The sequence below is a fragment of the Rufibacter radiotolerans genome (assembly GCF_001078055.1).
Lineage (GTDB): Bacteria > Bacteroidota > Bacteroidia > Cytophagales > Hymenobacteraceae > Nibribacter > Nibribacter radiotolerans.
In genome coordinates, this window is record NZ_CP010777.1 from 57,672 (window position 1) to 115,342 (window position 57,671).

General features: G+C 49.7%; 49 protein-coding genes and 2 tRNA genes (1 of these 51 only partly in view). 35 read left to right on the top strand and 16 right to left on the bottom strand.

Translation table 11 applies throughout. The features are described from left to right. Positions 1–93: the start of a hypothetical protein gene (locus tag TH63_RS00190; RefSeq protein WP_076606558.1), read on the bottom strand. 459 nt of this gene lie to the left of the window's left edge; the window shows 93 of its 552 coding nt (coding positions 1–93); the start codon lies at positions 91–93; the stop codon falls past the left edge of the window. Positions 94–540: 447 nt separating this feature from the next. On the opposite strand from TH63_RS00190, the gene TH63_RS00195 reads away from it, so the two are divergent. The 15 genes from TH63_RS00195 (at position 541) to TH63_RS00265 (ending at position 16,413) form a co-directional block, all read left to right on the top strand. After that, positions 541–924 (top strand): NADH-quinone oxidoreductase subunit A, encoded by a 384-nt coding sequence (locus TH63_RS00195; protein WP_048919146.1) that lies wholly within the window; start codon positions 541–543, stop codon positions 922–924. Between the two features lie 104 nt (positions 925–1,028). Beyond that, positions 1,029–1,583: an NADH-quinone oxidoreductase subunit B gene (locus tag TH63_RS00200; protein WP_048919147.1), complete on the top strand. Its 555-nt coding sequence runs from the start codon at positions 1,029–1,031 to the stop codon at positions 1,581–1,583. Positions 1,584–1,586: 3 nt separating this feature from the next. Next, complete coding sequence (locus tag TH63_RS00205) at positions 1,587–2,093, top strand: NADH-quinone oxidoreductase subunit C (RefSeq protein WP_048919148.1); 507 nt, start codon at positions 1,587–1,589, stop codon at positions 2,091–2,093. A gap of 72 nt (positions 2,094–2,165) precedes the next feature. Next, a complete protein-coding gene (gene nuoD / locus TH63_RS00210; RefSeq protein ID WP_048919149.1) occupies positions 2,166–3,380 on the top strand; it encodes an NADH dehydrogenase (quinone) subunit D in 1,215 nt (404 codons plus the stop codon). Positions 3,381–3,450: 70 nt separating this feature from the next. After that, positions 3,451–3,990: an NADH-quinone oxidoreductase subunit NuoE family protein gene (locus tag TH63_RS00215; RefSeq protein ID WP_076606374.1), complete on the top strand. Its 540-nt coding sequence runs from the start codon at positions 3,451–3,453 to the stop codon at positions 3,988–3,990. Beyond that, on the top strand, positions 3,972–5,315 hold the full coding sequence (nuoF, locus tag TH63_RS00220) for an NADH-quinone oxidoreductase subunit NuoF (protein ID WP_048919150.1): 1,344 nt from the start codon (positions 3,972–3,974) through the stop codon (positions 5,313–5,315). Before TH63_RS00215 ends, nuoF begins: the two co-directional genes overlap by 19 nt. Before the next feature lie 334 nt (positions 5,316–5,649). Continuing rightward, positions 5,650–6,654, top strand: coding sequence for a 2Fe-2S iron-sulfur cluster-binding protein (locus TH63_RS00225; protein WP_048919151.1), 1,005 nt, complete (start codon positions 5,650–5,652; stop codon positions 6,652–6,654). Continuing rightward, positions 6,654–7,733, top strand: a complete 1,080-nt coding sequence (nuoH, locus tag TH63_RS00230) for an NADH-quinone oxidoreductase subunit NuoH (protein WP_048919152.1) — start codon at positions 6,654–6,656, stop codon at positions 7,731–7,733. Before TH63_RS00225 ends, nuoH begins: the two co-directional genes overlap by 1 nt. A 117-nt stretch (positions 7,734–7,850) precedes the next feature. Then, on the top strand, positions 7,851–8,312 hold the full coding sequence (locus TH63_RS00235) for a NuoI/complex I 23 kDa subunit family protein (protein ID WP_048919153.1): 462 nt from the start codon (positions 7,851–7,853) through the stop codon (positions 8,310–8,312). Positions 8,313–8,345: 33 nt separating this feature from the next. After that, positions 8,346–8,861 carry an NADH-quinone oxidoreductase subunit J family protein gene (locus TH63_RS00240; RefSeq protein ID WP_048919154.1) on the top strand — a complete coding sequence of 172 codons (516 nt, stop codon included), beginning with the start codon at positions 8,346–8,348 and terminating at the stop codon, positions 8,859–8,861. A 246-nt stretch (positions 8,862–9,107) separates the two neighbouring features. After that, a complete protein-coding gene (nuoK, locus tag TH63_RS00245; protein ID WP_048919155.1) occupies positions 9,108–9,437 on the top strand; it encodes an NADH-quinone oxidoreductase subunit NuoK in 330 nt (109 codons plus the stop codon). Between the two features lie 58 nt (positions 9,438–9,495). Further along, on the top strand, positions 9,496–11,451 hold the full coding sequence (gene nuoL, locus TH63_RS00250) for an NADH-quinone oxidoreductase subunit L (protein WP_082161505.1): 1,956 nt from the start codon (positions 9,496–9,498) through the stop codon (positions 11,449–11,451). A 10-nt stretch (positions 11,452–11,461) separates the two neighbouring features. Then, positions 11,462–12,913 (top strand): complex I subunit 4 family protein, encoded by a 1,452-nt coding sequence (locus TH63_RS00255; protein ID WP_048919156.1) that lies wholly within the window; start codon positions 11,462–11,464, stop codon positions 12,911–12,913. A 44-nt stretch (positions 12,914–12,957) separates the two neighbouring features. After that, positions 12,958–14,334 carry an NADH-quinone oxidoreductase subunit N gene (locus TH63_RS00260; protein WP_048919157.1) on the top strand — a complete coding sequence of 459 codons (1,377 nt, stop codon included), beginning with the start codon at positions 12,958–12,960 and terminating at the stop codon, positions 14,332–14,334. Between the two features lie 204 nt (positions 14,335–14,538). Continuing rightward, positions 14,539–16,413: a chloride channel protein gene (locus TH63_RS00265; RefSeq protein WP_048919158.1), complete on the top strand. Its 1,875-nt coding sequence runs from the start codon at positions 14,539–14,541 to the stop codon at positions 16,411–16,413. 85 nt (positions 16,414–16,498) lie between these two features. Here the strand turns inward: TH63_RS00265 and TH63_RS00270 are convergent, their stop codons facing one another. From TH63_RS00270 to aspS, 4 genes are all read right to left on the bottom strand, one after another. After that, positions 16,499–17,215 carry a LytR/AlgR family response regulator transcription factor gene (locus tag TH63_RS00270; protein ID WP_048919159.1) on the bottom strand — a complete coding sequence of 239 codons (717 nt, stop codon included), beginning with the start codon at positions 17,213–17,215 and terminating at the stop codon, positions 16,499–16,501. Further along, a complete protein-coding gene (locus TH63_RS00275) occupies positions 17,196–18,254 on the bottom strand; it encodes a sensor histidine kinase (protein WP_048919160.1) in 1,059 nt (352 codons plus the stop codon). The genes TH63_RS00270 and TH63_RS00275 overlap by 20 nt, the downstream gene beginning before the upstream one ends. A 15-nt stretch (positions 18,255–18,269) precedes the next feature. Then, entirely contained in the window at positions 18,270–19,136 is an 867-nt protein-coding gene (locus TH63_RS00280) for an alpha/beta fold hydrolase (protein WP_048919161.1), read from the bottom strand. Between the two features lie 217 nt (positions 19,137–19,353). Then, entirely contained in the window at positions 19,354–21,108 is a 1,755-nt protein-coding gene (aspS, locus tag TH63_RS00285; RefSeq protein ID WP_048919162.1) for an aspartate--tRNA ligase, read from the bottom strand. Between the two features lie 478 nt (positions 21,109–21,586). On the opposite strand from aspS, the gene TH63_RS00290 reads away from it, so the two are divergent. The 4 genes from TH63_RS00290 (at position 21,587) to TH63_RS00305 (ending at position 26,842) form a co-directional block, all read left to right on the top strand. Next, positions 21,587–24,055 carry an outer membrane beta-barrel family protein gene (locus TH63_RS00290; protein WP_048919163.1) on the top strand — a complete coding sequence of 823 codons (2,469 nt, stop codon included), beginning with the start codon at positions 21,587–21,589 and terminating at the stop codon, positions 24,053–24,055. A 351-nt stretch (positions 24,056–24,406) separates the two neighbouring features. After that, the gene (locus tag TH63_RS00295; protein WP_048919164.1) at positions 24,407–25,066 is read left to right on the top strand and encodes a hypothetical protein; all 660 of its coding nucleotides are present in this window, start codon (positions 24,407–24,409) and stop codon (positions 25,064–25,066) included. 678 nt (positions 25,067–25,744) lie between these two features. After that, positions 25,745–26,356 carry a tetratricopeptide repeat protein gene (locus tag TH63_RS00300; RefSeq protein WP_048919165.1) on the top strand — a complete coding sequence of 204 codons (612 nt, stop codon included), beginning with the start codon at positions 25,745–25,747 and terminating at the stop codon, positions 26,354–26,356. A 90-nt stretch (positions 26,357–26,446) separates the two neighbouring features. Further along, a complete protein-coding gene (locus TH63_RS00305; RefSeq protein WP_156180259.1) occupies positions 26,447–26,842 on the top strand; it encodes a hypothetical protein in 396 nt (131 codons plus the stop codon). A gap of 124 nt (positions 26,843–26,966) precedes the next feature. Here the strand turns inward: TH63_RS00305 and TH63_RS00310 are convergent, their stop codons facing one another. Further along, positions 26,967–27,509, bottom strand: a complete 543-nt coding sequence (locus tag TH63_RS00310; RefSeq protein WP_048919167.1) for an RNA methyltransferase — start codon at positions 27,507–27,509, stop codon at positions 26,967–26,969. 318 nt (positions 27,510–27,827) lie between these two features. On the opposite strand from TH63_RS00310, the gene mutS reads away from it, so the two are divergent. From mutS to TH63_RS00335, 5 genes are all read left to right on the top strand, one after another. Further along, positions 27,828–30,425, top strand: a complete 2,598-nt coding sequence (mutS, locus tag TH63_RS00315; RefSeq protein ID WP_048922482.1) for a DNA mismatch repair protein MutS — start codon at positions 27,828–27,830, stop codon at positions 30,423–30,425. 343 nt (positions 30,426–30,768) lie between these two features. After that, positions 30,769–30,841 (top strand) — tRNA-Gly (locus tag TH63_RS00320). Between the two features lie 76 nt (positions 30,842–30,917). Further along, a tRNA-Leu gene (locus tag TH63_RS00325) sits at positions 30,918–31,001 on the top strand. A 185-nt stretch (positions 31,002–31,186) separates the two neighbouring features. Further along, positions 31,187–31,900 (top strand): hypothetical protein, encoded by a 714-nt coding sequence (locus TH63_RS00330; protein ID WP_197088607.1) that lies wholly within the window; start codon positions 31,187–31,189, stop codon positions 31,898–31,900. Next, complete coding sequence (locus TH63_RS00335) at positions 31,893–33,863, top strand: hypothetical protein (RefSeq protein ID WP_048919169.1); 1,971 nt, start codon at positions 31,893–31,895, stop codon at positions 33,861–33,863. Before TH63_RS00330 ends, TH63_RS00335 begins: the two co-directional genes overlap by 8 nt. Positions 33,864–33,959: 96 nt before the next feature. Here the strand turns inward: TH63_RS00335 and TH63_RS00340 are convergent, their stop codons facing one another. Further along, positions 33,960–34,430, bottom strand: a complete 471-nt coding sequence (locus tag TH63_RS00340) for a hypothetical protein (protein ID WP_048919170.1) — start codon at positions 34,428–34,430, stop codon at positions 33,960–33,962. A gap of 285 nt (positions 34,431–34,715) precedes the next feature. Between TH63_RS00340 and TH63_RS00345 the strand changes: the two genes are divergently transcribed. Beyond that, positions 34,716–35,519, top strand: a complete 804-nt coding sequence (locus tag TH63_RS00345) for an HNH endonuclease (protein WP_048919171.1) — start codon at positions 34,716–34,718, stop codon at positions 35,517–35,519. 204 nt (positions 35,520–35,723) lie between these two features. Here the strand turns inward: TH63_RS00345 and TH63_RS00350 are convergent, their stop codons facing one another. The 8 genes from TH63_RS00350 to TH63_RS00385 form a co-directional block, all read right to left on the bottom strand. Next, complete coding sequence (locus tag TH63_RS00350; protein ID WP_048919172.1) at positions 35,724–36,194, bottom strand: hypothetical protein; 471 nt, start codon at positions 36,192–36,194, stop codon at positions 35,724–35,726. A 115-nt stretch (positions 36,195–36,309) separates the two neighbouring features. After that, positions 36,310–36,891, bottom strand: a complete 582-nt coding sequence (locus tag TH63_RS20445; protein ID WP_048919173.1) for a hypothetical protein — start codon at positions 36,889–36,891, stop codon at positions 36,310–36,312. Positions 36,892–36,958: 67 nt separating this feature from the next. Beyond that, positions 36,959–37,540, bottom strand: coding sequence for a hypothetical protein (locus tag TH63_RS00360; protein WP_048919174.1), 582 nt, complete (start codon positions 37,538–37,540; stop codon positions 36,959–36,961). Positions 37,541–37,644: 104 nt separating this feature from the next. Beyond that, positions 37,645–38,568: a phage/plasmid replication domain-containing protein gene (locus tag TH63_RS00365; RefSeq protein WP_048919175.1), complete on the bottom strand. Its 924-nt coding sequence runs from the start codon at positions 38,566–38,568 to the stop codon at positions 37,645–37,647. A gap of 35 nt (positions 38,569–38,603) precedes the next feature. Further along, positions 38,604–39,137, bottom strand: a complete 534-nt coding sequence (locus tag TH63_RS00370) for a hypothetical protein (protein ID WP_048919176.1) — start codon at positions 39,135–39,137, stop codon at positions 38,604–38,606. Next, positions 39,131–39,436, bottom strand: a complete 306-nt coding sequence (locus TH63_RS00375; protein ID WP_048919177.1) for a helix-turn-helix domain-containing protein — start codon at positions 39,434–39,436, stop codon at positions 39,131–39,133. The genes TH63_RS00370 and TH63_RS00375 overlap by 7 nt, the downstream gene beginning before the upstream one ends. A 139-nt stretch (positions 39,437–39,575) precedes the next feature. Beyond that, positions 39,576–40,361: a hypothetical protein gene (locus TH63_RS00380; RefSeq protein WP_048919178.1), complete on the bottom strand. Its 786-nt coding sequence runs from the start codon at positions 40,359–40,361 to the stop codon at positions 39,576–39,578. A gap of 9 nt (positions 40,362–40,370) precedes the next feature. Further along, positions 40,371–41,459, bottom strand: a complete 1,089-nt coding sequence (locus TH63_RS00385; RefSeq protein WP_048919179.1) for a site-specific integrase — start codon at positions 41,457–41,459, stop codon at positions 40,371–40,373. A 439-nt stretch (positions 41,460–41,898) separates the two neighbouring features. Here TH63_RS00385 and TH63_RS00390 point away from each other — a divergent pair, with 439 nt between their 5' ends. Together TH63_RS00390 and TH63_RS00395 are read left to right on the top strand one after the other, a co-directional pair. Continuing rightward, positions 41,899–42,315: a hypothetical protein gene (locus tag TH63_RS00390; RefSeq protein WP_048922483.1), complete on the top strand. Its 417-nt coding sequence runs from the start codon at positions 41,899–41,901 to the stop codon at positions 42,313–42,315. Positions 42,316–42,380: 65 nt separating this feature from the next. After that, positions 42,381–43,163, top strand: coding sequence for a sterol desaturase family protein (locus TH63_RS00395; protein ID WP_048919180.1), 783 nt, complete (start codon positions 42,381–42,383; stop codon positions 43,161–43,163). A 216-nt stretch (positions 43,164–43,379) separates the two neighbouring features. Here the strand turns inward: TH63_RS00395 and TH63_RS00400 are convergent, their stop codons facing one another. Beyond that, positions 43,380–44,921, bottom strand: coding sequence for an alpha-N-arabinofuranosidase (locus tag TH63_RS00400; RefSeq protein WP_048919181.1), 1,542 nt, complete (start codon positions 44,919–44,921; stop codon positions 43,380–43,382). A gap of 278 nt (positions 44,922–45,199) precedes the next feature. Between TH63_RS00400 and TH63_RS00405 the strand changes: the two genes are divergently transcribed. From TH63_RS00405 to araA, 8 genes are all read left to right on the top strand, one after another. After that, entirely contained in the window at positions 45,200–47,566 is a 2,367-nt protein-coding gene (locus TH63_RS00405) for a glycoside hydrolase family 127 protein (protein ID WP_053093856.1), read from the top strand. A gap of 286 nt (positions 47,567–47,852) precedes the next feature. Further along, on the top strand, positions 47,853–49,742 hold the full coding sequence (locus TH63_RS00410) for a glycoside hydrolase family 97 protein (RefSeq protein WP_231583518.1): 1,890 nt from the start codon (positions 47,853–47,855) through the stop codon (positions 49,740–49,742). A gap of 108 nt (positions 49,743–49,850) precedes the next feature. Further along, on the top strand, positions 49,851–50,957 hold the full coding sequence (locus tag TH63_RS00415) for an arabinan endo-1,5-alpha-L-arabinosidase (protein ID WP_082161801.1): 1,107 nt from the start codon (positions 49,851–49,853) through the stop codon (positions 50,955–50,957). Between the two features lie 81 nt (positions 50,958–51,038). Further along, complete coding sequence (locus tag TH63_RS00420; protein WP_048919184.1) at positions 51,039–52,214, top strand: aldose epimerase family protein; 1,176 nt, start codon at positions 51,039–51,041, stop codon at positions 52,212–52,214. 266 nt (positions 52,215–52,480) lie between these two features. Then, positions 52,481–53,188: an NUDIX hydrolase gene (locus tag TH63_RS00425; protein WP_048919185.1), complete on the top strand. Its 708-nt coding sequence runs from the start codon at positions 52,481–52,483 to the stop codon at positions 53,186–53,188. 310 nt (positions 53,189–53,498) lie between these two features. Continuing rightward, positions 53,499–55,298, top strand: coding sequence for a ribulokinase (locus tag TH63_RS00430; RefSeq protein WP_082161506.1), 1,800 nt, complete (start codon positions 53,499–53,501; stop codon positions 55,296–55,298). Positions 55,299–55,304: 6 nt separating this feature from the next. Then, positions 55,305–56,003 carry an L-ribulose-5-phosphate 4-epimerase gene (locus tag TH63_RS00435; protein WP_048919186.1) on the top strand — a complete coding sequence of 233 codons (699 nt, stop codon included), beginning with the start codon at positions 55,305–55,307 and terminating at the stop codon, positions 56,001–56,003. A gap of 66 nt (positions 56,004–56,069) precedes the next feature. Next, positions 56,070–57,569: an L-arabinose isomerase gene (araA, locus tag TH63_RS00440; protein ID WP_048919187.1), complete on the top strand. Its 1,500-nt coding sequence runs from the start codon at positions 56,070–56,072 to the stop codon at positions 57,567–57,569. The last annotated feature ends 102 nt before the right edge of the window (positions 57,570–57,671 follow it).

Genomic DNA, 57,671 nt, shown 5'->3' on the forward strand with positions numbered 1-57,671 from the left:
GTTTCTGGCTACCGTCACTTTCTTCAGTTTTGGGGCAAAGGCCAAGAGAAGTAGTAAAGGCAGGAAGAAGGCAAATAAGTGTTTTCTGGTCATGGACATAAGTTGAATGATAGGCTCCCAGACCCAAAGCAAATACTGGGCCGTTATGGGGCAGAGGGCAAAGGTAGGGAGAAGCGCCCCAGCACCCAAACCCCCCGGGAACAGAAAAAGCCCGGCTAAGATAACCGGGCTTTTTCAATTAGAAGAAAACTTACTATAAAGTAAGCAGGGCAGGTGCCAGATGGAGGGACATCTGTTGGCGCCTTGAACGCTTACTTTAGTACTTATTTCAATAAGTGTTTAAATTTTAGAATTTATTACGACTAACGCTATTTATTTTTGATTTTTTTAAATCGAATCGGTTTCATAGTGCCTGATTTGCAAAATAAGCAGAACAATCGTTCGTTTGAAATGTTAAAGGCCCACAAGCCAATACCATTCTTCTTTTTAGTTTGAATCTTAGGTTTAAGTGCCTAATTTTGTGCAAAATTTGTTTAATCTATGGAAACTACTGTTCCTACACAATATCTTCCCGGCGATTACCTCCCCATCGTGATCCAATTTCTGGCGGCGCTGGGTTTTGTGGTCTTCGCCATGGTGGTGACCCACAACATTGGCCCCAAGCGCCACAGCAAGGTGAAAGACGCCTCCTGGGAATGTGGTATTGAGAGCAAAGGCGATGCCCGGGCTCCTATCTCCATCAAATACTTTCTTATTGCCATTCTGTTTGTACTTTTTGACGTGGAGGTAATCTTCCTTTACCCCTGGGCCGTGAACTTCAGGGCGCTGGGTATAGACGGCTTTGTCTGGATGCTCCTGTTCATGGGACTGCTCCTGACCGGGTTCTACTACGTAATCAAGAAGGGCGTTCTTAAGTGGGAGTAGAAATGGATTTCTCCGCGATGCGCAGCAAACTTTTATAAGCTATAAGGTGTTTAGAAAGAAGGCGATTCTAGCCTGTTTTTCTGAAAACTAAGCGAAACTAACTCATGAGCGATAACAAAAGCGATATTATAATGGCTGAAACGCCGGAGGGCGTTGAAGGATCTGGTTTCTTTGCTACTTCTTTTGAGAAAGTGGTGGGCCTGGCCCGGAAGCACTCTTTGTGGCCTTTGCCGTTTGCCACGTCCTGCTGCGGTATTGAGTACATGGCCACCATGGGCTCGCACTATGATATTTCCCGTTTCGGGTCTGAGCGTCCCAGCTTCTCGCCGCGCCAGGCAGACCTTTTAATGGTGATGGGTACCATTGCCAAGAAAATGGGCCCCGTGGTGAAACAGGTGTATGAGCAGATGGCTGAGCCCCGGTGGGTGATCGCCGTAGGCGCCTGCGCTACCAGCGGTGGTATCTTTGACTCTTACAGCGTGCTGCAGGGCATTGACCGTATCATTCCGGTAGACGTGTACGTGCCGGGTTGCCCGCCGCGCCCTGAGCAGATCCTGGACGGCTTAATGCGTATCCAGGACCTGGCCGAGAATGAGTCACTGCGCCGCCGTAACTCCCCAGAATATCAAGCATTACTGGCTTCTTACAACATTAAATAAGGCATGGCCGATCTAACCAACGAACTCCTGGTACAGTCGCTTCAAGAGAAGTTTGGCGACCAGGTGTTTGATATCCAGGAGCCTTACGGGCTGGTGACCGTTACCACTACCCGTGAGCATATCATCCCTATGCTACAGGCCCTGTATGATGATGAGTTCCTGAAGTTCCAGTTCCTGACCACCATGTGCGGGATCCATTATCCAGACAACAAAGGCAAGGAACTGGGCGTGGTGTACCTGGTGCACAGTTTTACGCACAACGTGCGGCTGCGCATCAAGATCTTCTTCTCTGAAGATGACGCCGTGGTGCCCACTGCCACTAACCTGTACCAGACCGCCAACTGGATGGAGCGCGAGACCTGGGATTTCTACGGTATCCGTTTTGAGGGCCACCCTAACCTTAACCGCATTCTTAATGTGGACGAGATGGAGGCGTTCCCTATGCGCAAGGAGTTCCCGCTGGAAGACCAGACCCGCGAAGACAAAATCAATACCTTCTTCGGAAGATAAAATAAGGACAGCGCCCGGCTTTGTTTTCACAGACAAGGCCGTTGGCGTTTCTGCTTACTACTAAGTGCCAACATGGATTTAGTCAAACAGACCACCGAAATAAATACCACCGATACCTACGTGCAGGAGTTAACCACCCTGAACTTAGGTCCTACGCACCCCGCCACCCACGGCATCTTCCAGAACATTCTGCAGATGAACGGTGAGCGGATCGTGTCTGGGGTGCCCACCATCGGGTATATTCACCGCGCCTTTGAGAAGATAGCAGAGCGCCGGCCATTCTACCAGATTACCCCGCTTACAGACCGCATGAACTACTGCTCCTCGCCCATCAACAACATGGGCTGGTGGATGACGGTGGAGAAGCTGCTGGGGGTGACCGTTCCCAAACGTGCTGAGTACATCCGCGTGATTGTGATGGAACTGGCCCGTATTGCCGACCACCTGGTGTGTAACTCCATTCTGGGTGTGGACACAGGGGCTTTCTCGGGCTTCCTGTACGTGTTCCAGGAGCGTGAGAAGATCTATGAGATATATGAGGAGATCTGCGGTGCCCGCCTCACTACCAACATGGGTAGAATTGGGGGCATGGAGCGTGACCTTTCTCCGTTGGCTATTGAAAAAATCAAGAAATTCCTGAAGGAGTTCCCGGCCGTAATGACCGAGTTTGAGACCATGTTCAACCGCAACCGCATTTTTGTGGACCGCGTGGAAGGCGTGGGCCCCATCACGGCAGAGCGCGCCTTGAACTACGGCTTCACGGGTCCTAACCTGAGAGCCGCCGGCGTTGACTATGACGTACGCGTCATGAACCCATACTCTTCTTATCAGGACTTTGAGTTTGATATTCCGGTAGGTACCAAAGGCGATACCTATGACCGCTTCATGGTGAGAAACGAGGAGATCTGGCAAAGCTTACGCATCATTCAGCAGGCCATTGACAACCTGCCCGAAGGACCGTACCACGCTGATGCCCCTGAGTTCTTCCTGCCGCCTAAGCAGGAGGTATACCGCAACATGGAAGCCTTGATCTACCATTTCAAGATTGTGATGGGCGAGATTGACGCGCCGGTAGGCGAGGTGTACCACTCCGTGGAAGGCGGAAACGGCGAGCTTGGTTTCTACCTGGTGTCTGACGGCGGCCGCACGCCGTACCGTCTGCACTTCAGAAGACCTTGCTTTATCTATTACCAGGCATACCCAGAAATGGTGGTGGGCACGCAGTTGTCAGATGCGATTGTGATTCTGTCCAGCATGAACGTGATTGCCGGCGAGCTGGACGCCTAGCCGGTCCTGAATACGAAACAGATTTTTCCCAAGCCTGCCGCAGGGCAGCTTTATACCGACCATTGACCAAATGGATCAAACCGTAAATAAGAAAGAAGTACAGTTCTCGGAGGCGGCCATGGCCGAGATCCGGCGCTACCTTTCCCACTATCCCGCAGACCGCCAGAAATCGGCGATCCTGCCTATCCTGCACATCGCGCAAGCGGAGTTTGGCGGGTGGGTAAGCCCCGAGGTAATGGACAAAGTGGCTGAAATCCTGAACATACAGCCCATTGAGGTGTATGAGGTAGCCACCTTCTATACCATGTTCAACCTGAAGCCGGTAGGCCACCACGTGCTGGAAGTTTGCCGTACGGGCCCGTGCATGCTGCGCGGTTCAGACCAACTTATTGAGCACCTGGAACACCGTCTGGGCTGCAAAGTAGGAGAGACCAGCGCAGATGGCCACTTCACCCTGAAGACCGTGGAATGCCTGGCCTCGTGCGGCACCGGCCCTATGCTGCAGGTACGTGAACAATTCTACGAGAACCTGGATGCCACCAGCGCTGACCAGATGCTGGAAGACCTGAAAGCCTCAACCGTAAGGAAACCATGGGAAGAAAATTATTAACTGAACATATTAACGTTGAAGGCATCCAAACCTTTGACGTGTACCGCAAGCACGGCGGCTACGCCTCGGTAGAGAAGGCCTTAAAAACCATGACCCCAGAGGCCATTGTGGAAGAGGTGAAAGCTTCTGGCCTGAGGGGACGTGGCGGCGCCGGTTTCCCTACCGGTATGAAGTGGAGCTTTCTGGCCAAACCAGAAGGCAAGCCGCGTTATTTGGTTTGCAACGCAGATGAGTCTGAGCCCGGTACCTTCAAAGACCGGTACCTCATGGAGAAACTGCCGCACCTTTTGATTGAAGGCATGATCACGTCTTCTTTCGCGCTAGGCTGCCGCACCTCTTATATCTACATCCGGGGTGAGTTAATGTATGTGCTGCGCATTCTGGAGAAAGCTATCGCGGAGGCCTATGCCAACGGTTTTTTAGGTGAGAATATCCTGGGTAGCGGTTACTCCCTTGACCTGCACGTGCACCCGGGTGGGGGCGCGTACATCTGCGGTGAGGAAACGGCTTTGCTGGAATCTCTGGAAGGCAAGCGCGGAAACCCGCGTAACAAGCCACCTTTCCCGGCGGTGTGGGGGCTTTATGGCTGCCCAACCGTGGTGAACAACGTGGAGTCCATTGCCACTGTTCCCTGGATTGTGAACAACACCGCCGCCGAATACGCCAAAATTGGGGTAGGACGCAGCACCGGTACCAAACTCATCTCCGCGGGCGGAAACATCAACAAACCCGGCGTGTACGAGATTGAGATGGGAATTACCGTGGAGGAATTCATCTACTCAGACGAATACTGTGGGGGCATCTGGAAAGGCCGCGACATGAAAGCGGTGATTGCCGGAGGTTCTTCGGTTCCCATTCTGCCTAAGGATCTGATCCTGAAGACCGCCAACGGCGAAGACCGTCTCATGACCTATGAGTCTCTCTCTGACGGAGGTTTTGCCACGGGTACCATGCTGGGTTCCGGTGGGTTCTTCGTGATGGATGACCAGGCCTGTATTGTGCGCCACACCTGGACCCTGGCCCGTTTCTACCACCATGAGTCCTGCGGACAGTGCAGCCCGTGCCGTGAAGGAACCGGTTGGATGGAGAAAGTCTTGCACCGCATTGAGCATGGCCACGGCCACATGCATGATATTGACCTGTTAGTGAGCGTTGCCAAGCAGATAGAAGGAAATACCATCTGTCCGTTGGGAGACGCCGCCGCCTGGCCGGTAGCCGCCGCCGTTCGTCACTTCCGTGAGGAGTTTGAGTGGCACGTGAAACATCCTGAAGCTGCTACGGCTCCTGGTGCTGTGTTCACCAAGGCGGAATCGGTTATCGCGTAAACAAAGCGTTTCAGGCCTGTTTTTCAGAAAACAGGCCTGAAACAGATTGACTTGAAACCTCACTCACCTGTCATCCTGAAAGGAACTTGTGGGCGAGCTAGAAAGGCTGAAGAGAAGCGCTACTGCCGTTCGCTACCAAGATCCTTTCAGGATGACAAAAGGGAGAAGGGTTTGCTAAAAGGAAAAGCTTTCAATGGGTTTTCAAGAAGCTAAAAGTACAAGTGCCGTTTTAAGCCTGTTTTTCAGAAAACTGACCTAAACCGGAAATACAATTAACTAGCCATTTGTTGCGCGTCCAGAGCAATGGACAAGCAGCAATCAACAATAATTTGAAATGGTAAAAATAACGTTTGATGGCATAGAGGTGGAGGTAGAGGAAGGAACTACCATCCTCAACGCGGCCCGTAAGATAGGCGGCGAGGTGGTGCCCCCAGCCATGTGCTACTATACTCCCCTGAAAGGAAGCGGCGGAAAGTGCCGGGCCTGTCTGGTGAAGGTGGCGGCCGGTTCTGCCAAAGACCCGCGCCCAATGCCTAAACTGGTGGCCTCTTGCGTGACGCCTGTGCAGGACGGTATGGTGGTAGAGAATACCACCAACCCAGATGTGCTGGCCGCCCGCAAAGGCGTAGTGGAAATGCTGTTGATCAACCACCCCCTGGATTGCCCTATCTGTGACCAGGCTGGCGAGTGTGATCTGCAGAACTTCTCGTATGAGCACGGTACCTCAGCTACCCGCTATGAGGAAGAGCGCCGCACGTTTGAGAAAATTGACATCGGGCCGCTCATTCAGCTGCACATGACGCGCTGCATTCTGTGTTACCGCTGCGTGTACACCGCCGACCAGATCACTGAGAAGCGCGTGCATGGCGTGCTGGGCCGGGGAGACGCTTCTGAGATTGGTACCTACATTGAAAACGTGATTGACAACGAGTTCTCGGGTAACGTGATTGACGTGTGCCCGGTAGGAGCTTTGACGGACAAAACCTTTCGGTTCAAGAACCGCGTGTGGTTCACCAAACCCATGGATGCGCACCGCGACTGCCCTACCTGCTCTGGCAAGGTAGTGCTATGGATGCGCGGCAATGACGTGTTGCGCGTAACGGGCCGCAAAGACAAATACGGCGAGGTGCAGGAGTTCATCTGCAATACCTGCCGCTTTGACAAGAAAGATGTGAACGAGTGGACCATTGAAGGACCACGCCACATTGACCAGGGTTCCGTGATCTCTGCTAACCACTATGAGCTGCCGGTCTTGAACGTGCCGGTGGTACCTAACTTGCCAGGCTCAACCGAAGAAGATATTAAAAGCACTCCTTTTAACTTAGGAAGACACGCATAATGGAGCTATCCCTATTATTGATCAAAGGACTTATCATCCTGGCCGTCTTCGGCATTACCTTATTGATTGCCACTTACTCTACGTACGCTGAGCGCAAGGTGGCTGCCTTTATTCAGGACCGGGTGGGTCCTAACCGCGCGGGTCCGTTCGGGCTGGCGCAGCCGCTGGCAGATGCCGTTAAGCTTTTCTTCAAAGAGGAGTTCGTGCCGGCCAACGCCAACAAGTTCCTGTTCATTGCGGGGCCTTCGCTGGCTATGTTAACGGCCTGTATGTCCAGCGCAGTGATTCCGTTTGGCGGCTCGCTGATCATTAACGGCGAGTACATCCATTTGCAGGCCATTGAGGTGAACATTGGTATTCTGTACATTTTTGGCGTGGTGGCGCTGGGGGTATACGGGATTATGATTGGGGGCTGGGCCTCCAACAACAAGTTCTCTTTGCTAGGTGCTATCAGGGCAGCGTCCCAGAACATCAGCTATGAGCTGGCCATGGGTATGTCTATCATTGCCTTATTGCTGGTAACCGGCACCTTGTCTATGCGTGAGATTTCCGCGCAGCAGGGGCAGGAGCTGTTTGGCATTTCAGGCATGAACTGGAACATTATTTATCAGCCGGTAGGCTTCCTTATTTTCATTGTCTGCGCGTTTGCAGAGACTAACCGCGTACCCTTTGACTTACCCGAGTGCGAGACCGAGCTGATTGGCGGGTACCACACAGAGTACAGTTCCATGGGCATGGGCTTGTACCTGTTTGCCGAATACGTGAACATCTTTGTGGCCTCCGCGGTCATGTCCACCTTATATTTTGGCGGGTACAACTTCCCGTTCCAGAACGAACTGGGGGCTCTGCTTTCCAATGACCCCACGGTAGCGCATAACATCGTGACCATTATGGGAACCGTGGTGTTCTTCATGAAGATCTTCTTCTTCATCTTCTTCTTCATGTGGGTGCGCTGGACCTTGCCGCGTTTCCGCTATGACCAGTTGATGAACCTGGGTTGGAAAATCCTGATTCCGTTAGCTATCCTGAACGTGATCGTGACCGGCGGGGCTATTCTGGCAAAGCAGGAGTGGTTCTAATCACCTTTATGCGTACTCAGGGGGAAGGGTTGTAATCCTTCTTCTGAATGCATCATTTAAAGCTAGACTGAAATGCAATCACTTAGTAATAGAGCGAAAATACTAGAGAAGAAACCCATGAATTTCTCGGAGAGAATGTATCTCCCGGCTATTTTTCAGGGCTTGTCTATCACCATGCGCCACTTCTTTAAGAAGAAGGCCACTATAAGGTACCCAGAGGAAACCCGCCCTATGAGTGCGGTGTGGCGCGGCCTGCATGTGCTTAAGCGTGATGAAAAGGGGAGAGAGCGTTGCACGGCCTGTGGTCTTTGCGCGGTGGCCTGTCCGGCCGAAGCCATTACCATGGTAGCCGGGGAGCGTGTAAGAGGCGAGGAGCATCTGTACCGCGAGGAGAAATATGCCGTGAGCTATGAGATTAACATGCTGCGCTGCATTTTCTGCGGGCTGTGTGAAGAGGCTTGCCCTAAGGCGGCTATCTTCCTGCAGAATGATAAAACGGCTCCGGCCCGCTATGAGCGTGATGAGTTCATCTACGGCAAAGACCGTCTGGTGGAGCCAATGCCCATTCAAAACCTATAATCAGCGGCCACTCGCACCTTATCTATAATCTTTATGACGGGTAATCTTTTTTACTTTCTCGCTTTCCTAACCTTGTTCGCGGCTATTGGGGTGGTTGTCTCCAAGAATCCGGTCTACAGCATTCTGTTCATGATTTTAACGTTTTTCGCGCTCACCGGGCACTACATTCTCTTGAATGCCCAGTTCCTGGCCGCGGTGAACTTTATTGTGTACATGGGGGCCATCATGGTGTTGTTCCTGTTTGTGATCATGTTCCTGAACATGCGCGAAGACACCGAGCAACATAAACCTTTAATGAGCAAGATAGCCGTGTCCATTGCCGGCGGTGTTTTGTTTGTGATCATGATTGCCGCCTTGAAAGACGTAAGCATGATGCCCGTTGACACCGCCAACTTTGACTCTCAGATTGGCATGGTGGAGAACCTGGGGAAAGTGCTTTTCAGAGATTACCTGTTGCCGTTTGAGTTAGCGTCTGTGTTGTTCCTGGCCGCAATGGCGGGGGCCGTGATGCTGGGCAAGCGCGAGCCGGGCGAGCACAACAGATTCTAAGGCTCTTTCTGAGGGCCTGAAAAGGGCAGCGGTCATGTTGTCCTTTTTTCTTGCCGGTTCTGATTAGGATTGCTGTTGCGTTTTAGGGCCGTTTTCCTGAAAACAGGCGCAAACCAGGAACCAGAAGCCCCAGCAAAACACCGCACTTTTGAAGAAGGTGCTTTTAATAAGGATTAACCAAAAAATGGGAATAACTTTGGGCCTGTTGTCAGGCGCTCGCAAGGCTTTTCCTCCAACACTTATAGCATGAATGAGATTCCTGAGGTTATTAGGACCATCCCGCTGAACTTATACCTGTATTTCAGCACCGCTCTTTTTTGTATAGGAATTACTGGCGTCTTGATTCGCCGTAACGCCATCATCATCTTTATGTGCATTGAGCTCATGCTCAACTCCGTGAACCTGCTGCTGACGGCTTTCTCGGCCTACCGCTCAGACCCCAACGGACAGATTTTCGTGTTCTTCATCATGGCCGTGGCCGCCGCTGAGGTAGCAGTAGGGTTGGCGATCATTGTGATGATTTACCGCAACCTGCGCACCACAGACATCAACATCCTGAACAAATTGAAATGGTAGCCTGGCTTTCAGCTGCCCTCTATCTATAAAGAATACCGTTCCATTTACGCTTTAACAAATGCAAGAATTTATTTTGCCGGCAAATAACGCTGAGATGACCTGGGTGTGTTTGCTGATTCCGCTCCTGCCGCTGATCGGGTTCCTGATTAACGGGCTGGGTAACCGGAAATTGCCGAACGGCTTGGCGGGACTGATTGGCTGCGCCACCGTGATTGGCTCGTTCCTGCTGTCATTGTACCTGTTCTTCGGGTTTGAAGGCTACGGCAACCGTCCGTACACCACTGATATCTTCAACTGGATCTCGGTGGGCGCCTTGAAAATCCCGTTCTCGTTCCAGATTGACCAGTTGTCCTTGGTGATGCTGTTGCTGGTAACGGGCGTGGGTTCGGTGATCCATATCTACTCGGCGGGCTACATGAGCCATGACGAGAACTTCGGTAAATTCTTCTCCTTCCTGAACCTGTTCGTGTTCTCCATGCTCCTGTTGGTGATGGGGTCTAACTACGTGATGATGTTTGTGGGCTGGGAAGGCGTAGGGCTTTGCTCGTACCTGCTCATTGGGTTCTGGAACAAGGTCACTCCTTATAACAACGCTGCCAAGAAAGCCTTTATTATGAACCGCATAGGTGACTTGGGCTTTTTGCTGGGCATCTTCTTAATCTTCATCACCTACGGAAGCGTGAGCTACGGTGAGGTGTTCAACCAGGCATCGCAGTTAAGTGAGGTGAATGACGGCGTGGTGATTGCCATTACCATGCTATTGTTTGTAGGTGCTATGGGTAAATCTGCCCAGTTGCCGCTTTACACCTGGCTACCAGACGCCATGGCCGGCCCTACTCCGGTTTCTGCCCTTATCCACGCCGCTACCATGGTAACGGCCGGTATCTACATGGTTATCCGGTCCAACGTGCTCTATACGCTGGCCCCCGTGACCCTGGAGTGGGTTGCCATTATTGGTCTGGCCACAGCGCTGTTTGCCGCTACCATTGGCCTGTTCCAGAACGACATCAAAAAAGTATTGGCGTACTCTACCGTGAGTCAGTTGGGGTATATGTTCCTGGCGCTGGGCGTAATGGCCTATTCTTCCTCTCTATTCCACGTCTTGACGCACGCCTTCTTCAAAGCCCTTCTCTTCCTGGGCGCTGGTAGCGTTATTCACGCCATGAGCGGCGAGCAGGATCTGCGCAAAATGGGCGGCCTGAAGAAAGCTTTGCCTATTACCTTCCTCACGTTCCTGATTGGCACGCTGGCGATCTCTGGTATTCCGCCGTTTGCCGGTTTCTTCTCTAAAGACGAGTTGCTGGCGCATGTGTTTGTGCACAGCAAAGTGATGTGGGCCTTTGGTCTGTTGACCTCGTTCATGACCGCGTTCTACATGTTCCGGTTACTGTACCTGGCGTTCTTTGGCGAGTTCAGAGGCACCGAGGACCAACGCCACCACCTGCATGAGTCTCCGGCGGTGATGACTATTCCATTGATTATCCTGGCCATTCTTTCCACCATTGGAGGGTTCATGGGCTTGCCGGCGGTTTTCAGTGAGAACCACATGCTGGGTAACTTCCTGTCGCCTATCTATGAACTGGCCAGAAGAGCCGTGCCTAGCGCGTTTGAAGCCAATCATCTCTCCCATGAGACGGAGTACATCTTGATGGCCGTGTCTGTGGGTGTAGCGGTAGTGGCTATTATTATGGCCTACTTTATTTACGGCAAGAAAAGAACCGTTCCCGCCGAGGAAGGTGCTGCCTTGTCGCCGGTGCACAAATTGGTGTACAACAAATACTACGTGGATGAACTCTACAATGCCCTGTTTGTGAAACCCGTGATGGCGCTGTCTACCGGTCTGTACCGTTTTGTGGAGAAAGGCATCATTGACCCCATCGTGAACGGGTTCGGGAAAGTAACCCTGGGCGGAGGCCGTTCGCTGCGCTTTGTGCAGAGCGGAGCCACCGGGTCTTACATCCTCCTGATGGTGCTGGGCATCGCGTTAATCTTATTGCTGAACTTTATTATCTGATAGGCCACACATGTTAACCGCAATTTTAATTTTATGGCCAGCTGTGGCCGCGCTGCTGGTACTGTTGGTAAAAGGACAGGGAGCCAAGAAAATCGCCTTCGGGGCGGCGTTGGTAGAGCTGGTGCTGGGTATTTACGCCTGGATCAACTTCGTGCCGGCCAACCCGGGCACCCAATTCTTACTGAACCTTCCCTGGATTGAAACAGCTGGTATTTCCTTTAAGGTAGGCATGGACGGCATCAGCTTGCTGATGGTGTTACTGACCGTGTTCCTGATTCCGTTGATTATCCTGTCTACGTTCAAGCACACCTATGACCGTCCGTCTTCTTTCTATGCGCTCATTCTGTTCATGCAGTCGGGCTTGCTGGGGGTGTTCACCTCTTTAGACGCATTCCTGTTTTACTTCTTCTGGGAAGTGGCCCTTATTCCTATCTATTTCATCGCCGGCCTTTGGGGCGGTGAGAACAGAATCAAGGTTACCTTCAAGTTCTTCCTCTACACCGTTTTTGGCTCTCTGTTCATGCTGGCCGCCTTTGTGTATCTGTATTTCCAGACGCCGGGCACGCACAGTTCAGAAGAGGTGGTCTTTTACCAACTGACCTTAGACGCCGCCAACCAGAGCTGGATTTTCTGGTTCCTGTTTATTGCGTTTGCCATTAAGATGCCGGTGTTCCCGTTCCATACCTGGCAACCCGACACCTACACTGAGGCCCCGGCCGCCGGTACCATGCTCTTGTCTGGTATCATGCTGAAGATGGGTATCTATGGAGTGTTGCGCTGGTTATTGCCGGTAGTGCCCTTGGGCGTAAGCCAGTGGGCGACGGTGGTATTGGTGCTGGCCATCATCGGCATTGTGTACGGAGCCATCATCGCCATTCGGCAGCATGACCTTAAGCGCCTGATCGCTTTCTCTTCTATCTCGCACGTGGGCCTGATTGCCGCCGGTTTGTTCACCTTGAACGAGCAGGGGCTGCAGGGCGCCATGATCCAGATGCTGAGCCACGGCGTGAACGTGGTGGGTCTGTTCTTCATTATTGACATTATCCAGAGCCGGACCGGCACCAGAGACATTGCGGCCATGGGCGGTATCACCCAGAGCGCTCCGTTCCTGACCGTGTGCTTTATGGTGCTCATGCTTGGGGCCGTGGCCTTACCGTTGACCAACGGGTTTGTGGGCGAGTTCCTGCTTTTAATGGGCGTTTACCAATACAATGCCTGGATGGGCGCCGTAGCCGGTCTGACCATTATTCTGGGCGCCGTGTACATGCTGCGTATGTTCCAGCGTGTGATGTTTGGAGAGAAGAATGCCATTACTGAGGTTTTCACAGACCTTACCTTCACAGAGAAGGCGGTGTTGGTACCTTTGGTAGTGATGGTCTTTTGGATTGGGTTACACCCCAATACTTTTCTGAACATTTCAGAACCGGCCATCTTACACCTGCTGGACGTGATTAAACGCTAACTGTTAGCGACACATATACTTTACACAGGAGAAATCACCTGCTCATGACCTCACTTATTCTACTCTCTGTTTTTGGAATCGTGAACCTGTTCTTAGGGTTCATGAAATCTAAGAAAGTACTGATGCCCATGGTGTTACTATTCTTGGTAATAGCCCTGGGTGCTACGGTAATGGACTGGAACCAGCCGCAGAGCTATTTCAACAACATGTTCACCATGGACAACTACGCCGTTGGATTTACCGCGGTCATGGTGCTGTCCACTATCTTTATCTTGCCATTCTCCCGCAGCTACGGCGAGCGCGAAGAGGCTAACCTGGCGGAGTATTTCTCCCTGATGCTGTTCTCTCTGGTGGGCGGCGTGATGATGGTAGGCTACGAGAACCTACTCATGCTGTTTGTAGGCATTGAAATCATGTCTATCAGCATGTACATTCTGGCGGGTTCAGACAAACGCAACCTCTTGTCCAACGAGGCCTCTATGAAATACTTCCTGATGGGGTCTTTCTTTACCGGTATTATCTTGTTTGGCGTGGCCCTGCTATACGGTGCCACCGGAAGTTTCTACTTGTCTGAGATTGCCTCTTCGGCGGCTACCCTGGAGCCGGGCAACGCGCCCTTGCTGTTAATGGGTCTGTTGCTGGTATTGGTAGGCGTGACGTTTAAAGTAGGCGCGGCTCCGTTCCACTTCTGGACCCCGGACGTGTACGAAGGTACCCCCACGCTTTTCACCAGCTACATGTCTACCGTGGTGAAAACGGCCGGTATCGCTGCTTTCTATAAATTGATGTCGGCGGCCTTTGGGGGCGTGTACGAAGAGTGGTTCCCTACCGTTGTAGCCATTACTGTATTGACGCTCTTGATTGGTAACATAGGGGCCGTGGCTCAGACCAGCATGAAACGGATGCTGGCCTATTCCAGCATCTCGCATGCCGGTTACCTCATGATTGCCCTTACCTCGTTCAATGACCGCTCTGAGAATGCCCTCTTGTTCTACTCACTGGCGTACTCTGTAGCGACTATCGCGGCCTTCGGGATTCTGAAATACGTAGCTGATGCCCGCGGCTCTGATTCCTATGACGCCTTCAACGGCCTGGGTAAAACCAACCCGCTGTTGGGCTTCGTGATGACCGTGGCCATGTTGTCATTGGCGGGTATTCCATTAACCGGTGGATTCTTCGGGAAGCTGTTCCTCTTCTCTGCCGCCCTGGAGCAGGGCATGTTGTGGCTGATTGTGGTGGCTATCCTGATGTCGGCGGTAGGTATCTATTACTACTTCCGGGTCATCATTGCCATGTACATGAAAGACCCAGCCGGCGAGCGCGTACCCGTTGACGCATTTGCCACCTTCACCTTGATCTCTCTGCTGGTCTTGACCGTGCTGATGGGCATTGTGCCGGGCTTATTCAATGATCTTCTGTAAGGAAGAACACATTATAAAGAAACAGATGAGGCGCCCTTGGGCGCCTCATCTGTTTTATGCGTTTTCAGGCTATTTTCCAGAAATCAGGCCAAAAACGCGCTAAAGGGTGGTTTAATTTTATAGAATAAGGTATGGCGACCGTATACCCTGAAACATACCGAATCGCTTGTATAAAAATTGCTATTGCACATTTAAGAAAGTAAGATGTTGAACAAAGGAATTCCTATTGCCCTCTCGCTTAACCCATCTTTAGAAACTGAACCAGTGGCGCCTTCGTCCGCCCCAAACAAAAGAAGGCTCCTAACCATTGCCTCGCTTGCGGTAGCGGTGGCGGTGGCTATCAGTTTTATAGCCAAGTTGCTGGTGTATCTGATTGACCTTTGTTCTAACATCGCGTTCCATGGCGAGTTTACCACCGAGTACCTGTCTCCGGCAACCAACAATTTAGGACTTTGGGTAATGGTAGTGCCAGTCATTGGAGGGGTATTAGTAGGGCTAATGGCCCTGTATGGATCCAAAGCCATTAGAGGACACGGCATTCCCGAAGCCATGGAGCAGGTTCTTACCAACCAAAGCAGAATAAAGCCTACCATCACTTACCTAAAACCCCTGTCGGCGGCTATTTCTATTGGAACGGGTGGACCTTTCGGGGCCGAGGGCCCTATCATTGCCACCGGGGGCGCCTTGGGCTCTACACTGGGCCAACTGCTCAGAATCACCCACAATGAGCGCAAGATACTGCTGGCTGCCGGGGCCACTGCCGGTATGTCGGCTATTTTTGGAACTCCCATCGCCGCTATTTTCCTGGCCATTGAGCTGCTGCTGTTTGAGTTTTCGCCTAGGTCTATTATACCGGTGGCGCTGGCCTGTATCACAGGGGCTGCCGGTCACCATCTTCTGTTTGAGGCCGGTCCGGTGTTTGCCATTGAGCATCTGATCGGGGTTCCCTCTAACACCGCCTTGGCAGGCTATAGCGCTATTGGCATTGCCATGGGCGTCCTTTCTGTGCTGGTGACCAAGATCGTGTACTGGGTAGAGGACGCTTTTGAGAAACTGCCTATTCATTGGATGTGGTGGCCCGCCATCGGGGGGCTGGGAGTGGGTGTTATAGGGTATTTCGCGCCGCGCACGCTAGGGGTAGGGTATGAGAACATCACAGAAATACTTTCTGGCTCCATGCCCCTGCAGATTGTGCTGTCCCTGTGCCTGCTCAAGTTCCTTTCCTGGGCCATAGCGCTGGGAAGCGGTACCTCTGGCGGAACTCTGGCTCCATTGCTCACCATTGGGGCGGCTACGGGGGCTTTGCTGGGGAGCGTGATTCTGTATTTCTTTCCGGGGTCTGGTGTCACGTTGACGTTGGCCGCTTTGGTGGGCATGTCGGCTATGTTTGCGGGGGCTTCCAGGGCCTTGCTCACCTCCATTGTATTTGCCTTAGAAACTACCATGCAGTCTAATGCTTTGCTCCCTTTGCTGGCGGCTTGTACGGGCTCTTATTTCGTGTCTTTCTTCTTAATGGAAAATACCATCATGACCGAGAAGATTGCCCGCCGGGGTGTTAAGACCCCGGATTCTTATGAGCCGGACATCCTGGAAAAGGTGACGGTGGCGCAGGTCATACAGGAAGAGGGCCTGGTGCTGAGCGAAGACAACAGCATTGGCGAAGTACGGGAATGGCTAGATCAGGAAAGCGATTACCAAAGCAACTATTTCATTATTGCCAGCGATGAAAATGAGTTCAGAGGCATTGTGAGTTCCTCTAACCTGTTCAGTCACCACCATCCGGTCCAGACCAAAATAGGTTCGCTTATCAAACGCAGGAATATTTCTGTGGATGCCCGCAACAGCCTGCGCACGGCGGTAGAACTGATGGCCAAGGAAAACCTGGACATGCTGCCCGTGGTCTCCAAAGAGAACCAAGTGATTGGCGTGCTGTCGTATCAAAACATCATCTCGGCGTACAAAACCAACATGGAAGAGCACGAACAGAAAACCCCAAACATCTCCTTGAAACGGAAAAGCCTTAAGATTCTGCTCAGAGGCCAGCGCCTTATGAACACCGGGAAGAAGCAAGAGGCATAGTAGAGACAGAGGACTGACCTATCAAGAAAATTTAGCTTTCGTTTTTGGCCTGATTTCCAGAAAACAGGCCAAAAACGAAAGTTGGTTACAGACTCATCAAATCCTTAAACACCTGTGTTTGTCTTCGGGAGACTTCCACTTCCTCACCGCCTTTCAACTGAATCTTGATGCTTCCGCTGAACCAGGGGTTAATCTGCTCAATGTAGTTCACGTTGATGATCTGTTGGCGGTTGGCCCGAAAGAACACCTTGGGGTCCAGACGACTTTCCAGGTAATTCAAGGTTTTGAGGATGCAGGGCCGTTCCTGGTCGAAGGAGAGCAGGGCGTAATTGCCATTGGATTCAATGAGGCGCACTTGCTTTAAGGCTACAAACCAACAACGCTCGCCGTCTTTCACAAACACCCGGTCGTCTTCACTCAGTTGGGAAGGGGCCACGGTAGGTTTGACGGCTACTTGTTTAGCCAGAGCTTTCTCCACGGCCTGGCGCAGGCGGTTCTCCTCAATGGGTTTCATGAGGTAGTCCAGGGCGTTGCGCTCAAAGGCTTGCAGGGCGTACTGGTCATAGGCGGTGGTGAAGATAACCTGCGGCACATGCTCCAAGGCCTCCAGCAACTCGAATCCGTTTTTCTGGGGCAGGTGAATGTCCAGGAAAACCAAGTCCGGCCGAAGCTCCTCAATGAACGCAATGCCGTCTTCGGCGTTCTCGGCTTCGCCCACCAGCTCCAGTTCTGGGAACTTGGCGAGCAGGTGCTTCAGTTCCAGGCGCGCCAGCCGGGAATCCTCAACGATGCAGATTCTCATATTCTTTGTATGGAAGCGTGAGCGTGGCCGTCACGCTGTTGTCGGTTTTTTGGTCTAGGGCAAACGTGCCCGGTTGGTCCAGGGAATGGTTGATACGCTCCAGCAGGCTTTGGATGCCAATGCCAGAAGGCCCCGGAAGCGCACTGAGCCGGCCGGTATTCTCCACCTGCACCTGTACATGGCCGTTCTGCCTTTGCAGGGAAAGATGGATGTTCCCACCCTTCGGCTGGGTGCCGATGCCGTGCTTAATGGCGTTTTCCACCAACAGCTGGATGCCTAGGGGCGGAATAGACGCCTTGCTCAAGCCTTCTTCTACCTGCGCCGAGAAAGCAAGCTTGTCCTCGAAATGGATTTTCTCCAGCGCCACGTAATGGTCCAGAAACTCCAACTCCTCGGCCACGCTCACCAGGTTGTTGCGGTTGTAGCCAATCACGTAGCGCATCATGGCAGACAGGCGGGTAATCATCTCGCGGGCCTTGGACGGGTCTTCCAGCACCAGGGACCTAATGTTGTTGAGGCTATTGAACAGGAAATGGGGGTTCAGCTGGGACCGGATGGCCTCCAGTTCGGCCTCTTTCAAGGACAGTTGCAGTTTGAGCGTTTCCACTTCCTTGGCTTTCCAGCGCTGGACAGACTTAAACCCGAAGTAAAAGGAAGACCAGGCCGTGAGGACAATAATCCCGTTGACCGAATACAGCAGCAGAATAAGGAACTCCATCTGCTCCCAGGTATACGATCCGGAAACCACCATCTGGGCATAGGTGATGAACTGCACCAACACAGAGCAAACCGAATTGTATAGCAGAATCAACACCGCCAGTTGCCCGATGGGGAGTTTCTGCCAGTGATATTTCTTGGATAAATGGCGTTGCAGGTGCGTGGCCCCCAGAAACAGGAACGCGCCCGTGAACTGGATGCCGTACATGGTAGGGGAGCCCTTGAAGAACTTATAACTGATGAACAGACCTAATAAAAAGTAAAGGGTCCACCCAGTAAGCTGGATGGCCCAATACCATTTATTTTGACGTGCGTTAGGCATGTACTGCGTGTTGGCTTATTTCTTCAGGAAAGCGTCCATCTGCGCAAACATCCAGGCAGGCTCATCATACATGATGAAGTGGCGGGCGGTGTCTGCTATCTTAACTTCGGCGGAAGGCAAGTTAGCAAATTGCCCCTTATACATGTTGGTGGTTGTCTCTTTGGTCACGCCGTAATTTTTGTACCCGAACCAGGCACCCAATACCAGCACCGGCGATTTGATACCGGCGATGTCTTTGCGAAGGTCGGTGGTGTACATTTCATACATGGCCTGGCCGGTGGTTTTATAGTCAGACTTTCTGCCCCAGTCAATCACTTTCTTGATGTGCACAGAGTCGGTGGCCATGGTCACGCCGTAGCTGGCTTCCTGCTGTTTCTGCATTTCGGGGCTCATCTTGGCCATGGAGTTCTTCATCTGGTCGGCCATGGGCTTGATGGTTTCCACGGTGGCGTTCGGGTTCTGGGCTGCGCCAATGTAAGGCAGGCCGTCTACCACCACCGCCTTCCCAAACAGTTCAGGCGCTTTGACGCTCAAGGAAAGCACCATGTACCCACCCAGGCTATGGCCCACCAACACTGGTTTCTTGAGCTTGTTCTCTTGCACGTAGTTAATGATCTCATCGCGCACGGTGTTCAGGAAATGGTCTGCCTTGATAGCCGGCTGTCCCGCAAAACCAGGTAAGGTTAACACGTAGCAGGTGTAGTTCTTCTGGTAGTGCCTCACGGTCTCGTCCCAGACTTCGCCATCTGAGTTCAAACCGGGAATCAGAATCATGGCCGGGCCTTTTCCTGTTTTCACTACTTTGAACGAGGGGACTTTGGCTTGTGCGGTGAGGGTGATAACTAGGAGCAAGGCCAGGAGGAAAGTGATTTTTGCTTTCATGTTTTTGTATGGGTTAAGGTTCTTTAGTGCGATTGCTTGCTACAAAGGTGCGTGAAGAAGGTATGCTCGGGAAGGGAAATATGATGAGCGGTTGATAGAGGGGGTGAATGGCGGCGCTTTCCGTTTCGGGCCTATTTTCCGGAAAACAGGCCTAAAAAGCAAAAACGGGTGAGGTCACCAAGACCTCACCCGTTTCATAGCCAACAACAATCAACAACTAGCCTTTCAATCTGGTATCAATCTGTAACTCATCCAGCTGCGCTTGCGCGATAGGAGAAGGTGCGTCAATCATCACGTCACGGCCCGAGTTGTTTTTAGGGAAGGCGATGAAGTCCCGGATAGAGTCTGCGCCACCGAAAAGGGAGCAAAGGCGGTCAAACCCGAAGGCAATACCCCCGTGCGGAGGCGCGCCGTACTCAAATGCATCTAGCAGAAACCCAAACTGGGCCTGCGCTTCCTCGGTAGTGAAGCCTAGTAAATCAAACATGCGGGACTGCACGCCCCGGTCATGAATACGGATAGACCCGCCGCCTACTTCCACGCCATTGATGACCATGTCATAGGCGTTGGCGCGCACGGCCCCGGGGTTGGTGTCAATCAGGTCCATGTCCTCAGGCTTAGGCGAGGTGAAGGGGTGGTGCATGGCGTGGTAGCGGTTGCTGTCCTCGTCCCACTCCAGCAGCGGGAAGTCCAGTACCCACAGCGTGGAGAAGGTGTCTTTGTCGCGCATGCCTAGGCGGGTGCCCATTTCCAGGCGCAATTCGTTTAGGGCTTTGCGGGTTTTATCAGCGCCTCCGGCCAACACCAGCAGTAAATCGCCGGGCTGGGCGTTGAAGGCCTGGGCCCAACTTTGCAGGTCTTCCGGCGAGTAGAACTTGTCTACGCTTGATTTCACGCTGCCGTCTTCCTGCACGCGGGCGTACACCAGGCCGGTAGCGCCTACCTGCGGACGCTTCACGAAGTCTGTGAGTTCATCTAATTGCTTGCGGGTGAAATGGGCGCTGCCGCTGGCGTTAATGCCTACTACCAGCTCGGCATCATCAAATACCTTGAAGCCTTTGTTTTTCACCACCTCGTTCAACTCCACAAACTGCATCCCGAAACGGGTGTCTGGTTTGTCTGAGCCGTAGAGGCGCATGGCGTCGGCGTAGGTCATGCGCGGGAAGTCTGCCAGTTCTATTCCCTTCACAGTGCGGAACAGGTGCTTTACCAGGCCTTCAAAGGTGTTCAGGATGTCTTCCTGGGTCACGAAGGAAAGCTCGCAGTCAATCTGGGTGAACTCGGGCTGACGGTCGGCGCGCAGGTCCTCGTCTCTAAAGCACTTCACAATCTGGAAATACTTGTCAAAACCCGACACCATCAGGAGTTGCTTGAACGTCTGCGGCGACTGGGGCAGGGCATAGAACTCACCGGGGTTCATGCGGCTAGGCACCACAAAGTCACGGGCACCTTCGGGCGTAGATTTAATCAAGACCGGCGTCTCTATCTCAATAAAGCCCTGACCATCCAGATACGAGCGGGTTTGCTGTGCCATGCGGTGGCGCAGTTCCAGGCTCTTGCGGACCGGGGTGCGGCGCAGGTCCAGGTAGCGGTACTTCATGCGCAGGTCATCACCGCCGTCGGTTTCGTCCTCAATCAGGAACGGGGGCAGCTTAGCCGGGTTCAGGATTTCCAGCGCAGTTACTTTTATCTCAATTTCGCCGGTGGCGATTTTATCGTTTTTAGACTCGCGCTCAATCACGGTGCCGGTGGCCTTGATCACGAACTCACGACCCAGCGTACGGGCCAGCGTGAGGGCCTCCGGGGCCGAAACGCCTTCCTCCAGGCTTAGCTGCGTGATGCCGTAGCGGTCGCGCAGGTCTACCCACAGCATGCCGCCTTTGTCGCGTGATTTCTGTACCCAACCGGTTAAGGTCACTTCCTGACCAATATGTTCCAGGCGCAATTCGCCGCAGGTGTGTGAACGAAGCATTGTATCTGTTCTTTAAAGACTAAGCGGCAAAGGTACTAATTGTTCTGTGATCTGGCTAAATGCGTTTTGGGCCTGTTTTCAGGAAAACGGGCCTAAAACAGGTTTCATTAAAGGTAGAATCGGCCTGCATTGACAAGCCAGGGAAAGAGGATAACTTTTCCGGCTACGGCAGTGCGTACCATGCAACTCTTCTATTTTTCTCTGGTCTTTTATTCCAAACCCCTTACCCAATTAGTACAGCCAGGGCCAAATAACTGGGCTGCACCTTACAGCTTATGGTAGAAGCAAGGTGTCCGGTTTTGAATAGGTCTTTGTTCATAATTGGACATATTTGGTTCTAAAAAGGCGTGTTATTGATTGATAATCAGTGTTTTATTTTGTTGGCATAGCCCTTGTGTAGGATGAAGTCAAAGTAGTGCCTTTTTGGTCAATCACTTAACTCAATTCCATTTTTCACCTTGATAAACCTTTACCCGCCATGTACACTAAACTCCTTCTGCTACTAGCCATGCTTTGGCTCATCTGTCTCGCGCCGGTGGTGCGGGCCCAGGAACTGGAAAAGTATGAACTCAAAGGCATAGTGAAGGGGGCCAAAGGCGAACTCTTGCCGGCGGCCAACCTGCAGTTGGTCAAAGACCCGGGGCAGGCGCTGGTGAAAGTAGAGGTCACGGGCCAGGATGGGTCCTTCCTGTTCAGTAACTTACCGGCAGGGCAGTACAAACTGATGGTCTCCCACTATGACTATGCGCTGTATACATCTTCGGTCCTGAACCTCACGCAGAATACCAACCTGGGAGCCCTGGTGTTGGCCGAGCGGGCCGTGGCCCTACAGGAGGTGAAGATTGAGGCCCAGAAGCCGTTTGTGGAGCAGCACTTTGATAAGACCGTGCTTAACGTGGAGAACAGCATCACGGCCGCCGGAAGTACGGTGCTGGAGGTGCTGGAGAAGGCGCCCGGCCTGGCGGTAGACCAGAACGACAACATTAGCATGCGGGGCCGCGCCGGGGTAATGGTCATGATCAACGGGAAACGCGTGCCTATGTCTGGGACTGAACTGGCCACTATGTTGCGGGGCATGAATGCCAATGACGTGGCCAAGATTGATTTAATCACCAACCCGTCCTCTAAATATGACGCGGCCGGAAACGCGGGCATCATTGACATCAAGCTCAAGAAAGACAGCCGGTTGGGAACCAATGGCAGCATTACCTCTTCTGTGGGCTACGGCGAGTTACCCAAACTAAACCAGGGCCTGCAGGTAAACCACCGGGCCAAAGATGTGAACGTGTTCGGGTCTTATAACTATGTGCACCGCAAGGATTTCAACAAACTGGACATTTACCGGGAGTTTTTCACGCCCACCTCTGAGCGGCGGCTCATTGGGGTGAATGACCAGAAGAACCTGTTCTCACACCAGATCAACAGCCACAACGCGCGCCTGGGCTTTGACCTGAACCTGTCGCCTAAGACCATTGTAGGGCTGGTAGGAAGCGGCATTTTCACTGACATTAACCGCACCACCGCTAACCAATCACAGTTCTTTGACAGCCAGCGGCAGTATGACAAGTCTACCATCACCAACGCGCTCAACGGAACCAACCGGAACAACCAGTCACTTAACTTCAATATAAAGCACACCATTGACAGTACCGGCAAAGAGATAAGCGCAGACGTAGATTACGCGGCCTTTCAGTCACATGACCGCCAGAACTTTGTGACCCAGTATTTTGATACAGATAAACCCATGCCCGACTCTCTGTTGCACGGGAACCTGAACGGCGAACTGACTATTAAATCGGCTAAGGTAGATTACACGCAGCCTTTGAAAGCCATAGAGGCTAATCTGGAGGCCGGCCTGAAAAGCAGTTTAGTGCACGCAGACAATAACCTCCAGTTTTTTGACAGAACCCGCGGGCGCAACACCCTGGACCTGAACCGCAGCAACCACTTCATTTACCGTGAGAGCATCCATGCGGCCTACGTGAACCTGAATAAGAAATGGGCCAAGGCGAGCCTGCAATTGGGGCTACGGGTGGAGAACACCAACGCCGACGGGCAACAGCTCTCAGATGGGCAAACCTTTGACCGCGCGTATACCCAGTTTTTCCCGAGCGCCTTTGTGGGCTACAAACTAAACAAGACGCATGACGTGGGGCTTTCCGTGAGCCGGCGCATTGACCGCCCAACCTATAACCAGCTGAACCCTTTCGTGTTCTACCTGGACCCCAGCACCAAATCTTCCGGTAACCCTTTCCTGTTGCCCCAGATGACGTATTCGTTTGAGTTTACCCACACGTTCAAAGAAAAGTACGTGACCAAGCTCAGCTACAGTCGCACCACAGATTACATAGTGTCTGTGTTGGCCCCAGAGCAGCGCCCAGTACCAGACCCTAACCCAGGGCAGATTCCGGTGGTGATTCAGCAAGACCGCAACCTGGCCCAGTTCCATTACTATGGGGCCAGCTTCTCGGTGCCTATTTCTGTGGCAAGGTGGTATACCAGCACCAACAATATTGAAACGTACTATGGCCTCTACCAGGGGAATCTGGCCAATACCGCCCTTAGAAGCGGCCGGCCTACTTTCTCCATCAACTCTACCAACACGTTTCAGTTGCCCAAGGATTGGTCTGCCGAGGTGATCGGGATTTACCGGGCCCGTGAAGTCTACGGTTTCCTGGATCTGCAGCCCATCCGGTTCCTGACCCTGGGGGTTCAAAAGCAGTTCCTGGATAAGAAAGCCAACCTGAAACTCAATGTCACCGATGTGTTCTACTCTAATAAGGTACGGGCCACTACAGCCCTGACTGGCTACATGGAGAACTTCTACCAGCGCCGTGACACCCGCGTAGCCACGCTCAGCTTCACCTACCGCTTCGGGAAAAACCAGGTGGCCCCTTCGCGCCGCCGGACCGGTGGGGCAGAGGAGGAAAAACGCAGAGCCGGTTAACAGGCAGTAAGGAAAGCGTAAAAGAGAAAAGCCCAGGTCCAGTAATGGATCTGGGCTTTCTACTTTCAGGTAAACCCCGCCAGGCAGTGACTTTTGAAAAATGGGGTTCCTTACACAATAGACAGTAGCAATGAAATTTCAAGAAACAGATCACAGCTAAAGTTTTATTCTTTAGTAAGAAGTTGTTATATCCTTTGAAGAAAATTTTGAGGTACGAGTAAACAGTGTTAAATAGCTTACATACTCCTTAGTATATAGAGGGAAGAAATAGGTAGTTCTGAAACTGCACTATTTTAACCCATATGTTGCCTAATGAGAAGAAATCAATAGTTAATTTAAAATATACTGATAATGTTTAATCTTGCCTGGGGAAACCTGACCATTGGAAAATCTAAAAATAAGTCTGATGCAGGTGTGCTTAACAAAAAGGAATATTTTGATAGAGTCAATTACGTGCGTACGGCCTCTGGTCTTCGCAAGGCTTTGATGGAGCAAAAGCATTTGTCGTCAAATACGTCGGCGCCTATAGATTTTAAGGGGCTGGCCTTTGGGGCTACCATACGGGCGGCCAAGCAAATTTTAGGTAAGCCCGAACTGCATGCGAATAAAGAGGAAGAGGTAAGCGGGCATGAAGTTCTTTTTTACTTCTCTTCTCTGGGGTCAGCCAGGGTAACCGAATGCCTTCATTTTTTGAATGGCCGTTTCATCATGGCCCAAACCATTATCAAACGACCTAAGCCTGAGAAAACCAAAGCAGTGCTTGCCTCGGTGCTGGAACAGTATGGCTTGCTGAAAGATATCACAGAAGGTATTACCCCTGAAGGCTTTTTCCCAGTCTGTGACCAGTCCCGCAACCGGATTGAAGTCCATTATGCCTTTGATCTGATGCTGACCTACGTGACCGGAGACGCAGATGTGTTTTCATTGGTAGAGGCGGCGCCGGCCCAGGAGTGGTATAAAGGATCCTTCCTGCGCAACGCATTCCGGGAACACTTGGTCCGTTACGTATAGCTCTTATAAGGATAGAGAACCCCTTATTCTATAAATAGTCCCCTTTACGCAAGACGCCTGATTCTAACAATCAGGCGTCTTGCGTAAAGGGGACTGCTCTTTTTAATGCCCCTTGGTTGCAAAGGCTAGCCTAGACCTTAAACATTGACCTATTTCCTGAAGTGAACAAATAAAAGAATAATTGTCATTCTGGCAGCCGTCTGCTTTTTTAGTAAGCAGCTAGCTCTAGTGCTTACCTAATAAGGTGATAAAAACTGCGTTAAAAGGCCTAGAAAGCAGTTTTTTATCATAAAAGGCATAAGAAATAGACTTTTAATGGTTATATGGGAAGGCGGAACAAAGATTAAATCAAGTTTTTGCCAGATATGGCTATTCCATCTCACCATACTAAGTTCTGATTTGATTGGGAAAGGATAATATTTTCACTGATTAACCTAACTTCTAAAATGTGGATAAATATTTTTCCTTTTAAAAGTGCCTTTAAACAGAGAATAAGGCTATTTTTTGAAAAAGGTTCCCAAAAAATATATTTTTTTATACAACGTCTTGTTTTAGTTAATAACCATTGCATATATTTGTCTCATTCTTCTACGGTATTGAAATATTTGATGCCTAAAACAAAGTAGTTCGTATTACGTTCATAGAAACTTTAGTAATCCACCCCAGATAATAAAAGTGATGAAAGTTTTCAAAGTAGTTTCGTTTGTGTTTGCGTTCATAGCCCTGACTTTGCAAGGGGTTGCAGCCAATGATATGACTTCTGCTACTGAAAACTCCTCCAAAGAAAAAATCAGGAAGATTACCCAATTGATCAAAAGAGAGCCCGCCAACAGCCAGGCTTACGCAGATCGTGCTTCTGCTAAAATGGAAGCGAAAGACGTGTTTGGTGCCATCCATGATTTCTCTGCGGCCATTAACCTGAGCAAAGAAAACAATGCTCAGTACCTGTTGGGCCGCGGAAACGCTTTCTTAGAAATTGGTGCCTACAAAGAAGCTTTGAAAGACTTTAACGTGGCATTAGAGAACACTTCTTCTGCTGAGCTACTTTACGGACGCGCCGTAGCTGCTTACTTTCTGGATGATTATTTTGGAGCGCTGCGTGACCTGGACCAGGTAATTGCCGTTGCCCCTAACCATCCAAAGGCTTTATATAACAGAGCCGTAGTGAAAATGGAATTGAAACAACTAGACGGCGCTGCCGAAGATCTGGAAAGCTTCCTTTCCCATTTCCCTAACCATTTAGAGGCAGAAAGAGCATTGGCTGCGGCAGATGCTGCCTTGCAAAAGTAAAACCGTTTTCTGCCCATACCCGCAGAAAGCCCCTTCAAACGTATTCATTTAAAATATTTATAACCTAACCTCCCAAACTAAACCGTAATCATGAAAAACTTTTCACTCGTTCTTTTCTTTTTCTTTGCCCTTGTAGTTAGTGCTGTTGCCCAAGATGCTCCTGCTTCTTCTGAGGCAGTTGACAAAGCTTCTACTTCTGTATCCCGTTTAATGGTACAGTCAATGGGTCTGAATGAGAGTGAGTACATCCAAATCAAAGCGTTGAACCAAGATCGTTTGGCCAAGGCTGCTGAGGTAGCTAAAATGTACAGCAATGATACTGAGATGCGTGATGCCCGTTTGAAAGAAATTGAAGGCAACTTTGAGTCTGACCTGTTCAAAATCCTGAACGCCCGTCAAGTGGATGCCTACGCCGCCTTCAAAGCCAGACCAGAAGGAAACTTCCTTTCAATGGTTAACCAGGTAAGCAAAAGCAGCAAGAAATAAGGAGTACCTATTTCTGCCATAAAAAAGAGGAGGCCTGCAGTTTTGCAGGCCTCCTCTTTTTTATGCCCTGTTGGTTAAGTGACGCGGGGCTTGTACAAGTACTTGAAAGAAACTGTTTGGGTCTTTACTCAACCGCGTTTTTAAGGGTCTTGCTTAATACATCCCAGACTACTACCCCCACGGTCACCGAGATATTAAGTGAGTGCTTGGTTCCGAACTGAGGTATCTCCAGCACCCCGTCGGAGGCCTGAATCACCTCTTCCTCCACGCCAAACACCTCATTCCCAAAAACAAAGGCATTCTTGCTGCCAGCGGCCGGCTGAAAATCTGTAAGAGAGATACTGCCCGCCGCTTGCTCTACCGCCCAAACCTGGTAGCCTTGCTGCTTCAGGGCCTCCACTGCCTCCAGCGTTGAGGCCACGTGCACCCATTCCACTGATTCAGTGGCGCCCAGGGCCGTTTTATGGATTTCCTTGTTGGGGGGTGTGCCGGTAATACCGCAGAGGTAAATCTTCTCCACGGCAAAGGCATCGGCGGTCCTGAACGCCGACCCCACATTATGCAGGCTGCGCACATTATCCAAAACCAGAACCAACGGATTTTTTTGCTTATTTTTGAAGTCCTCCACTGAATCTCGTTGGAGTTCCTCCATGCTTAACTTTCGCATAACGGTTAAATTTCCGGCAGCGCCGAATGAACAGCAAAGGTAACACTTAGCGACGAGAGATGCGTTTTGGGCCTGTTTTTAAGAAAACAGCCTTAAAACGTAAACAGAAACTGCAACATAGGGAAAAGAGGGGAGGGCGTTTTGAGGCCGTTTTTAGCAAAACAGGCCCAAAACGGAAAATCAGAAAGAAGAGAAATGGCTCATGTGGTGCCAGGGGAGATAGAAAATGCTCTACCCAGATAGCACATCAGCACATTATCCATCATAAGCATAGTAAGAATTTTGGCTACAACCGCAGAGTTCAGCGCCACGCCGCTGATGAAACAATACAATGCCATCAAGGCCAAACACCCGGGCGCGCTGCTGCTCTTCCGGGTAGGGGACTTTTATGAGACCTTCGGCGAAGACGCGATCAAGGCCAGCAAGATTCTGGGCATCATGCTCACCAAGCGCGGCAACGGATCTGCCTCAGAGACCGCCCTGGCCGGCTTCCCGCACCACTCCCTGGATACCTATCTGCCCAAACTGGTGCGGGCGGGGCAGCGGGTGGCTATCTGTGACCAGTTGGAGGACCCCAAAACGGTGAAAGGCATTGTGAAACGCGGCGTGACCGAGCTGGTGACGCCCGGCGTGTCCTTCAATGACCAGGTGCTGGAGCAGAAGCGGAACAATTATTTGGCGTCTTTGCACTTCGGGAAAGACAGTATGGGCATTGCTCTCCTGGATGCCTCTACCGGCGAGTTCATGCTGGCCCAGGGCGATGCCGGGTACGCCGCCAAGCTGCTCCAGAACTTCAGCCCCGCCGAGGTCTTGTTCTGCAAAGGCAAGAAAGAAGCGTTTTTCCAAGGCTTCGGGCCCGATTTCTGCCATTACGCCCTGGATGAATGGGTGTACAGCTATGACTTTGCCTGGGAAGCGCTCAACAAACAATTCAACACCAAGTCGCTGAAAGGCTTTGGCGTGGAGGGCCTCACTGAGGGCATTACCGCCGCCGGCGCCATCCTGCATTACCTGGCCGAGACCCAACACCATGACATGCGCCACATTTCGGCCCTGGGCCGATTGGAGGAAGACAAATACGTATGGTTGGACCGGTTCACGGTACGTAACCTGGAACTGATTTACCCGCAGCACCCCGAGGGCGTGCCGCTGATTGATATCCTGGACCATACCGTCACGCCCATGGGCGGCCGCCTTCTGCGCAAGTGGCTGGTGTTGCCCCTCAAAGAAGCGGCCCAGATTCGTCGGCGCCTTGACACGGTAGAGGCTTTGCAGGCCCGTCCGGAGTTGTCGCAGGACATCCACCATTACCTCAAGCAGATCAGTGACCTGGAACGGCTTATCTCTAAAGTGGCGGTGCGCCGCGTGAACCCGCGCGAGCTGCTGCAACTGGCCCGCGCCCTGGAAGCCACCTTGCCTATCAAAGAATTGCTGGCGGTGAGCGGCGTGCCTGCCCTGCAAAAGCTGGCCGACCAACTGCTGCCCTGCGAAGCCATCCGGGACGAAATCCAGACCATCCTGAAGCCCGACGCGCCCATGCTCACCCACCAGGGAAACATGATCCAGACGGGCATAGACGCGGAACTGGATGAGCTACGGGCCATTGCCTTCTCAGGCAAGGATTACCTGCTGCAGATTCAGCAGCGCGAGGTGCAGAACACTGGTATTTCATCCCTGAAGATTGCCTATAACAAAGTGTTTGGTTATTACCTGGAGGTGACCCACGCACACCGCGACAAGGTGCCTGCCAGTTGGATACGAAAGCAGACCCTGGTGAACGCCGAGCGCTACATCACCGAGGAACTGAAGACCTACGAGGAGAAAATCCTGCACGCCGAGGACCGCCTGTTCGTGATTGAGCAGCGCATCTTCAATGAACTGGTGCTGAGCGCCGCCGAGGTGGTGCCCCAAATCCAACAGAACGCCCGCGCCCTGGCTATTCTGGACTGCCTGGCTAACTTCGCGCGGCTGGCCGCGCAGAACGGCTATGTGAAGCCCGAAGTGGATGAGAGCACGGTGCTCAACATTAAACAAGGCCGCCACCCCGTTATTGAAAAGCAGTTGCCTCCTGGTGAGCGCTACGTACCCAATGACATTCTATTGGACAACGAGGAGCAGCAGATCATCATCATTACCGGGCCCAACATGGCCGGTAAAAGTGCCTTGCTGCGTCAGACGGCTTTGATTGTGCTCATGGCGCAGATCGGCTCTTTCGTGCCCGCCGAGGCCGCGCAGATTGGGGTCATTGACAAGATCTTCACCCGCGTGGGTGCCTCAGATAACCTGAGCCGAGGCGAAAGTACGTTCATGGTGGAGATGACCGAGACGGCCAGTATTCTCAACAACCTCTCTGACCGCAGCCTGGTCTTGATGGATGAGATTGGCCGCGGTACCAGCACCTATGACGGTATTTCCATTGCCTGGGCCATTGTAGAGCACCTGCACAACGCGCCTAAGGGTCGGGCCAAGACCCTGTTTGCCACCCACTACCATGAACTGAACCAACTCACCGAAGATTTTCCGAGAGTGCGCAACTTCAACGTGAGCGTGAAGGAGAGCAACGGCAAGATTCTGTTCATGCGCAAACTGGTGGAGGGGGGAAGCGCCCACAGCTTCGGGATACAGGTGGCGCAGATGGCCGGTATGCCCAACAGCGTAGTGATACGGGCCAGCGAAATCATGCACCACCTGGAGCAGGAGAAGATTGCGCACCCACACCAGGACCCGCAGGAAACCCTAAAAAGCCTGCCCAAGCAGCCCTACCAACTCAGTATGTTTGAACTCAACGACCCTCAGCTGGTACGCATTAAGGAAATGTTTGAGAAGCTGGATATCAATACCATTACCCCGGTAGAAGCCTTGCTAAAGCTGAATGAGCTGAAAATGCTGGTGGACGGCAAGAAGGAGAAAGCTTAGAAGAGTTCTAAGTTTATAGTCCTAGATCAGGTGGCAAAATCTGTTTTGGGCCTGTTTTTCAAAAAACAGGCTCAAAACAGAAATTCTCTTCGCCCCTCCTGCGGCAAAGCGCCCGTTGAGGGAGGGGAAGGGGGATTGATACAGTAGAAGCGAGGCTGTTTTTGGTCCGTTTTCCTAAAAACAGCCTTAAAACACTCGGCTGGCAGAATTCAGTAGTGAATTTTTCTCCCTGATACTCAGAAACATTCCTCTTTTTGAAGATTTTTTTAGGCCAGACTCTTGACAAAAAGAATTTTGTGCGTACCTTTGTATCACTAATTCAAACAGCGGATTAGTAAAAAACGCGAAAGTAGCTCAGTTGGTAGAGCGCGACCTTGCCAAGGTCGAGGTCGCGGGTTCGAACCCCGTCTTTCGCTCAAAGATAAAAGACGTTGCCTCGGTGACGTCTTTTCTTTATCTGCCTATTTCATTTCTCACCCGAGAAATGAGGTCGCCGGGATGGTGGAACTGGTAGACACGCAAGACTTAAAATCTTGTTTCCATTAGGAAGTGCGGGTTCGATTCCCGCTCCTGGTACTTATTGAGTAAGATAAAAGCCTGTAAATCAAGTATTTACAGGCTTTTTTTGTGGACTGAGTAACAAACTGGTAACAAAATAGCTTGTAATTACATGGATTTTTGAAATAGAGGATCAAAGTGTTGAGAATAATAAGAAGTTCTCTATATTCCAGTAATAATCGCTACTTGATAAAGATAAGTTATTGTCTATATTTGATGTAAAAGTCTGTTTGGGGACGAATCCATTACCAGTTTTGTCCGAGCAACGTATAGCCAATCAGACTTCTAAGCCTTTGGCTATCGATATGCAGAATAATCATAATATTGATGTAAAGAAAAGTACTGAGGGCAAGATTCCAATGGATCAAGACACGGCAACCAAAGTTAAAGCCTTTGAATATTTTACTAATCATCTGGTTGATTGGTATAAGGAGCAAAATCACGAACAAGAATTTTCTGATAATGACCTAAGCAAATTAAAGGTCCTCAAAATACATTTCTTTGTATGTGCAAGTAGAGCAAGTGAGAAAGAAGATGGCTTGTTAGATGTGTTTGATAATTTTTGGGCAATGCCATATGGGCATGTGGAAAGTGATGTATATACTTGGTTAGATAAGCTTGATTATATAAGAATTGATAATTATAAATTAGATATAGTTAAAGAATATTTAGATGATTACTTTTTAGACTTAGATTCTGATATCAAAAAAAGGATTGATGAGTCTTTTGTTGCCGTAAAATCAACAAATGCGAAATTGGTGAATTATATGGCAGTAGACTTAGTAGAGTTAAGTCATACTTGGTACTCCTGGAAGTCTATGTATAAGCTAGCAAGGTCTTTTAAAAAGTATAGTATGAAAATTCCAAAAGAAATAATTAAATCTGAAAATAAAATATATAGTTTAAAAGGTGTATAAGTCATTTGCCTACTTTCAAGAAACTTATTTAAAGCTAGCCAATCTCGCTAAATTCTATTCTGAAGATGCTATAGATGTATTTCTTCATTTACCTAGTGATGAGAGAGAGGAATTCGCTTCTAACTTTATTGTTGAAATAAATAGAGTTGCAGAGTCAATTTACTTATCGCTTAATAGGTCAATTATAAGTGGTGACTATATTTTTATAGAATCCTTAGAGAAGAAATTAGATCGCATAAAAAGTGATATAAACTCCATAATATCAAATGTGCCAAATGCACCCGGGGCTGGTGGTGAAATTATTAATAAGCTATTTGATGATCTTCAAAGCTCCTTTAGTATTCCTGTTCTTCATTCAATCGCACAATTTAAATTATTAATAAGCCAAGTCAATTTCAAATTGTCTTCTACTAAGGCTATACATTTATTTGATATAATAAATGATAAAGATAACAATGGCCTTGTAAATAACCCGCTTGGCACAATGACATCTGATTTGCATCAGGTGTTTTTGTTAAATATACAGCTAGCTAAGATTGATCACAATATAGCTGTGAGAAAAGACTATTTAGAGCTGTTAATAAATATTCAGAAGCAATTAGAAGGCGCATTGTCAGAAGTGCCTCAGACAATTGCACTTTTAATAAATATATTAATTGATAAATGTAACTACCTTTTATATAAAGTTCTTTTCAGGCTAAAGAAGGATAAAAGGGATTTCTTATATAGGTATGAGTATGAAGATAAAGAGCTTAATATAGAAGAAATAAAAAAAACCATACATTTTTATAGCCCATTTTTAGAGTTTACTGAAAACCATTATAATATTGGAGATAGATTTGGGCCATTTTATGATAAGATATTTAGCTTCATTAATGAAAAAGTAAGAAAAGGTCAAGATTTGCTAATTGGCGATTATCACACTCTTGTTAACTATTATAAAGACCAGAATAGGAGTGTTGAGCAGGTTAATAATATTGTTGAGCAATTTGATGAAGTATACAAGGCTAAATCGCCAAGCTTAAAAACCCAATTTGATAGGAGGGCCTTCAATACTAGTTATAACTATCTTTTAAATAATAGGATTTCTTTAGCGATTTATAAGAATAAATATTCAGAGGAAGTTGCAAAGGTTCTTGAGAAACGCCTGGAGTTCGTTTCTATAGTTCAACAAGAAACTCATATTAATAATTACTTCCCCTTTTATAGATTTAGTTTTTTTCTTTTAAGATCAATCAAAAGCGAATTAGAGCAAGAGCAACCTAATCAACATTTGATTAAGAGGCTTATCAAAAAAGCTGAAGACAACTTAACAAGGGCTTTAGGGAATTATGAATGGTGTAAGGAGAGGGACTATTTGCCTTTTCAGCTTCCCAAGAAGGAGTGCACTATATATAATAGAGCAACAATAGATGAAAAACCACTTCCAGTTTTTTTAGCTTCATCTTTTGTACTTCCTGTTAATTATGATGAGCTAGGAAGAGAATTAAGCCTTATGCAAACTGAACTCCATAAGCTAAAAAGCCAATCTGAAATTCAAATAAAGATTGACAGTGAAAAGGCGAAAATTCAGGCTATTAGAAATGAAATCGGACAACATGATAGAAAACAAATAGAAATTTTAAGTATTTTTTCAGGTATTGTTCTATTTACAATGGGCAGTATTAAAATATATGAAAATGTTCAAAATTTTAATCAAGCCATACTATTTATGGTTGCTTTTGCATTTTCATTAGGTTTGTTTGTGATTTGTATTTGGGTAGTAACTAGGTACGGAACAATAAAGCTAACTCCTATGCATTGGGCCATTTTTGGGTCATATATATTATTTACGTGCTTGTTGATTTATATAGTTAAGAGGCCAATGGATTACAACTATCCCAGAAAAATGGCCCCTCTTCCTGTAGGTGAGCCAGATTTTAATGTGGATAGCTTAAGTAAAACAAAGACATTTATTCGGTAAGAGAATTAAGATTGCTTTAGTTCGCTAAGTTAATTTGGCAAAACTTAGCCTAAGTATGTGAAAGGTTGGTTATGATTAGTTGTAACTTATATAATTTTATCTAGGTAATTTTTTGGTGTATTTTTCTTCTCTAAAGTACGGGCCAAATCCTCCTAAACTAAATTCATACTTTATAACAAATTGATTGTTTGCCAAAGTAAAGTAAGTCGTTATTATTCTTTCTCCCATTGGAAGTAGAAAGACGTACTGTTGTTCATCTATTTTTTTTATTGTGCTGTACAAGGTTTGCAGTATAGACTTGCTCTCATCTATCTCTTGCATAATAAAAAAGCCTGGCTTCTGATCATTTTTTGAAATTACTATTCGGGTATTTGATACACTATTAGCTTCACCTGTTGTAGTCCCAGTATTAAAATAAATACCTTCAATAGGGTCAAAGGTTCTTTTGGATGCAAATAATTCTTTTGCTTCCTCTTCAAGTAATAGTTGTGCAGGTGACACGAATGGCGCAAACAATAACAGTAGGCATAAACAAATTTTCTTGATAAGAACTCCAGGTGCTTTCATGTGTCAAATTATAATTTTTGTAAAATAGACTAAGTATCTTGGTAACAGACCACTAGAAAGTGTTGACATCAAAAGTGAAAATAAGCCTAATGAATGGGCTTAGTGCTTTTATGTATTATGGTCTAAGTATGCCTTTTTACCTTTCTAAAAGTTTTTAATGATATATTCTTTCTTTATTAAAAGCAAATTTTCATATCCTTTCTGGCTTTGTCAAATCTGTTCAAAGTCAATTATAGCTGGGTTCTGTTTTGAAATCATTTAGTAAAAGACTAGCAAGATTTCCATATGTATACTATTATAACTGAAAATGATGTTTCTGAGTGGGATGATAGAACAGGTACTCTTTATCACTTTCCAAATAGGTATCTTAAGTTCTTACAGCCTGAAACATCTATAATCTATTATAAAGGAAAGCTTAAGAACAAAGATTATAGAAACAAGAGACTGACTGATAGCCCCCATTACTTTGCGGTGGCAAAAGTTGAGGAAGTTTTCCCTGATCCTGCAAACAGCAGAAATCACTTTTGCACTATCAAAGATTTCACTCCTTTTGGTGTGCCAATTTTAGCAAAAGTAGATGATGAATTCTTAGAATCTATACCTTCTAGTAGAGAATCAAACTATTGGCGCGATGGGGTAAGACCTATAACAGAGGAGGTTTACCAGAAAGTCCTATCTAATACAATTGTCGTTGAAGTTGATTCTCCAGGCTTTGATAGTGAAGTATCACCAGAGGGAGAGCTAGAATCCTATCAGGAGGGAGACCCAAAAAAGAGGTACACAACAATTTATGAAAGGAATTCTGCTTTGCGTCAAAAGGCCATAGAAGTACATGGCACAACGTGCCAGGCCTGCCATTTTAATTTTAAGGAGTTCTATGGAGAGATAGGTGAAGGGTATATCCATGTTCACCATCTGAGGCCTATATCAGATGCTAAGGAAAGGATTTTTGTTAACCCTAAGACAGATCTTTGCGTGCTTTGCCCAAATTGCCATGCCATTGTGCATAGAACAAAGCATTATACTCTTTCATTAGAACAGGTGAAAGCCCTAATAAGTAGTGCTAAACTCTGCCAAAAGGTAGTTTGATCTTAGTCTAACATCAGATGAATTCTTGTGCTTTGGCTTCAATCTAATGAAATATTGCCCGGAAGGGCTAACATCCTAAGTAATGAATTTAGCCTTTCCTCTTCTTGCTTTGTTAGGTCCTTATTCTTAGCACAATGGTAGAAACAAGACGTTCACTATTTCTTCTCTCTCTGCCCTTATTGCTTATGATAAGAGGTGTCAATCTTATTTGGGCAGGATCTTTGTGTATTTATATTCATAGAATATAGGACCTAGTCCTTCAATTTTACTATCATATTTGATTGTAAACTGTTTATCTGTAATAGTATAATAAACCGTTTTCAGACCTCCATCCATTTTAATTAGATAAACATAAAGTTGCTCATCTATTTTTTTCATATTGGCATACAAAATCCTAAGGCTGTTATTTGCTTCATCAATTAATTGCATGTGGAAGAACCCTGGCTCCTGTGCATTTCTTGAAATAACGTATCTACTACTTCTTACACTGTTTGAAGCTCCTGAGTTTGTTTGAGTAACTAAATAAACTCCTTCAATAGGGTCTAATGATTTGGACTTTGTAAAATAATCTTTTGCTTCTGATTCAGAGGAGAACTGAGCGAATGAAATTAAAGGAGTAAATAAAAGCAGGGTAAAAAAGGTGACAGTCCTGAAAGCAGCAGTACAAAAAATCATATAATGGTTATTTTTGGTTTAAATTAAACTATAGAAAATAAATTGCAAAATTGAATTGTTGTCATTTACCAAACTTCAAGCAAGGATTTGCATCTTACCCTGGGCGTTCTTTATTCTAAAGTAACCTTTCTACCTCATCATAGTTTATGCTCTGTGCCTGCCTTAGCTTCTTCTGAATAGCCAAGTAACGCTTTGTAGGCTTGCCTGCATATGAGCTTTTAAAGTGTTTGCTGAATAGCTGCTCATAAAGTTCATCTTCCCCAAAGACCTTATCTAAGAGCCGGTGCAGTGTTCTGTTCTTATGGCTCTTGGTCTGTGATTCATACATACAGCCTGTATAGGCTGACCGGTGCAGGAACCTGTCACCAATCATATACAGAGTTCTGCAACGCTTTTGAGTATGGGGGCACACAAAGTACCATACCTGCCCCTTGCCTATGTTGGCAGGTAAGAAGGTAAGAGGCACCTTGTAGCTTATAGTTGTTCCATTGTAGGTATAACTTATTTGTAAGTAAGGACTAAAGCCATAGGTATCCACTAGAATATTGATACTAGACGTTCTCTGGCCATGTCTGCCCCAATGTATAATCCCGCTTTTGTAGCTGTTTGGGATTAGGTAACCCCACTTTTTAAGATTGGTAATGGTTAATGTTTTCACCTCATCATAGAGAGTTGGGAGCGTGGGATGTTTAGCCATTTTTAGGTGTGATGAGGCTTATGTAACCTAAATGTTTAGGGAATGTCAATAAATTGGGTTGATAACCTTACCTCCATTCTTTAAACCGGGCACCGTTACATTGAAAGCAGATACCATTTTTATAGTAATCATATTCATATAGATAACCCGTGCCTTGGCACCTAGAACAGGGGGTTAACACTTTACCCCTATTCATATTTTCATCTTCATAGATCTTTATAACATCTTTATTATGTATTTCTTGGTGACATTTATGACAAACAACCATTAAGCTCTCATTAGGGTATTCCCATGGGAACTTATCTAAAATATAATAGGTATGGTGAACTTCAGGAAAATGAGGATCGGCTTGTATAGTAAGCACAGGAACATGTTTGTCAAAGCTATCTATAATTTCACCTGTAATGTGACTTCTGATTGGTACTTCCTTTATAACTTCATCCCAAACAGCAGGTAAAAACTTTATATTTGAGCCAATTTTTTTAGGAACATAATCTTGAATACAGACTACTTTGCATCTTTCACAAGCATATCCGGTTCTATTAAGGATCTGTTGTCGTTTGGATTTCCACTCTTCTAAGCTCAACAAAACGGAATAAGGAATCCTTCTTCCATTAAATTCCTGAATGATATCTGTAAGCTTTGCCATATATATTTAAGGTTTAATTAATAACTCATTAATTCGTTAATTGAATCTAAAATATAGGGTTTGCATTTCAAGCAGTAGTAAATTACTGTATTTCTTTGAATGACTTACCTATAATTCTGCTTTATCCTAGCTACTTTCCTGTCCAATTCCTTAATCAGGTCTGGGGTGTCAGGCGCCAGGGCTTTGGAATATTCTCTTACATCCTTTCTTGCCCTAGAGTAGTACTCTGGCTTATCAAAGCTCCTAAGCTCTTTGAGTTGATCTATCAAGTGCAGAAAAGCATCTGGGCCCTTTTCCTTTATACATAGGGCTATAACCTGATTCCATAAGTCCTTTGGGTATTTGATTTTAGTTAAGTCCATATTTATAAGTCCTATTTTTTGGATTGCCTCATACTCCTGCACAACTTTATCTATCAAACCCATATAGAAACCTTCTTCCGTCAAAGTGGCAGGGGTGATGTGGGTTTGTTTGAACTGCTTTGCCAGGCGTTGCATATAACTTACCTCATACCTCAGCAGGTTCTTTCCATGGTAGATAGCAGGTATAGCTACTCCTTTGCTCTTGCTCTCTGCTATCTTGTTATAGAACTGCTTCAGCCTTAGCCCGTTTTTGTAACTTATGCTTTTGGGCTGGGTAAGGCGTTGGTAGTGGTTGCTTTGGCCCAGGTACGGGTAGTAAAGCTCTGGCTTAAAATCGGTAACTATGTTTAGCCCTGCATCTATCCTGGTTAAGGTAGCTTTTTGGATAGGCAGGTGTAGGATGTCTGCCATCATTTCAAAGGCCCTCCTGGCATCGCTTCTGTTCAGGGTATGCAAGTTGTCGCCTAGGTAGAACTTAGTTAAGCTGCCCTTGATAAAGAGCCCGCTGTCTGACAGGTAGGCTTTGCAGTTGTTTAGGTGGCCGGTGTAGTAAACCTGCCCATCTGCTTTGCAGGTTTCTGATAGGTCGGTAAGGTAGGGCAGGCAGTCTATTAGGTTACTGCCTGCCTGTTCCTGGCTAATCCTTAGCCCTACTGAATCATACATCTTAATTGACAAAAAATGTAGCAGTGTACCACTTGCTATATAGCACTTCCATAGTCAAACAAAGGCTGGGCCTGTTGCCTCAAGGTTTGCACCTCTTGATCCAGCTCCCCATCTATCAGGCGTTGGTAGTAGGCGTTGACCAGGTTCCTGCCCTCAGCAATTACAAGTACTTCTACCTGGCTTAGGTCAGCATTGGTAATGAACAGGTAGGCATCGTTCCTGAAAGGGAATAGGGGGTTTGGCTCCCTGTTTGATTTTAGCCGGTTGGCATTGGGGTAGCCATACCCAAATTGGGGAAAGTCTATATCTTCAAAGTAGATACTAGAAAGGTTCAGTTTACCGTTAGATAGGGCCCATTCTGCCAACCGCTTGCAGTTGGCTTTTACAAACTCCCTGGCAGGTGTCTTATAGAAATACATCTGCCCTTTGGCATTGACAAAATCTGTCAAGCCTGTATAGTTTTTGGGGTTGGTTTGCAGGGTGCAATCCAGCCTAGTCTTTGAATTGATCTTGTTTGCCTGCCTTAGGTAGTCTTGCAGGATCTCAAGCTTATAGTAGGCCGTTAGCATCTTGCACCTCCCATTTTATTAAGTGAGATATAAGTATCTGCCTGCTCTTCTATAAGGGCCTTATCTAGGGGCTTGCAGGGATTTCTTTGCAGCCATTGGTCTACCTCTAGCTTATTAAAATAGATGTGTTTCCCCTGGGGCTTAAAATGGGGTATGCCCGCTGCTGAGGTCAGTTTATACAGATAGCTTTTTGATAAGCCTGTGTATGCTGCTGCCTCATCAAAGTTTAGTACTGTCTTTTGGGTGAGGAGTAAAGATTCAATATTCTTTAGCCTTGCCTCTAAATTTTGTAATTCCATTTCTTACTTTTTAAGAGTTAGAGAAATGGATTGGCCAATCCTTATGCTGTTAACAAGAGCAAAGGTGGCGAAGGCAAGAAAGAAAGTAGTTCCATCTATTCCAACGGAATAAAATAGGAACTAGTAGAACTAAATATGTTTATCGGGTGGGCTTGTAAAATGGTATATGCTTGAAATGTTCTCTAAAATCTTCTGCCTTGTTTCTTTCTTGAGGCTGAAAGTTCTTAGCGCTTAGATTTGCTTCAAACTGAATGTTAAATGCTGAAGCTTTTACAGGATTAGAAATAGTGTTATGGCTTTTAAAATACCCCTTCTTTTCCAGATCAGTGCATAATGCTACCAAATGCCTGCCAATCGGTTCTACAATCCATTGTCCTGTGCTGGAAAGGTACTCTTCTAAAAACCCCAATACTTTGTCCGCCTCTTCAGACTCTTTAAAAAGGGATTTCCAGTCTAAGACTTTGCTTGTGGACATTTCTTTCTCGGTAGGGCTCGCGTTTAAACCTTTCTCAACTATTGGTATAAATTCGTCAAAAAAAGAACCACACTCTTTGTATGCCGCCTTGATTATAGGCTCAGTTGTGCGCTCGCCTAACTCTTTGTAACGTTTTAAGACTTCTAATACTTCCTTTAACTTCTTTAACCTAAGCCCACCAATAGCTTTATTGGCCTCCTCAATGTTTAATGGAATGTTTTTCAGGAGGGCATTATATATCCTAGCCATCTCCCAAGCAGTAACTTCACTGGCAGCTTTTTCAATCATTTTATAATTTCTCGGATACCTTTCCCTTGCTAATTCAGGGAACTCTATTGCCCAGCTTAGAAACTCCCTATAATGTTCATCATTAACACTGGGGACTTCCTCCATTTCTCTTTTAATTTCCCTTAAAATTTCCTCGAGATTTTTATTGTTATCTTTTGGCATAGCAGGGGTTTAGTAGTTTAAATCAGGTAAAGCGTTTACTGCCTGGTGCTTCCTTTCATCTGCAATGCTGAGGTACTTCTGGGTATGCTTAATAGAGGTATGCCCTAAGAGCTGGGAAAGGGTCTTTAGGTCATAGCCTAACAGCAAGATGTTAGTAGCAAAGGAATGGCGGGCACTATGCCAGGTAATGCGCTTTTCTATACCGGCCCGGGCTGCCCAATTTTTGATGGTCTTTGCTGAGCCATTGAAAGAGGGCAGAGGGAATACCAGTTCCTTAGGGGCGCCTTTCTCCCCAATCAGTTTTAGGGCGTTGTGGTTAAGCCTAAGCCTGTTTACCTCCTGGGTCTTGCTCTGTCTTAGAGTTAGCTCTGTGTTGCTTATATCCTGCCATTTCAGCTCTTTAATGTCTCCAAACCTTAGGCCGGTATTGCAGGCAAAGAGAAAGGCCCGCTTTATGGTATCGCTGCCACAGGGGGTCTTTGATAGCTTGCTTACCTCATCAAGGCTCAGCACTCCCTTAGTCATGCCCCCGCTTTTGAATTTCAGGTTTTCAGGCAGGGGGTTCTTTGGGAACAGGTTTTCCCTTATGCCATACTTTACTACTTTCCTGAACCGGTTAAAGTAGGTGAGGGGGCCCTCACCTGTTTGGTTTGCCTCTAGATAATCCTTAAAGCCTATGATCAGGTTTTGGGTAAGGTCTTTACAAGCCAGTTTTTCTTTGCCATACCTTTCTAGTAAAAAGTCTTTGAACTTGCTGAGGGTGGCACTCAGTACCCTGTTATCTTTTTTGGTGTAATGGGTAATGTATGCCTGATAGAACTTTATAAAATCTGTATGGCTCAGGCTCTTTGCCTGCAAGTCAAAAGTACCCATTAGGGCCTCTTCTGTCCTTTTGGCTTTGATGCGCTGGGCAAGCTCTAAATTGGTTTGGTTGGCATCTTTTTCTAAGGGGTTCTTAGGTTTGGCTATTAAATAGAGCTTTAAAAACTCATACTGCCTTTCCCCTTCCTTGTAATAATCAAGGTAAAGACTTAGATTGCCATTGGTGAGCTTTTTCTCCCTAAGCCTCACAGGTTCTTTGTTTGCTAGCTTTTTCACTTCTTACCCCTTTGTTTTCCTTTGTTATCTAATGTAAGGAAAGTAATTGAAGCGAGTAACAAACGAGTAACAAACTGGTAACAAAATTTACTGAAACAAAGGAAAATAAGAGAAAATGATAAGGGGCTGAAAACAGAAAAACAGCCTTAAAGTGGGTTTAAAAGCGGTTTTTGTTTATTGTTGTTTTCCTATGTTAGCGGGTTGTGTACCCGCTCCTGGTACTAAATCAAAAAGCCCTTTGTATAGCTTACAAAGGGCTTTTTGATTTTAACTCTCCCTCAGTTCCCACGCAAGGCCCTCCTTTGCCTATATCCCTAAAAACATACCAAAAATCTTTTCCCAAAATGAAATTTCAGACGGGTAACCTATGTTACTACAGCAGTCTGGCATCAAGCATATCAAGCTAGGCCTGCCAATCCCTATAGACCGAATACCCTTTATGACGCAAGAGCTTACAAACTCATTTGGAAAAGTATTTCTAACCATTAAAGTTGACACCGAGAATAAGTGGGTACACGTCACTTGGATGGGGTATCTGACCCCCGAGAATATCAAAACAGGGGCCGCGGCGTATGTGGCCGCGCTCAAGAAGGCCGGGTTTAGCCGGGTATTGAATGATACCCGGCTGGTGATAGGCTCTTGGGACCATTCCATTGATTGGGTGATTAATGAATGGGCGCCTCAAGCGGCGAAAGACGGGTTGCGGTATTTCAGCATGCTTACTACCCCAGAGAGCTTCGCAGATGCGAGTGCGCTGGCGTTTTGCAACAGCCTTACTGCTTTCCAATGCGGCGTGTTTGCCGAGGTGGAGGATGCCAAAAAATGGCTGGCCAAACCGTATGTAGAGATTTCATAGCGAAAGCTATGGAGAAAAAGAAGGGCCTTGTGAGAATTCGTATACGAGCGTAAGTAGCTTTACTTATGAATACGCAGTTCTGGTTATTTTATATAGTGCTGGCCGTCCGCTATGTAGTTATAGCGGGTTTGGCGTTCCTGGTATTTTACGTGTTCTGGCCTGAGAAATTTGCCGGACGTAAAATTCAGGCGCTCTTCCCAAAGCAAAAAGACTATGCCCGAGAGGTAGGCTACTCCTTCTTCACGTTTGTAGTGTTTGCCTTGTACGGTATTCTGCTTTCCTCTGACCTGGTACGGCCCTACACGGAAATCTATACCCAAATCAGTGCGTATGGCTGGGGCTACTTTTGGGTAAGCGTGTTCCTGGCCTTGGTCATTCATGATGCTTACTTCTACTGGACCCATCGGCTTATGCACCACCCCAGGTTATTCAAGGCGTTTCACCTCACGCACCATAAATCGGTGAACCCTTCGCCGTGGGCGTCTTTTTCCTTTAGTCCGCTGGAGGCATTGGTAGAGGGCGGTATTATCCTGGTCATTGCCGTGCTTATCCCCATCCACCCGCTGGCTATTCTGGCCTTCCTGCTTTTCATGACCGTGTACAATGTGTATGGCCACCTGGGGTATGAAATTTACCCGCAGTGGTTAGTGAACAGCAGATTAGGCCGATGGCTGAATACCTCCACTAACCATAACATGCACCACAAGTTTTTCAAGGGGAACTATGGGTTGTACTTCCGGTTGTGGGATGAATGGCTGGGCACCACCCACGTAAAATATGAGGAGACCCTGCAGCAACTGGTAAGCGACCGGGAGAAGCAAATTGCCCCTGAAAAGCAGCTTAACTAAGAAGCGTATATACCACCACCTAGAGACATAAAACAGCCTCGCAAGATCAAATCCTGCGAGGCTGTTTTATGTCTGTTTTTCTAAGAACGTGCTCAAAGCGGCACCATGTGGCAAGGCATGTTTTAGCTGATGAAATGCATTTTCAGAACAGCCGGGAGAGTTTAAAGGACTATATTTCCTTTCCTAGGCTTATGGAGCTTGGCCCTGGCCAAACCCCTACTTCATTTCCAACACCACCACTGAGAAAGGCGGCAACTCTACGTTCAAAGAATTGCCTTTCAGTTTGGCGCCTTTGAAAGCCACCGGCTTAATCACGTCTGGCTTGTCAAAGGTGTTGTGGTCCTGCAGGGTTTTGGAGGTCACTATGCGGCCCAATACGTTTTTGTAGCGGGCGCCCTCAATGGTAATAGCCACTTGCTGCTTGTTCTTGGGGTCAATGTTCACCAGGGAGATATGCGTTGCCCCGTTCTTGTCACGGGAGGCCGAGCCGTTCACCGCTTTCAGTTTCTCATTACCCAAAGTGTAGTCAGCGCTTTGCACGGTGAAGGGGAGGTAGGTGGCGTCCTGGTGCACGTTATACATCTCCATGACGTGGTAGGTAGGCGTCAAGAGCATCTTTTCCTCATCGGTGAGGATCACGGACTGCAGCACGTTAATTGCCTGGGCCAGGTTGGCCATGCGCACGCGGTCTGAATGGTTGTTGAAGGTGTTGAGGGTAGAACCGGCAATCATGGCATCGCGCATAGTGTTCTGCTGGTACAGAAACCCTGGGTTGGTGCCGGGCTCCACTTCATACCAGCCGCCCCACTCGTCAACCACCAGGGCAATCTTTTTGGCGGGGTCATACTTGTCCATGATGGCGCTGTGTTTCTGAACCAGCTCTTCCATGTGCAGGGCGCTTTTCATGGTGGCGAAGTACTGCTCCTCAGAGAATTTCACCGAAGGGCCTTTCTTGTCCCAGTTGATCACCGCGTAGTGGTGCAACGCCACGCCTTCAATCAGGTTCTTCGGGATGATCTTCATCAGCGTCTCAGTCCAGTTATAGTCACCGCCATTGGCGCCAGAGGCGATCCTGAACAGTTTGCCCGAGTTGTTCCAGTCAGAGACGAAGGTGGCGTATTTGCGGTACTCGTTGGCGTAGTACTCGGCGGTCATGTTGCCGCCGCAGCCCCAGGCCTCGTTACCAATCCCCCAGTACTTCACGTTCCAGGGTTTTTCGCGGCCGTTTTCTTTGCGCAGTTTAGACATGGGGCCCACGCCCGCAAAGTTGGTGTACTGCACCCAGTCTGCGAGTTCCTGCACGGCCCCGCTGCCCATGTTGCCTGCTAGGTAAGGCTCGGTGCCCAACAGTTCGCACATGTTCAGGAAATCATGCGTCCCGAAGCTGTTGTTCTCCGTCACGCCACCCCACCAGGTATTGACAATGGAAGGCCGCTGCTCCTTGGGGCCGATGCCGTCTTTCCAGTGGTAGGTATCGGCGAAACAGCCGCCCGGCCAGCGCAGATTAGGGATCTTCAGCTTCTTCAAGGCGTCCACCACGTCGTTCCGTACCCCAGCCGTGTGCGGAATCTTGGTGTTGTTTTCACCCACATAAAAACCGCCATAAATACACCGGCCCAAATGCTCTGCAAAATGCCCGTAAATGTGGCGGCTGATGATCTGCTCAGCCTTAGCCGGAACAGTAAGGGTGGCAGTGTTTTGTGCGTTGGCGGCAGTCACGGCCAAAAGAAGGAGGAGGCTCAGGATTGTGTTCTTCATATTTATAACCTGTATAATAGATGTTCTGCTGCTGAAATGTAAAACGGAAGAATATTTATGGGCAAAGATTGCAATAAATATAAGTGTATTTAATACATTTAAAAATTAATTTTAAGGTTAACCTGCTTTACCTCATTAGGCGGGCTTGTTGGGTAAGGCGCTTTTCCTGTTTTGGGACTGTTTTTTCAAAAACATGTCTAAAACAGGAAAAGCGCCGGCTCTCTGTGGTAGGCCCCAGCCGCCGTTTAATACCTCTGTTTACAATTGAAAAAATGCTCATGAAGGCGAAGATTTTGTGGTTTGTTTTTTTGATGCTAGCCCCTGCCTGGGGTTTTTCCCGGCAGGGCCAACTACAGAGTTTTCCGCTGGCGCAGGTGCGGTTGCTGGAGGGGCCTTTCAAGCAGGCGCAGCAAACAGATCTGGCCTATATGCTGTCGTTGGACATGGACCGTTTATTGGCCCCTTTTCAGAAAGAAGCCGGAATCCAGCCCAAGGCCCAGAACTACGGCAACTGGGAAAACACCGGCCTGGACGGGCACATTGGAGGACACTACCTCTCGGCGCTGGCTTTGATGTACGCGGCCACCGGCAACCCCGAGGTGCAGCAGCGGCTCACCTACATGGTCGATGCCCTGGAGGCCTGCCAGCAGAAAAGCGGCGACGGCTACCTGGGCGGCACTCCGGGCGGCAAGGAGATGTGGCAAGATATAAAGGCGGGTAAGATAGACGCGGGCAGCTTCTCGCTGAACAAGAAATGGGTGCCCTGGTACAACATCCACAAAACGTATGCGGGCTTACGCGATGCCTACGTTTTTGCGGGCAACGAGAAAGCCAGGCAGATGCTCATCAAACTCTCTGATTGGTGCCTGGACCTGACCGCTAATCTTTCAGATGCCCAAATCCAGGACATGCTGCGGAGCGAGCACGGCGGTATGAACGAAGTGTTTGCGGATGTGGCCGAGATCACCGGTGACCCAAAATACCTGGTCCTGGCCAAAAGCTTTTCCCAGACTTCGGTCCTGAATCCTTTATTGCAGGGCAAAGACGTCTTGAATGGCATGCACGCCAATACCCAGATCCCAAAGGTGATCGGCTTCCAGCGGGTGGCCGAGGTGAGCGGGGATAAAACCTGGACTCCCGCCGCCGAATTCTTCTGGCAGACGGTGGTGAAAAACCGCACGGTCTCTATTGGGGGCAACAGCGTGAGTGAGCATTTCCATCCGGCCAACAACTTTTCTTCTATGCTGGAAGGGAAGGAGGGCCCCGAGACCTGCAACACCTACAACATGCTCAAGCTCAGCAAGCAACTGTATCTAGCCAGCGCTTCGGCGGAGTATCTTAATTACTATGAGCGGGCCATGTACAACCACATCCTGTCCTCGCAGCACCCCACCCAGGGCGGTTTCGTGTACTTTACGCCCATGCGGCCCAGGCACTACCGCGTGTATTCCCAGCCGCAGCTGGATTTCTGGTGCTGCGTGGGTTCCGGCCTAGAAAACCACGGCAAGTACGGCGAACTGATCTATGCCCATTCCGCCAAAGACCTGTACGTGAATCTGTTTCTGCCTTCTGTTTTAGAGTGGAAGGAGAAAGGTGTAACGCTTACCCAAAACACCAAATTCCCTTTTGAGGAATCCTCTGCCCTCACCTTTGCTCTTAAAAAAACGCAGAAGTTTACCCTGTACATCAGGTACCCCGAGTGGGTGGAAGCCGGGCAGCTGCGAGTAACCGTAAATGGCAAAGCGGCTAAGGTTACCCAAGCTGCCAACGGCTACTTGGGCCTGGACCGGAAGTGGAAATCAGGCGATGTGGTCACGGTGTCTCTGCCCATGCACACCAAAGCCGAGTACCTGCCGGATGGCTCGCCCTGGGTTTCTTTTGTACACGGTCCGTTGGTGCTGGCGGCCGTTACCGATACCACTGGGTTAAAGGGCCTGAGAGCCGACGGGAGCCGCATGGGCCACGTGGCCAACGGGCCCTTGTATTCACTGGAAGAAGCGCCTTTGCTGGTATCTGCCGGGAAAGACGTGGCGGCCGGTATTCAGCCCGTGGCGGGCAAGCCCTTTACCTTTACAGCTTCCTCGCTTCTGCACCAGGAACAATACAAGCAACTGGAACTGGTGCCTTTTTACCAGATCCATGACGCCCGCTACACCATTTATTTCCCGGTTACTTCGCCCGAAGGGCTAGAGGCCAGAAAAGCCGCCCTCAAAGAAAAGGAAACAGCCAAACTGGCGCTGGAGGCCCAAACCATTGACCAGGTAGCCCCCGGCGAGCAGCAACCAGAATCTGACCACGGCTTTGCTGGCGAACAGACCGAGACCGGCGTTTTCAAAGACCGCCACTGGCGCCATGCCCGCGGCTGGTTCAGCTATACGCTCAAGAACAAAGGGCCGGGTCCGCGCCGGCTGCGTCTGATGTATTACGGCAAAGACAAAGACCGCCACTTCACCATCTCCGTGAATGGGCAGGTGCTGGCCACTGAAAAACTGGCCGGTACAGGAGGCGATAAATTTATGGAAGTGGATTATGAAATTCCGGCCGCGGTGCTGGAGAAGGCCAAAGGCGGAGAACTGAAGCTGGAGTTTAAAGCCTTGCCCAACTCAACAACAGCAGGCATTTATTACGTGCGACTGCTGCGGTAACGCCAAAAGGGGCATGCCTGTAGTATCTGATTTTTTGTAGAACCATATGAAATCCAAACGCTTGCTTCCTTAGTAGTTGGGTGCATGGCCGCCTTCCAGGTACACGGCAGGTATTTTAGGCTTGTTTTCCTGAAAACAAGATCAAAACGCTTTCTTCCAAATTCCTCAAACTGTGACGATGTTCTTTAAATCAAAACAAGTATCACCCTTGCTCGCCTTGTGTTCGCCGCTCATGTTGCTGTTAGCGGTGTGGGGGCTAAGCAGCTGTTCCCAAACTACTACTGCCGTGAAAAGTGCCGCAATAGAAAAAGAGTATCCGCTGGCCAGCCCAGATAAAAGCCTGGAAGTTAGGTTCCGGCTTACCCCAGACCAACGGGCCGTGTATACAGTGTCCCGAAACGGGACCGTGGTACTGCAGGACTCAAAGTTGGGTGTGTTGATGGAAGACGCCGATCTTACCAAGGGCTTGGCGCTGGAGTCTGTTTCTAAAGAAGAGAAAGTAACGGACAGCTATGAGATCTTAACGGCCAAGCGCAGGAAGAACACCTACCGCGCCAACAAGCGCACCTTTCGGTTAAAGACCGCGCAGGGGCAACAGATGGACGTGATTTTCCAGGTTTCCAATGACGGGGTGGCGTTTCAGTATTACTTCCCGGGGCAGACCTCTGAGAAAAAGAAGATCACCCAGGAAGTGACGTCCTTTAAATTCCCGCAGGGGGCCAAAGCTTGGCTGCAGCCCATGTCAGATGCCAAAACCGGCTGGGAGCGCACAAATCCTTCGTATGAGGAACATTACCAGAAAGGCATCGCTGTAGGCACGCCCTCGCCCTTCAAGGCCGGCTGGGTTTTCCCTGCTTTGTTTGAAACCGGCGAGAGTTGGGTGCTGATCACAGAATCTGGCCCGGACGGCGATTACTGTGGTTCAAGGCTGGCGCAGAATTCCCCGGACGGGGAGTACAGCGTGGCGTTTCCGCAGGAGCAGGAGAAATTCCCGGGCGGCGTCCTGAACCCCGAGTCTACCTTGCCCTGGTACTCGCCGTGGCGCATAGTGGCCGTGGGCTCCCTGAAAACCATTGCTGAATCTACCCTGGGTACCGATCTGGCCAAGCCCGCTATCAAAATGGACCAAGGCTTTATCAAACCGGGTAAGGCCTCCTGGAGCTGGGCGCTGCTCAAAGATGACTCCACGGTCTATGACGTACAGAAACGGTTCATTGACTACGCCGCCCGCATGAAATGGCACTACACGCTCATTGACGCCGAATGGGACCGGAAGATAGGCTATGCCAAAATCAAGGAACTGGCGGACTATGCCAAGACCAAAAATGTGGGGCTGTTGCTGTGGTACAACTCGGCGGGCTCCTGGAACGGCACGCCTTTCACACCCAAAGACAAAATGCTCACCCGCCAGAGCCGCCAACAGGAGTTCGGGCGCCTGCGCGAGATGGGCATCAAAGGCGTGAAGATTGATTTCTTCGGCGGCGATGGCCAGAGCGTGATGCAGTACTACACCGATATTCTCAAAGACGCAGCGGAGTACGGCTTGCTGGTGAATTTCCATGGCTGCACCCTGCCCCGCGGCTGGCAGCGCACCTACCCCAATCTTATGACCATGGAATCTATCAAAGGCTTTGAGTTCATCACCTTTGACCAGCGAAACGCCGATGAGGAACCCACCCACGCCACCGTGATTCCGTTTACCCGCAACGTGTTTGACCCCATGGATTTCACGCCCGTGAACCTGGACAAGATTCCCAGAATCACCCGAAGAACCACCAAGGGTTTCGAGCTGGCGCTGTCGGTGCTGTTTACGTCAGGTATCCAGCATTACGTTGAAATCCCCGCGGGTATGGCCAAGGCCCCGGCCTACGTGCAGGAGTATATGAAAAACGTGCCCAGCGTGTGGGAGGACTCCAGGTTCATTGATGGTTATCCCGGCAAACTGGTGGTGATGGCCCGACAAGCCGAAGGCAAATGGTATGTGGCCGGGATCAACGGGGAGAATACCGCCAAAACGCTGGACCTGGACCTTGCCTTCCTGAAAGGGAAGAAAGGCTCTCTGATTACCGACGGCAACGAAGCAAGTGGCTGGCAACAGCAAACAGTAGAGGTAAGCCTCACCGGCAAGACAGCGGTGGAAATAAAGCCTAACGGCGGATTTGTGCTGGTGTTTTAGGGCTCCCGTCAGGAGGAAATGCAAGAGTTCTAGCTCTTGCCCGGTTGGTTTTGTTTCAGGGCCATTTTGGCCAAAACAGCCACAAAACGAATAAAGATGACAATGCTCATGAGGATTAGAATTACCTCCTTTTTCTTACTCCTGCTGGCCCTGACGGGTTGCGCCCAAACCAAGACTTCTCCCTCAGGTGCGCCAACCAACACCAATACTCCAGCTTCTGCGGGACAAGGGACTACGCCGTCCGCTGAGACCCAGCCGGCCAGCAGTCTCACCGTGCATGACCCGGTCATGGCCAAGCAAGGCAACACCTATTACCTGTTCAGCACGGGTCGCGGCATTTCAGTGTGGTCTTCTACGGATATGCAGAACTGGAAGATGGAGCAACCCGTGTTCGCCACGGCCCCGGCGTGGGCGGTAAAAGCGGTGCCCGGTTTCAAGGACAACCACATCTGGGCCCCGGACATCAGCTATTACAACGGGCAATACTACCTGTATTACTCCATCTCGGCCTTCGGGAAAAATACCTCGGCCATAGGCCTGGCTACCAACGTGACCCTGGACCCTACAGACCCGAAGTTTAAATGGGTAGATCACGGCAAGATCATTGAATCGGTGCCGGGGCAGACCAACTGGAACGCCATTGACCCCAACGTGGTAGTGGACGAGAAAGGCACGCCATGGATGAGCTTCGGGTCGTTCTGGGGAGGCCTGAAGCTGGTGCGGCTAAGCAAAGACCGGCTGTCCGTGGCCGAGGATATTACCACTTTTCCTACCATCGCCAGCCGGCGGAAAGGGTTGACCGTAAGTGCCAACCCGGCGCCATTGCCAGGCAATCCCGCGGGTGCGGGCGGCAATGCCATTGAAGCCCCGTTTATCTTTAAGAAGAACGGCTACTATTACCTGTTCGCCTCTATTGACTACTGCTGCAAGGGCGCCAAAAGCGACTACAAAATGATGGTGGGCCGGGCCAAAAACGTGCAGGGCCCTTACCTTGATAAGAACGGCGTGGCCCTGGACGCCGGCGGCGGCACCATCCTGCTGGAAGGCAACGCGGCCTGGAATGGGGTAGGGCACAACGCCGTCTATACCTTCGGCAAAACAGACTACCTTATTTTCCATGGCTATGACGCTACCCAGAACGGACGGCCCAAACTACGAGTAGAGAAACTGACCTGGGATAAGGAGAAATGGCCGGTGGTGGCATTGGCGCAGTAAGAGAACACATAGGGGCTGCGGAGGGTGTACCCAATCCGGAGTTTTTCTTTAAATTGTCCCCTTAACCCTCTGTCAAGATTTATGCGTTTCCTATCCAGATCTGTCTCTGCGCTTCTCGTTGGTGCCCTGCTCTTAAACGGCGCTTGTGCCCAGTCTATTTCCGGGCCGAAAACCAGCGTGAAAGTAGCTCCCGGCCAAACGGTGAGGTTGCCGGAACGGGCTAATTTCCAGCGGACCATTGATGGCAAGCAGACGGATCTGTACGTGCTCAAAAACAAGAATAACCTGCAGGCGGCCATCTCCAATTACGGGGCGCGGCTGGTAGGCTTGTGGGTACCAGATAAAGCCGGGAAACTGACCGACGTGGTACTGGGCTTCGGGACGCTGGATGACCACACCAAGGGCCCCGACGGATTTTACGGGGCCACTGTAGGCCGCTTCGGGAACCGCATCGCCAAGGGCAAGTTCACCCTGGAGGGCAAAGAATATACCCTGGATACTAACAATGGACCTAACCACCTGCATGGCGGCGCCAATGGCTTTTCAAGGGTGGTGTGGGACGCCAAACAGCCCAGCCAGAATACCCTGGAGCTCACCTATCTCTCTAAAGACCTGGACAGCGGGTACCCGGGCAACCTGTTGGCAAAAGTGACCTACACCCTCACCGATGCCAACGAACTGAAGATCACTTACCAGGCCACCACAGACAAAACCACCGTAGTGAACCTGACCAACCACAGCTATTTTAACCTGAACGGCGAAGGCAGCGGCACCATCTTAAACCACCAACTCCAGATCAACGCTGATCAATACACCCCCGTAGACGCCACCGCTATTCCTACGGGCATTGAACCGGTAGCCGGCACCCCCTTTGACTTTAGAAAAGCCCTGCCCATAGGCGCTAATATCGCGCAGCAGAACCAGCAACTGAAATTTGGCAAGGGCTATGACCATAACTACGTGCTGAACAGAAAAACCAAGTCCGGCCTGGAAACCGCGGCCACTATGATAGGTGATAAGACGGGCATAGTGATGGAGATCATAACCCAGGAGCCGGGCCTGCAGTTTTACAGCGGTAACTTCATGAAAGGGAATCACGCCCTTAAGTCTGGCGCCAGAGATGAATACCGCGCGGGTTTCTGCGTAGAGCCCCAGCATTTCCCAGATTCACCTAACCAACCTACTTTCCCCAGCACGGTCCTGAAACCCGGGCAGACCTATAAAACGGTGTCTCTGTACAAGTTCTCCGTGAGGTAAGAGAAAGACTGTTTTAGGGCCGTTTTCCGGAAAACAGGGCTAAAACGCAAAACTGGTGCGGCAGGCTAGTGATAATTTTCTGGTTTGGCGCCGCGTTCTTTTGTAGATGCGGGTTGGTTTGCTGGGTCAGCGCCTGAATTATTCTTTTCTTTGCCTTCCCTTGGGTCAAAGGGCAGGGCAAAAGCTGAGGAGCCAAGGGTGAAGAATGGGAGGGAAGTGGCCAGGTTCCTTTTAACAACAAAAGCGTACGAAAAAGTAGAAGCGCAATGATGAAGTATACAGGGCAGTCAAGGTTTCTAGTAGCCGTTGACTGTATCATATTCGGGTTTGACGGGGAGAACTTCAAGATTCTGTTGATCCAGCGGGGGTTTGCCCCTGAGAAGCAGAAATGGAGTCTGATGGGTGGTTTCATCCAACCCGAAGAAAGCCTGGAGGTAGGCGCCCAGCGCGTGCTCAAGCAGCTCACCGGCCTGGAAGGCGTGTACCTGGAGCAGATCAACGCGTTCAGTGAGCCTAGCCGTGACCCCGTGGAGCGCACCATTGCCGTACCGTATTTCGCCCTCATTGACATCCAGAAATACCAGGCCCAACTGAGCTCAGACTACCACGCCGAGTGGTTTCTGCTGAATGAGCGGCCCCAACTCATCTTTGACCATGAGCAGATGGTAGAGATGGCCAAGATGCGCCTGCGCTACAAAGCCGCCCTGCACCCCATCCTGTTTGAGCTGCTGCCTGAGAAATTTACCCTGCCCCAGCTCCAGACGCTGTATGAGAAGCTGTATGACACCACCTTTGACAAGCGGAACTTTAGTCGTAAAGTGTTATCTACCGGGCTGTTGGTGCGCCAGCCAGACAAAGACAAGGAGAATTCAAGAAAGGGTGCGTTCTACTTCAAGCTGGACAAAGAGAAGTACTATGACAACTTCCAGGCATTCCTGAAATTCATTCCTAACCCGGAGAAGTTCCTGCTCTAAGCACCCCTTCTTCCCTTTTTGCAGCGCTCCTGTTTCGGGGCCGTTTTTAAGAAAACGGCCCCGAAACAGGAGCGCTGCCGGTTTATACACCAATTGCCTTAAATGTGTTCGGCCTCCCTTAAGCCTTGCCCGGGATAGAGAAGATTCCTTTAAACAAAAATAAGTGTCATGAATACATTTTAAGCAAGCTTTTCGTTATTATTGTATTGTCTATTTCTGCGCCCGCTGCTGGCGCTTAAATTCGTAAAAGTTAGCGGAGAAAGTTGGGCAGTAGGGGAATAAGCGTTAATTTGACAGCAATAAGAAAGCTATGGCACAAGATATATTTGTAATTGGCGTAGACTACGGGTCAGATTCCGTGCGCTCGGTGTTGGTAAACGCCCGCAACGGCCAGGAAGTGGCGGCCTCTGTCTTTCATTACCCGCGCTGGGGCAAAGGACTTTATTGTGACGCCCCAGCCAATCAGTTCCGGCAGCACCCTTTGGACTACATAGAGGGACTGGAAAAAACCATCAAAGACTGTCTGCAGCAGGCCGGGGGGGAGTCCGTGGCCCGTCAGGTGAAAGGCATCTCCGTGGACACCACAGGCTCTACGCCAGTGGCCGTTGACAAGACCGGAACCCCGCTGGCCCTATTGCCGGGTTTTGAGGAAAACCCCAACGCCATGTTCGTGCTCTGGAAAGACCACACGGGCGTGGAAGAGGCCGCCGAGATTAACGCGCACGCCACCAGGTTCGATATCAACTATCTGCAATACGTGGGCGGTATCTACTCGTCTGAGTGGTTCTGGGCCAAATTGCTGCACGTGCTGCGCGAAGACGCAAAGGTGCGTGAGGCCTGTTATTCCTGGGTAGAGCACTGTGACTGGGTACCGTTTCTGCTGACGGGCGGAAACGACGTGTCTGAGATGAAACGAGGCATCTGCTCTGCGGGCCATAAATCGCTTTTCGCCGCCGAATTTGGCGGACTGCCGCCCAATGACTTCTTCGCTAGCTTAGACCCGGTGCTGGACGGTTTCACATCCCGCCTGTTCTCCACCGCCTATCCCGCCGACCAAGCCGCCGGCACCTTGAGCCAAGAATGGGCAGAGCGCCTGGGCCTGTCTACCGAGGTGGTGATAGGCGTAGGAGCCTTTGACGCGCATATGGGCGCCGTGGGCGGACAGATTGAGCCTTACCATTTGAGCAAGGTCATGGGCACTTCTACCTGTGATATGTTGGTAGCGCCTATGGACGAGGTGAAAGATACGCTGGTCAGCGGAATCTGCGGCCAGGTGCCGGGCTCCGTGATTCCGGGCATGATGGGCATGGAGGCCGGGCAATCCGCCTTCGGTGATACCTATGCCTGGTTCAAACGCATTTTGCTATGGCCGCTGCAGAACCTGCTGGAAGGTTCCAGCGTGATTGACGCTGCCACTGCCGAGGCGCTGGTAGAGGAGGTTTCTAACAAAATCATCCCGGAACTTAGCAAAGCCGCCGATGCCATTCCTTTGTCTGAGAACAACGAATTCGCCATTGACTGGTTCAACGGCCGCCGCACGCCAGATGCTAATCAGGTGCTGAAAGGCGCTATCTCGGGTTTGGGCTTGGGCAGTGACGCCCCGCGCGTGTTTAGAGCGCTGGTAGAGGCTACCTGCTTTGGCGCCAAGAAGATTGTAGACCGGTTCAATGAGCAGGGTGTACCCGTGAAAGGCCTCATTGGCCTGGGTGGCGTGGCCCGCAAGTCGCCGTTCATTATGCAAATGATGGCCGATGTGATGAACATGCCCATCCGGATCCATAAATCGGAGCAGACCTGCGCTATTGGGGCGGCCATGTTCGCGGCCACCGCGGCAGGGATCTACCCTAAAGTAGAAGACGCCATGGCGGCCATGGGCCAGGGTTTTGACCTGGAGTATTGCCCTAACCCAGCCAAAGCTCCTATTTACGCCAAACGCTACATAAAATACTCTGAGCTGGGAGGATTCCTGGACAGTCACAGCGCCCCCGCCAAACTAGAGGCGCTGGCAGATTTACCAGAGACCGGCACAAAGGCCCAACCCGGCCATACGCCCCAGGAAAACCAGGAACAGGAAGAGCTGCAGGATGTACCCGCCAGCGCTAACAACTAAGCACCCATGAGTTTGTACCAACATATCAAAGAGGAGGCTTACCATGCCAACATGCAGCTACCCAAGCTGGGGCTGGTGCTGTTCACCTTCGGGAACGTGAGCGCCGTGGACCGCAAGCTGGGCGTGTTCGCCATTAAGCCCAGCGGCGTGCCCTATGAAGACCTTACGCCGGAGAAAATGGTGATCGTGGACTTTGACGGAAATACCGTGGAAGGAACCTTACGGCCTTCATCCGATACCAAAACTCACGCTGTGCTCTACAAGCATTGGGAGAACATTGGCGGCATCGTGCACACGCATTCCACCTACGCCACCGCCTGGGCCCAGGCCCTGCGTGATATTCCCCTTTACGGCACCACCCACGCCGACCACCTCACCACCGACGTGCCCTGCGCCCCACCCATGGATGATGCCATGATCCAGGGTGATTATGAGTACGAGACGGGTTTCCAGATCATGAACTACCTGCAGGAAAAAGGCATGAGCTATGAAGAGGTAGAGATGGTGCTGGTAGGCAACCACGCCCCGTTCACCTGGGGCAAAGACGCCAAAAAAGCGGTATATAACAGTGCCGTGGTGGAAGAGATCGCCCGCATGGCGCTTCTCACAGAGCAGATCAATCCGCAGGTGCTCCGCATGAAAGACTCGCTCATCAAGAAACACTTTGAGCGTAAGCACGGCCCAGATTCTTACTACGGACAATAAGTCTTTACCCAGAAAATAACCTTATACCGGCGTTAGCCCCCAGGCCCGCCCATAGACGAAGAATTTATGATTGACCTGAAACAATACGAAGTCTGGTTTGTGACCGGCAGCCAGCACCTGTACGGCGAAGACACTCTGCGCCAGGTAGCCGAACATTCCCAGAAGATTGCCGCCGGCCTTAATGATGCTGAGCAGATACCGGTAAACGTGGTGTTCAAGCCCGTGGTGAAAACCACCGAGGAGATTTTCCGCATCTGCCAGGACGCCAACGTTACTGAAAACTGCGTGGGCATTATTGCCTGGATGCACACCTTCTCGCCGGCCAAAATGTGGATTGCCGGCCTCAAGATCCTGCGCAAGCCCCTGCTGCACCTGCACACCCAGTTTAACCGCGACATTCCCTGGAACTCCATAGACATGGATTTCATGAACCTGAACCAAAGCGCCCACGGCGATAGAGAATTCGGGTTTATGGTGTCCCGCATGCGCATGAACCGGAAGGTGGTGGTAGGCCACTGGGAGGAAGAAGCCGTGCGTGAGCAGATAAACGGCTGGAGCCGCGCCGCCTGCGGCTGGCAAGACTGGCAAGGCGCCAAGTTCGCCCGCTTCGGTGACAACATGCGCTACGTGGCCGTGACCGAAGGCGACAAAGTGGAGGCTGAGCTGAAACTGGGCTACTCCGTGAACACTTACGGCATAGGCGACCTGGTGAAGGTGATCAATGAGATGAGTGATGCCTCTGTAGACCAACTCACCCAGGAATACCAGGAGCGTTACGCCGTAATGGAGAATCTGCGCAAAGGCGGCCACCAGTACCAATCGCTGCGTGAGGCGGCCAAGATAGAACTGGGCCTGCAGGCATTCCTGGAAGACGGCAATTTCAAGGGCTTCTCAGACACGTTTGAAGACCTGCACGGCATGGTGCAGTTGCCCGGTATTGCGGCGCAGCGGCTCATGGCCAAAGGCTACGGCTTCGCGGGCGAGGGCGACTGGAAAACCGCCGCCCTGGTGCGCGCCATGAAAGTGATGGGCAGCGGCCTGAAAGGCGGCAACGCCTTCATGGAAGACTACACCTACCACTTTGACCCGGCCAACTCGCTGGTGCTGGGCTCGCACATGCTGGAGATTGACGAGTCCATCGCCAAGGACAGGCCGTCCTGTGAGATTCACCCGCTGGGCATTGGCGGCAAAGCCGATCCGGTGCGCCTGGTATTCAACGTAGCCGGCGGTCCGGCCCTAAACGCCTCGCTCATTGACATGGGCAACCGCTTCAGGTTACTGGTAAACACCGTAGAGGCCGTAGAACCCGAGCATGACCTGCCCAACCTGCCCGTAGCCCGCGTGCTCTGGAAACCGTATCCCGACATGAAAACCGGCTGCGCGGCCTGGATTCTGGCCGGAGGTGCCCACCACACCTGCTACAGCCAGAACCTCACCTCTGAGAACCTCCAAGACTTCGCAGACATGGCTGACATTGAGTGCGTGCACATTGATGAAGACACCCGTTTGCGCCAGTTCCAGAACGAACTACGCTGGAGCGAGATGTACTACCAGCTAAAACGCTAACCCTAAAACAGCATCGGCTCCCGGACCAACCAGGAGCCGATGCTGTTTTAGGGCCGTTTTTTAAAAAACAGGCTCAAAACGCACGTGCATTCTGCCATCGTT

Coding starts and splice junctions, on each gene's coding strand:
- nuoH (WP_048919152.1), top strand. CDS start 6,654: ATGGAGCTATCCCTATTATTGATCAAAGGACTTATCATCCTGGCCGTC.
- araA (WP_048919187.1), top strand. CDS start 56,070: ATGATTGACCTGAAACAATACGAAGTCTGGTTTGTGACCGGCAGCCAG.
- TH63_RS00240 (WP_048919154.1), top strand. CDS start 8,346: ATGACGGGTAATCTTTTTTACTTTCTCGCTTTCCTAACCTTGTTCGCG.
- TH63_RS00390 (WP_048922483.1), top strand. CDS start 41,899: ATGACGCAAGAGCTTACAAACTCATTTGGAAAAGTATTTCTAACCATT.
- TH63_RS00275 (WP_048919160.1), bottom strand. CDS start 18,254: ATGCCTAACGCACGTCAAAATAAATGGTATTGGGCCATCCAGCTTACT.
- TH63_RS00310 (WP_048919167.1), bottom strand. CDS start 27,509: ATGCGAAAGTTAAGCATGGAGGAACTCCAACGAGATTCAGTGGAGGAC.
- aspS (WP_048919162.1), bottom strand. CDS start 21,108: ATGCTTCGTTCACACACCTGCGGCGAATTGCGCCTGGAACATATTGGT.
- TH63_RS00305 (WP_156180259.1), top strand. CDS start 26,447: ATGAAAAACTTTTCACTCGTTCTTTTCTTTTTCTTTGCCCTTGTAGTT.
- TH63_RS00295 (WP_048919164.1), top strand. CDS start 24,407: ATGTTTAATCTTGCCTGGGGAAACCTGACCATTGGAAAATCTAAAAAT.
- TH63_RS00395 (WP_048919180.1), top strand. CDS start 42,381: ATGAATACGCAGTTCTGGTTATTTTATATAGTGCTGGCCGTCCGCTAT.
- TH63_RS00415 (WP_082161801.1), top strand. CDS start 49,851: ATGAGGATTAGAATTACCTCCTTTTTCTTACTCCTGCTGGCCCTGACG.
- nuoF (WP_048919150.1), top strand. CDS start 3,972: ATGGGAAGAAAATTATTAACTGAACATATTAACGTTGAAGGCATCCAA.
- TH63_RS00430 (WP_082161506.1), top strand. CDS start 53,499: ATGGCACAAGATATATTTGTAATTGGCGTAGACTACGGGTCAGATTCC.
- TH63_RS00200 (WP_048919147.1), top strand. CDS start 1,029: ATGAGCGATAACAAAAGCGATATTATAATGGCTGAAACGCCGGAGGGC.
- TH63_RS00380 (WP_048919178.1), bottom strand. CDS start 40,361: ATGCCAAAAGATAACAATAAAAATCTCGAGGAAATTTTAAGGGAAATT.
- TH63_RS00255 (WP_048919156.1), top strand. CDS start 11,462: ATGTTAACCGCAATTTTAATTTTATGGCCAGCTGTGGCCGCGCTGCTG.
- TH63_RS20445 (WP_048919173.1), bottom strand. CDS start 36,891: ATGGCTAAACATCCCACGCTCCCAACTCTCTATGATGAGGTGAAAACA.
- TH63_RS00425 (WP_048919185.1), top strand. CDS start 52,481: ATGATGAAGTATACAGGGCAGTCAAGGTTTCTAGTAGCCGTTGACTGT.
- nuoL (WP_082161505.1), top strand. CDS start 9,496: ATGCAAGAATTTATTTTGCCGGCAAATAACGCTGAGATGACCTGGGTG.
- TH63_RS00260 (WP_048919157.1), top strand. CDS start 12,958: ATGACCTCACTTATTCTACTCTCTGTTTTTGGAATCGTGAACCTGTTC.
- nuoK (WP_048919155.1), top strand. CDS start 9,108: ATGAATGAGATTCCTGAGGTTATTAGGACCATCCCGCTGAACTTATAC.
- TH63_RS00350 (WP_048919172.1), bottom strand. CDS start 36,194: ATGATTTTTTGTACTGCTGCTTTCAGGACTGTCACCTTTTTTACCCTG.
- TH63_RS00345 (WP_048919171.1), top strand. CDS start 34,716: ATGTATACTATTATAACTGAAAATGATGTTTCTGAGTGGGATGATAGA.
- TH63_RS00225 (WP_048919151.1), top strand. CDS start 5,650: ATGGTAAAAATAACGTTTGATGGCATAGAGGTGGAGGTAGAGGAAGGA.
- TH63_RS00235 (WP_048919153.1), top strand. CDS start 7,851: ATGAATTTCTCGGAGAGAATGTATCTCCCGGCTATTTTTCAGGGCTTG.
- TH63_RS00435 (WP_048919186.1), top strand. CDS start 55,305: ATGAGTTTGTACCAACATATCAAAGAGGAGGCTTACCATGCCAACATG.
- TH63_RS00290 (WP_048919163.1), top strand. CDS start 21,587: ATGTACACTAAACTCCTTCTGCTACTAGCCATGCTTTGGCTCATCTGT.
- TH63_RS00215 (WP_076606374.1), top strand. CDS start 3,451: ATGGATCAAACCGTAAATAAGAAAGAAGTACAGTTCTCGGAGGCGGCC.
- mutS (WP_048922482.1), top strand. CDS start 27,828: ATGAAACAATACAATGCCATCAAGGCCAAACACCCGGGCGCGCTGCTG.
- TH63_RS00360 (WP_048919174.1), bottom strand. CDS start 37,540: ATGGCAAAGCTTACAGATATCATTCAGGAATTTAATGGAAGAAGGATT.
- TH63_RS00420 (WP_048919184.1), top strand. CDS start 51,039: ATGCGTTTCCTATCCAGATCTGTCTCTGCGCTTCTCGTTGGTGCCCTG.
- TH63_RS00195 (WP_048919146.1), top strand. CDS start 541: ATGGAAACTACTGTTCCTACACAATATCTTCCCGGCGATTACCTCCCC.
- TH63_RS00205 (WP_048919148.1), top strand. CDS start 1,587: ATGGCCGATCTAACCAACGAACTCCTGGTACAGTCGCTTCAAGAGAAG.
- TH63_RS00400 (WP_048919181.1), bottom strand. CDS start 44,921: ATGAAGAACACAATCCTGAGCCTCCTCCTTCTTTTGGCCGTGACTGCC.
- TH63_RS00370 (WP_048919176.1), bottom strand. CDS start 39,137: ATGCTAACGGCCTACTATAAGCTTGAGATCCTGCAAGACTACCTAAGG.
- nuoD (WP_048919149.1), top strand. CDS start 2,166: ATGGATTTAGTCAAACAGACCACCGAAATAAATACCACCGATACCTAC.
- TH63_RS00300 (WP_048919165.1), top strand. CDS start 25,745: ATGAAAGTTTTCAAAGTAGTTTCGTTTGTGTTTGCGTTCATAGCCCTG.
- TH63_RS00375 (WP_048919177.1), bottom strand. CDS start 39,436: ATGGAATTACAAAATTTAGAGGCAAGGCTAAAGAATATTGAATCTTTA.
- TH63_RS00280 (WP_048919161.1), bottom strand. CDS start 19,136: ATGAAAGCAAAAATCACTTTCCTCCTGGCCTTGCTCCTAGTTATCACC.
- TH63_RS00405 (WP_053093856.1), top strand. CDS start 45,200: ATGAAGGCGAAGATTTTGTGGTTTGTTTTTTTGATGCTAGCCCCTGCC.
- TH63_RS00365 (WP_048919175.1), bottom strand. CDS start 38,568: ATGTATGATTCAGTAGGGCTAAGGATTAGCCAGGAACAGGCAGGCAGT.
- TH63_RS00265 (WP_048919158.1), top strand. CDS start 14,539: ATGTTGAACAAAGGAATTCCTATTGCCCTCTCGCTTAACCCATCTTTA.
- TH63_RS00340 (WP_048919170.1), bottom strand. CDS start 34,430: ATGAAAGCACCTGGAGTTCTTATCAAGAAAATTTGTTTATGCCTACTG.
- TH63_RS00270 (WP_048919159.1), bottom strand. CDS start 17,215: ATGAGAATCTGCATCGTTGAGGATTCCCGGCTGGCGCGCCTGGAACTG.